The following is a 57671-nucleotide window of genomic DNA, read 5'->3' on the forward strand; positions in this document are numbered from 1 at the left end:
CCCCCGCCCCGTCCGTTCCGTCCACCCAGGCCCTTCCGACCGCGGAGCCGGCGGCGCCGTCCGCCGACGCGGCCGAGGAGTTCCTGCGCGGGGTGCTCGCGGAGGTCTTCGAGTTCCCGGCCGAGGAGATGGAGGCCGACGCGCCGTTCGAGCGGTTCGGCATCGACTCGCTGCTGATCATGGACCTGACCCGCCGCCTGGAGGACCACTTCGGATCCCTGCCGAAGACCCTGTTCTTCGAGTACCAGGACCTGCGCTCCCTCGCCGGCTGGTTCACCGAGCACCACGGCTCCCGCCTCGCCGAACTGGCGCCCGCGCCCGCACCGGTGACCGCGCCGGCACCCCGGGCGGACGGGGCTGCGGAGCCGGTGGCCCCCGCCCCGGCCGTGCTCCCGGTGGCCGCCGGGGCCTCCGCCCACGCCCCCTCGGGGCCCATGCCGATCGCCATCGTCGGCGTCGCCGCACGTTTCGCCGAATCGGACACCCTCGAGCAGTTCTGGGACCACCTCCAGGCGGGCCGGGACCTGATCACCGAGATCCCTGCGGACCGGTGGGACTGGCGGGACTACGACCAGGCCACCCCCGCCGACCGGGCGGCCCGATACAGCCGCTGGGGCAGCTTCCTGCGCGGCATCGACATGTTCGACCCGCTCTTCTTCGGCGTCTCCCCCCGCGAGGCGGAGATCGTCGACCCCCAGGAACGGCTCTTCCTCCAGACCGCCTGGCACGCCATGGAGAACGCCGGACGCACCCGCGCGGACCTGCGCTCCCACCGGGTCGGCGTGTACGTCGGCGCGATGTACGGGCTCTACCAGCTGCACGAGGCCGAGGACGGCCGGATCGGCGCCTCCTCGCACGCCTCGATCGCCAACCGCGTCTCCTACACCCTCGGTCTCACCGGCCCCAGCCTGGGCGTGGACACGATGTGTTCCTCCTCGCTGACGGCCATTCACCTGGCCGTGCGCGACCTGCGCGCCGGGGACACCGACATGGCCGTCGCGGGCGGGGTCAACCTGCACGTCCACCCGTACAAGTACCGCTTCCTCGGCCAGGGCAGCTTCACTTCCAGCGACGGCCGCTGCCGCAGCTTCGGCGCGGACGGCGACGGCTACGTCCCCGGTGAGGGCGTCGGAGCGGTGCTGCTCCGGCCGCTCGCGGACGCCGTCCGGGACGGCGACCACATCCACGGCGTCATCCTCGGGACCAGCGTCAACCACGGCGGCCGCACCAACGGCTTCACCGTGCCCAACCCCGTCGCCCAGGGCGACCTCGTCGCCCAGGCGCTCGGCGAGGCGGGCGTGGACCCGGCCACCCTCGGCTACCTGGAGGCGCACGGCACCGGCACCGCCCTCGGCGACCCCGTCGAGATCCGCGGACTCGCCCGCGCCCTGGCCGAGGCCGGACTGCCCCCGCGCAGCCTTCCGATCGGCTCGGTCAAGTCCAACGTCGGCCACCTCGAATCGGCCTCCGGCATGGCCGGGCTGTGCAAGGTGCTGCTCCAGATGCGGCACGGCCGGCTCGTGCCCTCGCTGCACGCGGACCCGCTCAACCCGAACATCGACTTCGACTCGACCCCGCTGCACGTGCAGCGGGAGCTCGCCCCGTGGCCCCGGCCCGCCGGCGCCCCCCGGCGCGCGGGCCTCAGCTCCTTCGGCGCGGGCGGGGCCAACGCCCACCTCGTCGTGGAGGAGTACGTCGCCCCGCCGGCCGCCGGGCAGGAGCCCGGCCCGTACCTGTTCCCGCTCTCCACCCGGGTGCCCGAACGGCTTCCCGTGCTCGCCGCCGAACTGGCGGACGCCCTGGAACGCGGCCTGGCGGACGGATCGTCACCCCGCCTCGCGGACGTGGCGTTCACCCTCCAGCAGGGGCGCGAGGAGTGGGCGGACCGCATGGTCGTCCTGGCCTCCACCGTCACCGAGCTGGTGGCCCGGCTGCGCGGGGACGACCCGACGGGAGTGTGGACGGGCAGCGCCCGCGGCCGCGCCGGCTCCCGCGCCGCCGCCCCCACGAGCAGCGACCCGGCATCCATCGGCGCCGCCTGGGCCGCCGGAGCCCCGGTCACGTGGCCGACGCGGAACGGCAGCCGCGTGCCGCTGCCGGGCTACCCCTTCGAGGAACTCCGCTGCTGGCTCACCGACACCATCTGGTCGCCGCCCGCACCCCCCGCACCGCCCGCACCGGCCGTCGGGCGCACCGCAACGGGTCCGGTGCACCCGCTGCTCGACGCGATCGACCCGGCCGAGAGCCTGGACGGCCTGACCTACCGGACCGCCTTCGGCCCCGAGCACCCCTACATCGGCGGTCACCGGCTCGGGGAGACCCGCCTGCTGCCCGCCGCCGCCGTCCTGGAGATGGCCCGCGCCGCCGCCGAGGCGGCCGGGGCGGGGGAGCGGCTGCGGCTGTCGAACGTCCGATGGCTGCGGCCCTTCGTCGTGGGCGGCGCCGAGCGCACGGCCAGGACACGGCTGCGCCGCGGCGACAACGGCACGCGCTTCGACCTGCGCGACGACACCGGCGAACTCCTCGCCGAGGGCCGGGTGGAGCCCCTGACCGCGCCCGCCGGGCAGGCCCTGGACATCGACGCCGTACGGGCCCGCCTCGGCAGCCGCCACGACGGCGCCGGCCTCTACGCCGACCTCACGGCGGCGGGACTGTTCTACGGTCCCGCCCTGCGGGCCGTCGAATGGATCGCCGCGGGCGACGGAGAGGCGCTCGTACGCCTGCGGATCCCCGCCGAGGCCGCCCGCTTCGCCGGCTCCGCCCTCCACCCCTCGGTGGTCGACGGCGCCCTGCACGCCTTCGCCGTCCTCAGGGACCGGGACAACGGCCCCGCGATGGTGCCGTACGCCCTCACCGCGGCCGAGGTCCACGCCCCGGTGACGGACCTCGGGTACGCCCACGTCCGCACGGTCGGCACCGACCGCTACGACCTCACCCTGACCGACTCCGAGGGGAACGTCCGCGTGCTACTGCGCGACCTGTCGCTGCGGCCCGCGCCCGGCGTCGCCCAGGCCCGGCCGGCCGGATCCCCCGCCGCAGCGGCCGTGTCCGCCGCGGCGGCCGCCGCCGCGGACGACCTGATGTTCGTACCCCGCTGGACCGAGCTGTCCGGACGGTCCCCGGAGCCGCTCCCCGACGGGGCCACCACCTGGCTCGTGAGCCCACCGGACTCGGCACCGCTGGCGGCCGCCCTGCGCGCCCGCCTCGGCGGCACCGTCGTCGAACTGGACCACGACCGCGTCGCCACCGCGGCCGGCCGGCCCGACCACGTGATCCTCCTCGCCCCCCGCGCCGGGGGCGGCACCGACGACACCGCCGCGCTCGAAGCGGCCCAGGAACGCGGTGTCCTCGCCCTGTTCCGGCTCGCCAAGGTCCTCCAGCGGACCCGCTCGGCCGTCCGCCTCACCGTGGTCACCGAGGACGCCCTCACCACGGCGGGCGAACCCGTCGCCAACCCGTACGCGGCCGGCCTGCACGGCCTGGCCCTGTCACTGGCCCAGGAACACCCCCGCTGGCAGGTCACCGTCGTCGACCGCTCCTCCGCCGACGGGCCCGCCGCGGACGTCCTCGACGCCCCCGCCGGCGGCCCCTACGCAGTGCGCCGCGGCGTGCTCCACCACCGCCGGCTCGCCCCGGTCGCCGTCACGCCCCCGCAGGAGCGGATCCGCAGGGACGGCACCTACCTGATCCTCGGCGGGGCCGGGGGCATCGGCCTGGAACTCACCGAATGGCTGGTGCGCGGCTACCGGGCGAAGGTCGTCCTCCTCGGACGCAGCGAACTGGACGCCGACCGCCGCGCACGGCTGCGCGCCATCGACCCGGACGGCACCCTCGTCTCCTACCGCAGGGCCGACGCGACCGACCCCGCCGCGCTGCGGGAGGCCGTCGAGTGGACCAGGAGCACCCACGGCGCCCTGCACGGCGTCTTCCACGCCACGATCGTCCTGCGCGACCAGACCGTCGCCACCATGACGGAGGAGACCTTCCGCTCCGTCCTCGACGCCAAGGCGCACACCTCCGTCGCCCTGCACGCCGCCCTGAGAGGCGTGGGAGGCCTGGACTTCGTCCTCTTCTTCTCCTCGGCGGTCGCCCTCTCCGGCAGCGCCGGCCAGGGCAACTACGCGGCCGGATCCACCTTCGAGGACGCCTTCGCCCACCACCTCGACTGGATGCTGGGGGCCCGGGTGGCCGTCATCAACTGGGGCTACTGGGGAACCGTCGGCATCGTCGCCGACGAGCGCTACCGCGAGCGGCTCGCCGCCACCGGAATCCACTCGATCACCCCGGAGGAGGGGATGGCCGCCGTGCACGCCGTGCTCGGACGCGACGACCGGCAGGTCGTCGTGGTCAAGGCCGACGCGGCCGCACTCGCCGCGGTCGGCGCCCAGCCGCGTCGGGCCGCCGGGCAACCGGCCGGCCCGGGGACGACGCCGGGCGACCCGGGGACGCCCGACGACGACGTGTCCCTGGTCCCGTCGCTGGCCCAGCTCCCCCCGGTCGCCCGGCTGCTCACCGAGGCCGACGACGCCCGCCTCACCGAGATCATGTGCGACTGGCTGTGGACGCTCTTCCGGCGCGAAGGGGTGTACCTCGGTGACGCCGAGAGCCGGCGGCCCGACGCGCTCGCCGAGCGGCTCGGCGTCGTCCCCGCGCAGCGCAGGCTCTTCGCCGAGCTCCTGCGCCAGCTGACCGAGGGCGGCTTCCTCGACGACCGGGGCGGAGCACTCGTCCCCACCGGACGCCGGGCCTCCGACCACCCCGAGGCGGACCTGGTCGAGCTGTGCGAGCGCAAGCCCGCGCTCAACCGCTTCGACCGGCTGCTGCGCCCCTGCATGCAGAACCTCTTCGGTGTGCTGCGCGGCAACGTCCGTGCCACCGACGTGATGTTCCCGGGCGGCTCCAGCGCCCTCGTCGAGGGCGCCTATCGGGGCAGCCCGGTCGTCGACCGCGCCAACGAACTCGTCGTGGGCGCCGTCCAGGACCTGCTGTCCCGCCACGAGGGCCCGCTCACCGTCATCGAGATCGGCGCGGGCACCGGCGGCACCACCGCGAGCGTCCTCCCCGCCCTCGCCGCCTCGGGCACGGAGGTGACGTACGTCTACACCGACATCTCCCGCGCCTTCCTGCGGCATGGGGAGCAGCGGTTCGCCGAGGCGCACCCGTACGTCCGCTTCCAGCGGCTCGACATCTCCGCGGACCCCGAGACCCAGGGCTTCACCCCGGGCAGCGCCGACCTGGTCGTGGCGGCCAACGTCCTGCACGCGACCGCCGACCTGCTCGCCACCCTGCGCGCGGTGAGCCGGCTGCTCAAGCCCGGAGGACGGCTGGTCCTCAACGAGGCCAGCAGCAACGTCCTCACCGCCACCCTCACCTTCGGCCTGCTCGACGGCTGGTGGCTGCACGAGGACGCCGAACTGCGCCTGCCCGGCTCCCCGTTGCTCTCCGCGCCCGGATGGCGCAAGGCCCTCGCCCTCGCCGGCTTCACCCGCAGCCGGGCCGTGCCGGCGGACGAGGGGCTGAGCCAGCACGTGGTGGTCGCGGAGACGGCACCGGGCGGCACGCCGCCCACGGCCGCCGCCGCGGCGTCCACCGCGCCGCCGCGCGCCGCGGAGCCCGCGCTCCCGTCGTCCGGGCCGTCCGGCACGGAGGGCGACGCGCTGCTGGAGGCCGCGCGGGAGTACGTGAAGGACGCCTTCGCGCAGATCCTCCAGGTGCCGCGCGAACGGCTGTGGCTGGACGAGACGTACGAGAACTTCGGCGTCGACTCGCTGACGGTGCCCCTCATCGTGGACGTCCTCGCCGAGGGCATGGGCGAGCTGCCGGTGTCCCTGCTGTTCGAGTACCCGACCGTCCGCGAAGTCGCCGACTACCTGGTCGAGCGGCACGCCGAGCGGGTGCGCGCGCTCCTTCCCGAGCCCGCCGCCGGGCCCGCCCCGGCCCCGGCCGCCGCTCCGGCTCCCGCTCCCGCGCAGGGCGTCGTCCCGGCCGTCCCCGCGCCCGGTGCCGGCGTACGTCCGGCCGCGCGCCCGGCGCAGTCCGTGCCGGACGCCGACCACCGCGTCGCGATCGTCGGCGTCGCCGGCCGCTACCCCCGGGCCGAGGACCTCGACGCCTTCTGGGAGAACCTTCGGTCCGGCCGCGACTGTGTGGGTCAGGTGCCCGCCGACCGGTGGGACCACCGGGCTCTGGTCGACGCGGACGGTCAGCCGGTGAGCCGCTGGGGCGGATTCCTGGACGGGATCGACGAGTTCGACCCCCGTTTCTTCCAGATGTCCTTGCGGGAAGCCGAACTGACCGACCCTCAGGAGCGGCTGTTCCTCCAGACCTCCTGGCACGTGCTGGAGGACGCCGGCTACACCCGGGCCCGCCTGCGGGGCAGCCGCGTCGGCGTGTACGTGGGTGTGATGTACGGGCACTACCAGCTCTTCGAGGACGAGCGGGGCCTCGCCGGCGGCATGGGCTACGCGTCCATCGCCAACCGGGTCTCGTACTTCTTCGACTTCCACGGGCCGAGCCTCGCCGTCGACACCATGTGCTCCTCCTCCCTCACCGCCATCCACCTCGCCTGCGAGGCCCTGGCGACCGGTCAGGCGGACTACGCGCTCGCCGGCGGCGTCAACCTCGCCCCGCACCCGCGCAAGTACCGCCAGCTGGCGGCCGGCGGGTTCACCGGCGAGAGCGGGCGGTGCCGCAGCTTCTCGGCGGACGGCGACGGCATGGTGCCCGGCGAGGGCGTCGGCGCCGTCCTGCTCAAGCCGCTGGCGGCGGCCGAGCGCGACGGGGACCGCATCCTCGGCGTGATCCTCGGCAGCTCCGTCAACCACGGCGGCAAGACGGGCGGATTCGCCGTGCCCAGCCCCGGCGCCCAGGGCGAGGTCATCGCCCGGGCCCTGCGCACGGCCGGAGTGCCGGCCGACGGGATCTCGTACGTCGAGGCGCACGGCACCGGGACCGCGCTGGGCGATCCGGCCGAAGTCGCCGGACTCGTTAGGGCCTTCGGTGACCTGCCGGCCGGCTCGGTCGCGCTCGGCTCGGTCAAGTCCTCCGTCGGCCACCTGGAGTCGGCCGCGGGCATCGCGGCCCTCACGAAGGTGCTGCTCCAGATGAAGGCCCGCGAACTGGCGCCCTCCCTGCACGCAGACACCCTCAACCCGGCCGTCGACTGGAACACCGTGCCCTTCCGGGTGCAGCGCGAACTCGCCCCCTGGACGGGCTCCGAGCCCCTGCGCGCGGGCGTCAGCGCCTTCGGCGCGGGCGGCTCCAACGCCCACCTCGTCGTCGAGGAGCACCGGACACCCGCCCCGCGGCCCGACGGCGCGCAGGGACCCGAGGTCTTCCCGTTCTCCGCGCGGGACGCGGAGGGACTGCGCCGCGTCGTCGCGGGCATGCGGACCTGGCTGGGTGCGACGGGCACCGGCGCCGATCCCCGGGACATCGCGGCCGCGGCCGGCGTTCCCGCCACGGCGGTGGACGAACCCCTCGACGAACTGGGCCTGGACCCGGCCACGATGGTCCGGCTGATCGGCCTCGGCGCCTCGGTCGGGGCGGGCTCCGTGCACGGCGGCACGACCCTGCGCGAGCTCGCGGGCCGCGCCGGGGGCGGCGCCGGCGTCGACCTCGTCCGCCTCGCCCGCACCCTGCAGACCGGCCGAGAGGCCATGGCCCACCGGTTCGCCGTCGTCGCACGGTCGGCGGGGGAACTCGCCGAGGCGCTCGACGCGTTCCTCGCCGGGCGGCCCGGCGGCCACGCGGGCGTCGTGACGGCCGAGCCCGGCGCCGCCTCCCTCCCCTCCGCGGCGGATCCGCACGACACGGCCCGCCGCTGGGCCGGGGGAGAGGTCTTCGACTGGGAGGCCGGCCGGCCCGGTCCGGTACCGGCCCTGTCCCTGCCCGGATACCCCTTCGCGCGGACCCGCTGCTGGATCGACGCCGTCACCCCGGCGGCTTCCGTCACCCCGGCGGCTTCCGCCGCCCCGGTGGCCCCCGCGGCCCCGGCGGCGTCCGGAACCGCGGACGTCCCCGCCCGGGGCACCCGGCTCCGGGACGCCGTACTGGCCCTGCTGGGCACGGTCACCGGATACCCCCCTGCCGACCTCGACCCGGCGGGCTCCTTCCACGAGCACGGCCTGGACTCCCTCGGCCTGATCCGGCTCGCCGACGAGGTCTCCAACGCCTTCGGCGTGCCCGTCGGTCCCGACCAGTTGCTCGCCACCCCCACCCCCTCCGCGCTCGCCGAGTGGCTGGAGAACGAGCACCCGGACGCCGCCCCGAGCCTGCCGGCAGACCCCGCGCGGGACCTGCCGGCGGAGGACGACCCGGTCGTGATCGTCGGCATGGCGGGCACCCTGCCCGGAGCACGGAACCTCGACGAGTTCTGGGCGGCCCTCCAGAAGGGCGGCGACCTCTTCTCCGAGGTGCCCGCCGACCGCTGGGACAGCGGCGCCCACTACGGGGACCCGGCCCTGCACCCCGACCGGACCCGGATCACCCGGGGCGGCTTCATGCCGGACATCGACCGCTTCGACCCGCTGTTCTTCGGCATCTCGCCCCGCGAGGCCCGCTGGATGGACCCCCGCCAGCGGCTGCTGCTGCGCACGGTGTGGTCGGCGCTGGAGGACGCGGGCATCGACCCGACCCGGCTCGCCGGCACCGACACCGGCCTGTTCGTCGGCGTCGGCTCGTCCGAGTACGCCGAGCTCGTGCAGCGCTCGGACACGGCCACCGACGCCTACTCCTCGACCGGCCTGACCCCCTCCATGCTGGCCAACCGCATCTCGTACCACCTCGACCTGCGCGGCCCCAGCGAACCCGTCGACACCGCCTGCTCCAGCTCGCTCGTGGCCCTGCACCGCGCGGCGGAGGCCCTGCGCCTCGGACACTGCGACACCGTCATCGCGGGCGGCGTCAGCCTCATGCTGTCCCCGGTCACCTTCGCCTCCCTCGAACGGGCCGGCATGCTCAGCCCCGACGGCGTGGGCCGGGCCTTCGACAAGGACGCCGCGGGATACGTGCGCGGCGAGGGCGTCGGAGCCGTCGTGCTCAAGCGGCTCAGCCGCGCCCGTGCCGACGGCAACCCGGTGCTCGCCGTCCTGCGCGGCACCGCCGTCAACCACGGCGGCCGCTCCAACTCGCTGACCGCGCCCAACCCGCGCGGCCAGGCCGAGGTGATCGTGAAGGCCCACCGCGAGGCGGGCGTGGACCCGGCGACCATCGGGTACGTCGAGACCCACGGCACCGGCACGGTCATCGGCGACCCCGCCGAGACCAACGGCCTGCGCCAGGCCTTCGCCGAGCTCTACCGCGACTGGGGCCACCCGGCTCCGGCCGCCCCGCACTGCGCCCTGGGGGCCCTGAAGAACACCATCGGCCACCTGGAACCGGCGGCCGGCATCGCCGCCGTGCTGCGCGTCCTGCTGTCGATGCGCCACGGACGGATCACCGGGGACCCGCACGGCCCGGAACTCAACCCCCACCTGGCGCTGAAGGGCACGGCCTGCGAGATCGCGGTGGAGGCACGTGACTGGACGCCCGTGGCGCCCGGTGTCCCGCGCCGCGCCGGGGTCAGCTCGTTCGGCTACGGCGGGGTCAACGCCCACGTCGTGCTGGAGGAGTACCCGGCCGACGAACCGGCGCCGTCCGGCCGTCCGGCCGTGTTCGTCCTCTCCGCCCGCGACCCGGAGCGGCTGCGGGCCACCGCACGCTCCCTCGTCGAAGCCCGGGACGGCTGGGAGCACGACCTCGCCGGAACCGCGCGTACCCTCCAGTCCGGCCGCACCGAACACGCCGAACGCCTCGCGTTCGTCGCGGACTCGGGCGAGCACGCGGTGGACACCCTGCGCCGCTACCTCGCCGGGGACGTCGCCGGCATCCACCGGGGGCGCGTCGAACGGCACGCCGACCGCGCGCCGTTCGACGGGCGGGGCGACGAGGAGACCGCCGCCGCGTGGGTGCGCGGCGCGACGGTCGACTGGTCCGCCCGATGGGAGCGGACGCCGAAGCTGCGCTCGCTGCCGCCGTACCCCTTCGCCGCCGAGCGGTACTGGTTCACCGACGGCGCCCCCGCGGCGGCTGCCGCGCAGGCGACCGCGGCGACCGTCCCGGCGACCATCCCCGCGATCGTCCCGGCGACGGCCCCCGCGGCCGTCCCGGGGCCGGCCCCCGCGGCCGTCCCGGGGCCGGCCCCCGCGGCCGTGCCGAAGGCCGCGGCCGGGTCCGTCGCACGGACCGGGGCCGGGGCCCCTTCCGGGTCGGGCTCAGCGTCCGAGTCGCGCCCCGCCTCCGAGTCGGGCTCCGGGGCGGCCGACGCTCCGGCCGGCCCGGCACCCGTCAGCCTCTTCACGGCCGAATGGGTGGCCGAGCCCGTGCCGCCCGCCGCCCCGCACCCGGGCCGGGTGCTGGTGTTCGGCGACCTGCCGGTCCCCGGTGCCGTCACCGTACGGGCCGGATCCGCCTACGCCGACGAGGGCTCCACCGTCACGATCCGCCCCGGCGAGGCCGAGGACTACGCCCGGCTGCTCGCCGCCGGCGCGGACCGGATCGTCCTCCAGTGGCCGCTGCTCCACCCCGAGCGCCCGGACCTGGGCATCGAGTCGGCCTTCCTGCTCGTACGCGCCATGACGGCCTCCCGGGCCGCCGCGCGGATCCAGGCCCTGGTGCCGGAGGGCGCCGTGGCGGAGGCCTGGGGAGGGTTCGACACCTCGCTGCGTGCCGCCCTGCCCGGCACCGCCTTCGGCGTCGTACGCGTCGCCGGCCAGGTCGAACCGGCCGCCCTGCTCGCCGAGGTGGCCGCCGAGCGGCTCTCCTCGGCAGCCGTCCGCCTCTCCGCGACCGGCCGCACCGTGCGCGTGCTCACGGAGACCGACCCGAGCCCCGTCACCGAGTCCCCGCTGCGCCCCGGGGCCGTCCACCTGGTGACCGGCGGCGCCGGCGGCCTCGGGCTGCTCCTCGCCCGTACCCTGCTGGCGCGCGGCGCCCGGGTGGCCCTCACCGGCCGGTCCTCCGCCGCGGACCGGGCCCGCGAACTCGCCGGCCTGCGCGCCCTCGGCGAGGTCGCCTACTTCCAGGCGTCCGTGGACGACCAGGCCGCCATGGCCCGCGTCGTGGCGGACGTCAAGCAGAAGTGGGGCGCGCTGCACGGGGTCTTCCACCTGGCGGCGACCGCCTCGCGCACACCGCTGCCCGGCAAGGACCTCGCGGAGTTCCGCTCCCACCTGCGGGCCCGTTTCGAGGGCACCCGTGTACTCGACGAGGTGACCCGTGACGAACCGCTGGACCTGTTCGTCCTATACTCCTCGCTGGCCGGGCAGCTCGGCGACTACGGCCTGGTCGACTACGCCGTCGGCGCCCGCTACCTCGACGGCTTCGCCGAGGAGCGCGCGGCACTGCGTACGGCCGGCCGCCGCAGCGGGCACACGGTCTCGGTCGACTGGCCCATGTGGCGTGCCGGAGGCATGCACGTCGAGGCCGAGGACGAGCGCCGCTACCTCGCCGACACGGGCTTCCGCTACCTGGAGGCCGAGGAGGGCGAACGGCTGCTCGACCTCGCCCTGCGGCTGGGGCGCCCCCAGGTCGCCGTACTGCCCGGAGCACCCGAGCGGATGCGCGAGCAGGTCGACGCGATGCGGATCCGGGAGTACGGGCACCGCGCCCGCCCGGCAGCCCCGGCAGCCCCGGCGCCTGCCGCCGCCCCGGTCTCTCCCGTCTCTCCCGCCGCTCCGGCGAACGCGGGCGATCTGACCGAGCGGCTGCGGGAGCTCGTCGCCGAACTGCTGGGCCTGGCGCCGAAGGCGCTGGACCCGGAGGCCGGCTTCGGGGAGTACGGACTGGACTCCTTCGGGCTCCAGTCCCTCTCCGTGGCACTGGAGGAGCGCTACGGCGTCTCGGTGCCGACGACGACCCTGTTCGGTGAGAACACGGTCGAGAGGCTCGCCCGGCACCTGCTCGCGGAGCACCCCTCCCTGGCGGAACGGAACCGGACGCCCGCCACCGTGAGCGGGGAACCGGCCGCCGCGCCCCTCACCGCCCCCACCATCGCCGACACCGCCACCGCCACCGCCACCGCCGCCGTCTCCGGCGCTCCTTCCGCCGTTTCGTCCACCGAGCCCGCCCGGGAGGACGCCGTCGCCATCGTCGGCATGTCCGGACGTTTCCCGGGCTCGGCGGACCTGGCGGAGTTCTGGCGGCACCTCAGGGACGGTGAGGACCTGATCACCGAGACCCCCGCCGACCGCTGGGACTGGCAGGAGGTGTCCCGGCGCTTCGGCGGCACCGCCCGCTGGGGCGGTTTCCTGAGCGACGTGGACCGGTTCGACGCGCGGTTCTTCAAGATCTCGCCCGCCGAGGCGGAGGTCATGGACCCGCAGCACCGGCTGTTCCTCGAACACACCTGGGCCGCCCTGGAGGACGCGGGCTGCCGGGCCGACCGGCTCGCCGGCCGCCGCGTCTCCGTCTTCGCCGGCGTCCAGTTCAACGACTACGAGTCGATGGTCCTGCGCGGCGAGCAGGTCAACCCCCACGCGGGCACCGGGCTCGCGCGGACCGTCCTGGCCAACCGCATCTCGTACCTGCTGGACCTCAAGGGCCAGAGCGAGAGCATCGACACCGCCTGCTCCAGCTCCCTGGTGGCGCTGCACCGCGCCGTCCGGGCCCTGCGCGCGGGGGAGAGCGAGCTCGCCGTCGCCGGCGGCGTCAGCCTGGTGCTCTCGCCGCAGACCGTGGTGGCCGGGAACCAGCTCGGGGTGCTCTCCCCGGACGGCCGCTGCAAGGCCCTGGACGCGACGGCCGACGGGTACGTCAAGGGGGAGGGCGTGGGCGTCCTCGTCCTCAAGCCGCTCTCCCGCGCCCTCGCCGACGGCGACCGGGTGCACGCGGTGATCCGCGGCAGCGCGGTCGGCCACGGCGGGCACGCCTCCTCGCTGACCGCCCCCAACCCGCTGGCCCAGGCCGCCCTGCTCGTCGAGGCTTACCGGGACGCGGGGGTACCGGTCGGGACGGTGTCCTACACCGAACTCCACGGCACCGGCACCGCCCTCGGCGACCCGGTGGAGATCGACGGCCTCGTCCGGGCCCACCGGACCCTGGCCGACGGACCCGCCACGCCCTGCGGCATCGGCACCGTGAAGAGCAACATCGGACACCTGGAGCCCGCCGCAGGCATCGCCGGAGTCATCAAGGTGGTGCTGGCGATGCGGCACCGCACCCTGCCGAAGACGCTGCACCTCCAGACGCTCAACCCGCTGATCGACCTCACCGGTACGCCGTTCCGGCCCGTACGGGAGACGACGCCGTGGGCGCCCACGGACCCCGACGGCGCGCCCCTGCCGTTGCGCGCGGGCGTCAGCTCCTTCGGCTTCGGCGGCGTCAACGCGCACGTCGTCCTGGAGGAGGCACCCGCCGGCCCGCCCCCGGCCCCGCTGCGGGACGACGCCGACGAGGTGTTCCTGCTGTCGGGCAGGGACGAAGCCGCCCTGCGCCGGTACGCCGCCGCGATGGTGGAGTTCCTCGACGCGGACGCGGACGCGGACGCGGACGCGGACAACGGCAACGGCACGGACGCGCCCGCGCTGTCGCTCGCCTCGCTCGCCTCGCTCGCGTACACCTCCCAGACCGCCCGCGTCCCCATGGCAGCCCGGCTCGCGGTGGTCGCCCGCTCCACCCGCGACCTGCGCGACCAGCTGGCCGCCCACCTCGCGGCCGAGCACGCCCCCACCGGTACGGACGGCGACCACGCCTGGCTGTCCGAACCGGAGGGCGCCGAGTACCTCGCCCGGCTGGTACGGGAGGGACGGCTCGACCGGCTCGCGCGGCTCTGGCAGGACGGCGCCGACATCGACTGGGCCGCCCTGCGCACCGACCGGCCGCAGCCGGCATCCATGCCGACCTACCCGTTCGCCCGCGAACGGCACTGGCTCCCGACGCCGGCCGCCGCCGGGGGCGCGTCCGCCCCGCAGGACTCCGCACTGCTCCTGGTCAAGCGGTGGGAGGCCGCTCCGCTGCCCCCCGCCGAACTGCCCGCCGCAATCCTGGTGCTGGCCCGCGCCGAGAACGAATCCCTCGCCACGAAGGCCTTCGGTCCCGCCGCCACGGTGGTCCGCGTGGACGACGGCGACGAGGACGCCACCCGGCGGATCGCGGGAGCGGCCCGCCTCGCGACGGCCGTGATCGACCTGGCCGACGTGTCGGACGCACCGCTCACCGCACCGGACCCCGACTGGTCGCGGATCGCGCTCCTGCGCGAGCTGGTCACCGAGAACCGCACCCGCGGCTTCAGCTACCTCCACGTGACCCGGGGGCTCACCACCTTCCGGACCGAGCGGCCCACGCTGCGCGGCGCGGCCTACGCCGGCCTCGTCCGGATGCTCACGGCCGAGTACCGCGGCCTGTCCGCGCGCACCCTCGACCTCGACACCCTGGACCCGGCCGCGCTGCGCGAGGCGGCCGCAGCCGAACTCGCGGCGACCGACCCGGTCACCGAGGCCTGCGTACGGGCGGGCGTGCGGCACCGTCCGGTGCTGCGCCCCTCCGACGGGGCGCCCGCCTCCGCCGACTGGTCCGCGGACCTGGCCGGCCGGACCGTCGTGATCACCGGAGGGACGGGCGCGCTGGGGCGGCTGCTCGCGGCCCGGCTCGTCGAGCGGGGCGCCGACCGGCTCGTGCTTCTCGGCCGCACCCCGCTGCCCGCCCGGGCCGAGTGGCCCGCCCTCCTCGCGGACCCCGGCACCGACCCGGCCCTCGCGGCCAGGCTGCGCGACCTCGCGGCCCTGGAACGCCCCGGGGCCCACGTGGCGGTCGAGACCGGCCCGCTGGACGGGATCGCCGAAGTGCTCGACCGTGCCCGGCGCGAGATGGGCCCGATCGTCGGCATCGTGCACTGCGCCGGACTCGGCGTCATGCGCGACCCGGCCTTCATCGGCAAGCGGACCGAGGACGTGCAGCGGGTCCTGGAACCGAAGACCGCCGGGCTCCAGGCCGTCCTGGACGGCTGCGCGGACGACCCGCTGCGCTTCGTCGTGCTGTATTCGTCCGTCGCGGGCGGCGTGCCCGCGCTGGCCGTCGGCCTCAGCGACTACGCGCTGGCCAACTCCGTGCTGGACCGCGTCGCCGAGTACCGCACCGCCACCGGGGGCGCCTCCCCCGTCATCCGGTCGCTGCAGTGGCCGAGCTGGCGTGCGGCCGGCATGCCCGAGGTCGACACCCCCGCCTACCGGGACCTCGGCCTGCGCACCCTGGCCCCCGAGGCGGGGCTGGACCTGCTGGACCGCGCCATGAGCGGCCCCGACCCGGTCGTGCTGCCCTGCGTCGTGGACGCCGGACGCTTCGACGCCGCCCGGCTGCTGGCCGTGCCCGCGCCGGGCCGGCCGGACGGGACGGCGCCCGCGCCGGCTCCGGCGGCCCCGCGCGGGGTACCGGCCGCGCACGGCCTCGTCCGCCGCGTCACCGGCGTCATCGCCTCGACGCTCCGGCTCGACCCCGGGGCGATCGGAGGGGACGAGGACTTCGCAGACCTGGGCGTGGACTCGATCATGATCGCCCAGATCATCGCCGCGCTGGAGCGGGATCTCGGCGTCGTGGCGGAGCCCTCGACCATCCTGGAGAACCCGACCGTGGCCCTCCTCGCCGAGGCCCTGCGCGACCAGGTGCCGGAGCTCGAGACCCCTACGGAGGACGCCGCCCCGGCCGTCGCGCCCGCCGTCCCGCCGGCCCCTGCCGAGCCCACCGCTGCGGCCCAGGCCCCTGCCGTGGTCACCGCTGCGGCCCCGGCCGAGGCCGTCGCGTCCGGCGCTCCCGTCGCCGGAGCGGCCGCGCGGCGTGAGGACATCGCCGTCATCGGCATCGCCGCGCACTTCCCCGGCGCCCCGGACCACGGCACGTTCTGGCGGAACCTGATGTCCGCGACGGACTCCGTCACGGAGGTGCCGGCCTCCCGCTGGGACAAGGACCGCTTCTGGCGGCCCGACCCGCAGCCCGGCACCACCGTCAGCAAGTGGGGCGGCTTCCTCGACGCCATCGAGGACTTCGACCCCGAGCACTTCCGGATCGACCCGGCCGGGGCCGCACACGTCGACCCCCTGGTCCGGCAGGTCCTGGAGACCGGCGTGGAATGCCTGGCCGACGCCGGACTCACCCCCGAGGAGGTCGCGGGCCGGCGCGTGGGCGTCTTCGCAGGCGCCCGTGCGGCGAACTTCGGCGCGCACGTCGCCGCGGCGGGTCCGCACTCGATCAGCGGAATGGCGCAGAACTTCATCGCCGCGCAGCTCTCCCACCACCTCGACCTGCGAGGACCGTCCGTCGTCGTCGACAGCGCCTGCTCCAGCGCGCTCGTCGCCGTGCACATGGCAGCCGCCGGCCTGCGGACCGGGGAGTGCGACCTGGCCTTCGCGACCGGGGTCGACATCCTCCTCGACGAGGTGCCCTTCGTCGGGATGAGCGGGGCGGGCGCACTGTCGCCCACCGGGCGCTGCCACACGTTCGACGAGCGGGCCGACGGCATCGTCCTCGGCGAGGGCGCCGGCACGCTGCTGCTCAAGCGGCTGTCCGACGCCGTGCGCGACGGCGACCGGATCTATGCGGTGATCGAGGGCAGTGCCGTCAACAACGACGGCCGCACCATGGGCATCACGACACCGAACCCGCGCGCACAGCGGGAGGTGATCGAGGCGGCCCTGGCCGACGCCGGTGTCTCCCCGGCCCAGCTGGGTTACGTGGAGGCCCACGGCACCGGCACCATGATCGGTGACCCGATGGAACTGAAGGCGCTCACCGAGGCCTTCCGCGCCCGCACCGACGAGGTCGGCTTCTGCGGCGTCGGCAGTGTGAAGACCAACATCGGACACACCCTCAGCGCGGCCGGCATGGCCGGACTGATCAAGGTCCTGCTGTCGGTCCACCACGCGCAGCTGCCGCCGACGCTGCACTGCGAGACCCTCAACCGCCGTTTCCGCTTCGAGGAGTCGCCGCTGTTCCCCGTACGGGAACCGCGCGGATTCACCGGCCGCGACGGCACGCGCCGGGCCGCCGTCAGCTCCTTCGGGTTCGGCGGCACCAACGCCCACATGGTGGTGCGCCAGGCACCCGGATCCCACGTCCCCGCGCGCGGACCGCTGGACCCGCCCCGCTACCGGCGGCGGCGCTTCTGGTTCGACCGGCCCACGTCGCACACCCCCGCACAACCGCCCGTACCGGCCCCCGCGCCGTTCTTCGAGCTCGAGTTCTCCGCCGTGCCGGAAGGAAAGAAATGAACCCGTTGGACGGCCTGATCTGCTCCGTGGTGGTGCGCGGTACCGACCCGGTGCTGCGTGACCACCGCGTGCACGGCACGCGCATCCTGCCCGGAGTGTCGTTCCTCGACATGATCTACCGGATCCTGCGGGCCCGTGGTGTCGACACCTCCCGCGTGGAGCTGCGCCGCGTGCTGTTCCGCAACCCCGTGGCCGCCGGCCCGGACTTCGACACCGAGCTGCGGGTGGAGTTCACGGCGGACGCGGACGGCCACCGGGTCTCCGTCACCGGAACCCGCCGCCCCACGGGCGAGACCGAGCCGGTCCTCGACTGCCGGCTCCATCTGGACCTGCCCTTCCCGGCCGAGGCCGTCGACCTGTCCGCCCTGCGCGCGCGCACGCCCCGTACGGCCGACATGGCCGACCTCTACGCGCTCGTTCGCCGGACCGGCATCGAGCACGGGGAGTTCATGCGCGCCAGGGGCACCCTGCACGTCGGCGACGGCGAGCTGCTCGCGGACCTGTCGCTGGGCCCGGAGGCCGCCGCGTACGCGGACTACTTCCACCTGCACCCGGCCGCGCTGGACTCGTCGACGCTGCTGCCGACGCAGTTCGCCACGGCCGGGGCCGGCGCGGCGGCCCGGCCCTACATCCCGATGCTCATCGACTCCTTCCGGGCCCGGGGGCCGGTCGGGGCCCGCACCCTGGTGCACGCCACCCCGCCCCGCGCCACCGGCCCCGCCGGCGACCTGACCACCTGCGACCTGCGCTTCCTCGACGCCGACGGCGGCATCCTGCTGTGGCTGCGGGGCCTCACCTCGAAGCGCGTCCGGGAGGAGGACGCCATCACCCGGCTGGACGGCTCCCCGCGCGCGGCGGAGCCGGCCGTGACCGCGCCGGCCGGGGCCGTGCCCGTCGGGGAAACGGCCGCGAGCCTGGTGCACGGCCTGCTCGCCGAACGGCTCGGGCGGGCCGAGTTCGACGAGGAGGCGGGCTTCTACGAGCTGGGGCTGGACTCGACGGCGCTGCTGGGCATCTCCGCCGACCTGGAGCGGGCGTACGGCACCGACTTCTCGCCCACCCTGCTGTTCGAGCACAGCTCCTTCGCGGCCCTCGTCGAGTACCTGGGCGCGTACGAACTGCCCCAGGGCGGGGCCCGCGGGGCCGTCGGGGCGCCGCAGGAGCAGGACGTACGCGAGGACCTGCCCGCCGAGGTGGTCTGGTTCGAGCCCCGCTGGCGGGACGCGCCCCTGCCGCCGGCACCGGCACCGGCACCGGCCTCCGTCCTGACCGTCGACGGGAGGACGGCGCGCGACCGGGCGGCCCTGCTCGCCGGGCACGACGCCTCCGACGTGCTCTGGACCCCCGCCGATCCGCAGGACGTCGAGGGCGAGGCCGTCGCCCTGACCGGCTTCGCGGCCGCCCTGCTGCGCAACCGGCGCAGCCCCGTACGGATCGTCTGCCACCTGCCCCTGGGTGCGGCGGCGTCGGCGGTCGCGGGTCTGCTGCGCACGCTCCACCGGGAGCAGCCCGGCGTGCGCGCCGCGGTGGTGTGCTCCCCGGAGCGCGCCGATGCCCTGGCCGAGCTCGCCGCGGGCGTACCAAACGTGGAAGTGCGTTACGAAGCGGGCCGGCGCAGCGTGCGCGAGATCCTGCCCACCCCGGCCCCGGACCACCCGGCCCGGCTGCGCGAACGGGGCGTGTACCTGATCACGGGCGGGCTCGGCGGCGTGGGCCTGTCCCTGGCCCGGCACCTGGCGCGGACCGTCCGGGCCCGGCTCGTGCTCTGCGGACGGACGGCCGCCGACTCCGCGGCCACCGCCGCGCTGAGCGCCGAACTGACCGCCCTCGGGGCCGAGGTGCAGGTGGTCGGCGCGGACGTCTCCCGCGCCGAGGACGTGCGCCGCGCGGTCGGCCTGGCGCTCTCCCGGTTCGGCGCGCTGGACGGGGTGGTGCACGCCGCCGGCGTGCTGCGCGACGGGCTGATCGCGGGCAAGAGCGCCGCGGACGTGCGTGCCGTACTGGCACCCAAGGTCACCGGCACCCGCCTGCTGTACGAGGCCACCCGGGACCTGGGGCTGGATTTCCTCGTGCTCTGCTCGTCCACGGCCGCCGCCTGGGGGAACCAGGGCCAGGCCGACTACGCGTGCGCCAACGCCTTCCTCGACGGCTTCGCCGAGGGCAAGCCGGGGGTCGTGTCGATCGGGTGGCCCGGCTGGGCGGACGGAGGCATGCGGCTCGACGACCGCGCACTGCGCCGGATGGGCCTGCAGGCCATGGACACCCCGACCGCGGTGGACATCATGCTCCGGGCCGTGGGCAGCGGCCGGCCGCACCTGGTGGCCTTGGTGGGCTCGGCGTCCGAGATCACCGAACGGTTCACCGTCGAGGCCCCGGCCGCTGCGGCCCCGGCGGTTGCGGCCCCCGCTGTTCCGGCCCCGGCCGTCGCGTCCCCCGCCGCTGCGGCCGCGGACGTCACCGCCGTCACCGCCCCCGTGACCCCCCTGACGGGGGCCTGCGACGGCACCGGCGACGAGGACGACGCGATCGCCGTCGTGGGGATCAGCGGCCGCTACCCGGGCGCCCGCACGCTCGACGAGTTCTGGGAGAACCTCAAGGCCGGCCGTGACGGCATCACCGAGGTGCCGGCCGGCCGCTGGGACCACCGTGCGATCCACAGCGACGCCAAGGGCGTGCCCGGACGCTCGTACGGCCGCTGGGGCGGATTCGTCGACGGCATCGACGAGTTCGACGCCGTGTTCTTCCACATCTCGCCCAACGAGGCGGCCGTCCTCGACCCGCAGGAGCGGCTGTTCCTCCAGGAGGCCTGGCACGCCTTCGAGGAGGCGGGACACGCGCCCTCCGCCTGGCGGGGCCGCGCCGTCGGCGTGTTCGCGGGCGTGATGTACAACCAGTACCAACTGCACGGCGTCCGCGAGGAACCGGGCCTCGTGCCCTCGTCGTTCAGCGCGTCGATCGCCAACCGCGTCTCCTACTTCCTCGACCTCAAGGGGCCGAGCATCGCGCTCGACACCATGTGCTCCTCCTCGCTGACGGCGTTGCACCTGGCCGTCGAGGCGATCCGGCGGGGCGAGTGCGAGGCCGCGCTCGCGGGAGGCGTCAACCTGCACGTCCACCCCAACAAGTACCTGCTGCTCAGCCAGTCGTCCTTCCTCTCCACCGACGGCCGCTGCCGTGCCTTCGGCGAGGGCGGCGACGGCTACGTGCCCGGCGAGGGCGTCGGCGTGGTGCTGCTCAGGCCGCTGCGCGACGCGCTGCGCGACGGAGACCACGTACACGCCGTCATCCGCGGTACGGCCCTCAACCACGGCGGTCACACCGGGGGGTTCTCCGTGCCCGGCCCGGCCTCGCAGGCCGCCCTCGTCCGCGACTCGCTCACCGGGGCGGGTGTGGACCCTGCCGACCTCGGCTACCTGGAGGCGCACGGCACCGGCACCAGCCTGGGCGACCCGATCGAGGTCACCGCCCTGGAGCGGGCCTTCGACGCCGTCGGCGCGGGCCGGGGGCCCTGGCCCATCGGATCCGTCAAGTCCAACATCGGCCACCTGGAGTCGGCGGCGGGCGTCGCCGCGCTCACCAAGGTCGTCCTCCAGATGCGCCACCGCGCACTGGTGCCCTCCCTGCACGCCGAACCGCTCAACCCGGCAGTGGACTGGGCCGGTTCGCGGTTCCGCGTGCAGCGCACCCTGGAACCCTGGAAGCCGCACGCGGACGCTCCGCTCACCGCGGCGATCAGTTCCTTCGGCGCGGGCGGCGCCAACGCCCACGTGGTGCTGGCCGAACACCCGGTCGCGCGGGGGCCGCAGGCCCCGGAAGAGGACCGCCCCCGGCTCTTCGTGCTCTCCGCGAAGGACGCCACCCGGCTCGACGAGACCGTGGCGCTGCTGCTCGCGCACCTGGACCGGACCGGCCGGGGCGCCGGCCCCGACGCCTTGGAGCGGATCCTGACCGAGGTCGTGGGCTTCCCCGTCGATCCCGGTGAGCCCTTCGCGGAACTCGGCCTCGACTACCCGCGCCTGTCCCGCCTCTCCCGGCGCATCGAAGAGGAGTTCGGCGTCCGGCTCCGCGTCGACGGGGGGACGACCCCGGCCGAGCTGACGCGCCGCCTCACCGGTACCGGCGAGGGCGTGGACGCGGCGGCGCTCGCCTTCACGCTCTGGTCCGGACGCGACCACCTCGACGAGCGGCTCGCCGTCGTCGCCACGACGACGGCCGAGTTCGCCGAGGCGCTCCGCACCGGTGCGGGCTGGTACCGCGGACGCAGGCGCCGCTCCGCCGCACCGGTCCACGGCCACGACCTGCGCGAGCTGGCCCGGGCCTGGGTCGAGGGCGCCGCGATCACCCTGCCCGAGCCCGAGCGGCCGCGGCGGCTCTCGCTGCCCGGCTACCCGTTCGCCCGCGAGCGCCACTGGGTCGACACCACCCGCACCCCGTCCGGGAGTTCCCCGGGCGCGGCCGAAGAGGTCGAACTGCCGGACGGACACGTGTTCAGCACGCGGATCTCCACGGCGGAGCGGCCCTGGCTGGCCGACCACACCGTCGACGGCGTCGTACTGGTTCCCGGGACGTACTTCGTCGACCTGGCCCTCCGGGCGGGAGCCCGCCTGCACTGCCCCCGGATCGCCGAACTCGTCACCCACACCCCGCTGGCAGCCGGCGAGGCCGACCTGCGCCTCCTGGTGGACCTCGCCGAGCCCGACGGGACGCGGGCCTTCCGGATCCACGCCCGCACCGGGGACGGCGGCTGGACGAGCCACGTCACCGGCGTCCTCGCCCCCGCGTCCGAGGAGCCCCCGGTGTCCCCGGCACTGCCCGGGGACGCCGAGGAACTCGACGTCACCCGCCTCTACGAAACGCTCACGGGGTACGGGCCCGCCTTCCGGGGTCTGCGCCGCGCCTGGCGCACCGCCGACGCCGTCTTCGCGGAGGTCGTCGTACCCGAGGTCGTTTCCGACGGCGCTCGCGACGGCGATCCCGGGGCGCACGCGCTGCACCCGGTGCTCCTCGACGCCGCCCTGCACACGGTGGCCCTCACCTCGGCCCTCGACGGGGACGGCCCCTACCTGCCGTTCGCCTGGTCCGGCGTACGCGTGCACACTCCCGGTGCGACCGCCGCCCGGGTACGGGTGGTCCACCACCGGGCCGACGCGGTCGAGCTCCTGCTCACGGACCACGCGGGCGCGCCCGTGGCCTCCGTCGACTCGGTGCTGCTGCGCCGGGCGGACGCTCCGGCCGAGCCGCTCCACCAGGTGGAGTGGCTGCCCGTCGGGACCCCCGAGCCGTCACCGGGGGCCCGCTACGCGGTCGTCGGCGCGGACCCGGAGGGGATCGGCGCAGCCCTGGAGGCTTCCGGGGCACAGCTGGTGCGGGCCGAGGACCTTGACGCCTTGACGGACGTGCCGCCCGTGGTGGTCCTGCCCGTCCCGGCCGCCCCGTCCGAAGCCGCCGAGGGCGCCCCGGCCGCCCGCGCCCTCACCACCGAGGTGCTCGGCCGGCTCCAGCAGTGGCTCGCCGGCCGGCGGTTCGCGTCCGCGCGGCTGGTCCTCGTCACCACCGCCCCCGGCCTGGCCACGGCCGCTGCCTGGGGGCTGGTGCGCTCCGCGCAGTCCGAACACCCCGGCCGCTTCGGTCTCGTGGACGCCGAGGACCTCGCGCCGCTGTCCCGCGCGCTCGGCTCCGACGAGCCGCACCTGCGCCTGCTCGACGGCCAGGTGCTGGGAGCCCGGCTGGTCCGCGTACCGGCCCCGGCGCCGGCGCCCGAACCGCGCCCGGCCGGCACCGTCCTGGTGACCGGTGCGAGCGGCGCCCTCGCCGGACCGGTGGTCCGCCACCTCGTGGAGCGGCACGGCGTACGCGACCTGCTGCTGGTCAGCCGCAGCGGCCGGGTCCCGGCCGGGCTGGCCGGACTGGACGCCCGGGTCGAGGCGGCCGCCTGTGACGTGGCCGATCGCGCCGCCCTGGAGACCCTGCTGGCCGGCCGCCGGGTGACCATGGCCGTGCACGCCGCGGGAGTACTCGACGACGGGGTGGTCACCGCCCTCGACGCGGAGCGCCTGGAGCGGGTGCTGCGGCCCAAGACCGAAGGCGCCGCCCACCTCGACGCACTGCTGCCCGACGCCGAACTGGTGCTGTTCTCCTCCGTGGCGGGCGTACTGGGCGGCCCGGGGCAGGGCAACTACGCCGCCGCCAACGCCTTCCTGGACGCCCTCGCCCGCCAGCGCGCCGCATCCGGCCGCCGGGCCGTGTCCGTGGCCTGGGGGCCGTGGGCGCTCGACGAGGGCATGGCCGCCGACCGGGACCGCCTGGCCCGCGGCGGCATCGAGCCGCTCCCCACCGAGGCGGCCCTCGGCCTGCTCGACGCGGCCCTCGCCGGACCGCACCCGGCGGTCACCGTCCTGCGGCTCGGGCGCGGCCCGGCCGCCGTCGTACCGCACGTGCTGCGCAGCCTGGTACGCACGTCGGCGCCGGCCCCCGCCGCCGACCCGGGCCTGGCCCACCTCGGTCCCGACGAGCGGCGCGCCAGGCTGTCGGCGCTCGTCCGGGGACAGGCCGCGGCCGTCCTCGGCTACGCGGACGCCGGCATGATCGAATCCGACCGGTCCTTCCAGGAACTCGGCTTCGACTCGCTGAGCTCCATCGAGTTCCGCAACCGGCTGGGCACGGCCGTCGGCCTGCCCCTGGAGGCCACGCTCGTCTTCGACCACCCCACCCCGGCCGATCTGGTCACCCACCTCGACGAGCGCTTCGGCGGCGAGTCCGAGGCGACCGACCTGCCGACCCTGTTCGCGGCCTTCGACCGCCTGGCCGCCGCCCTCACGGCGGCGGCCACGGACGACGTGTCCCGCGACCGCACCGCGGAACGCGTCCGCGGCCTGCTCGACCACCTGACACCCCGCACCGCGACGGAACCCGTCACCGCGTTCGCCTCGGCGACCGACGACGAGGTCTTCGCCCTGATCGACGCCGAGCTCGGCAGCCCGCTGCCGGGACTGGAGGAACGCTCCCGATGACCAACGAGGACAAGCTCCGCGACTACCTGCGCCGGGTGACCGCGGAACTGCAGTCGACGCGGCAGCGGCTGCGCGACGTGGAGGAGCGATCCGCCGGGCCGGTCGCCATCGTCGGCATGGCCTGCCACTACCCGGGCGGCGTCGAGTCCCCCGACGACCTGTGGTCGCTCGTCGCCGAGGGCCGGGACGGGATCACCCCCTTCCCCGGCGACCGGGGCTGGGACCTGGACACGCTCCACCACCCCGACCCCGACCACCCGGGCACGACCACCGTCCGCGAGGGCGGATTCCTGCACGGCGCCGCCCGGTTCGACGCGGGCTTCTTCGGGATCTCGCCCAAGGAGGCGCTCCACACCGACCCCCAGCAGCGGCTGATCCTCCAGACGTCCTGGGAGGCCGTCGAGCGCGCCGGCCTGGACCCGAGCTCGCTGCGCGACAGCCGCACCGGCGTGTTCACCGGCGTCATGCACCACGACTACCCGGGCGCCCAGGGCGCCGGCAGCGTCGTCTCCGGCCGCGTCGCCTACCAGCTGGGCCTGCGCGGCCCCGCCATCACGGTGGACACCGCCTGCTCCTCGTCGCTCGTCGCCCTCCACCTGGCCGTGCGGTCCCTGCGCCGGGGCGAGTGCGACATGGCCCTCGTCGGAGGGGCCACGGTGATGGCCACCCCCGCCGCCTTCGTGGAGTTCAGCCGCCAGCGCGGCCTGGCCCCCGACGGCCGCTGCAAGCCCTTCGCCGCCGGAGCGGACGGCACCGCCTGGTCCGAGGGCGCCGGCGTCATCGTCGTCGAACGCCTCGCGACCGCCCTGGCCGCCGGCCGCCGCGTGCTCGCCGTGGTCCGGGGCACCGCCGTCAACTCCGACGGCGCCAGCAACGGCCTCACCGCCCCCAACGGCCCCGCCCAGCAGCGCGTCATCCGCGAGGCCCTCGTCGACGCCGGCCTGACCCCCCAGCAGGTCGACGCGGTGGAGGCACACGGCACCGGCACCCCCCTCGGGGACCCGGTGGAGGCCCAGGCCGTGCTCGCCGCCTACGGCAGGCAGCGCACCCGGCCGCTGCGCCTGGGATCGGTCAAGTCCAACCTGGGGCACACCCAGGCCGCCGCCGGCGTCGCCGGCATCGTCAAGATGGTCATGGCCATGCGGCACGGGGTGCTGCCCCGGACCCTGCACCTCGACGCCCCGACCCCGTACGTGGACTGGCCGGCGGGCGGTGTGGAACTCCTCACCGAGGACGCACCCTGGCCCGCCGGTGCGGATCCCCGCCGTGCGGCCGTGTCCTCCTTCGGGGTCAGTGGCACCAACGCCCACGTGATCCTCGAGGAACCTCCGCTGCCGGTGGACGACCGGACCGCCGAACGGCACGACGACCGGCCCACGGACGCGGCGAGCCCCAAGAGCCCCAAGAGCGCCGAGAGCGCCGAGAGCGCCGAGAGCCCCGCGACATCGGCCGCCGGGCCCGGCCCCCTGGCCTGGACCCTGTCCGCCCGATCCGACGCCGCACTGCGCGCCCAGGCCTCCACCCTCACCGCCTTCCTGACCGGGCACCCGCAGGAGCCGCGCCCCGAGGACGTGGCCCTCTCCCTGGCCACCACCCGCGCCTCCCACGAGCACCGCGCGGTCGTCCTCGGCGGCGACCGGGCCGAACTCCTCGCCGCACTGGACGACCTGGCCGCCGGCCGGCCCTCGCCCACCGTCGTCGAAGGGACCACCGGGCAGAGCGGCGGCGTGGCCTTCCTCTTCCCCGGACAGGGTTCGCAGTGGCGGGACATGGCCGTGCGCCTGCTGGACACCAACGCGGTGTTCCGGGAACGGATAGCCCAGTGCGAGACCGCCCTGGCCCCCCACGTGGACTTCGAGCTGACCGCCGTCCTGCGCGGGGAACAGGACCTGGACCGGGTCGACGTCGTCCAGCCCGCCCTGTTCGCCGTCATGGTCGCCCTCGCCGAGGTGTGGCGCTCCCTCGGCGTCCGCCCGGCCGCCGTCGCCGGACACAGCCAGGGCGAGATCGCCGCCGCCTGCGTGGCCGGCGCCCTCACCCTCGAGGACGCCGCCCGCGTCGTCGCCCTGCGCAGCCGGGCCCTGACCGCCCTCTCGGGCCGCGGCGGCATGGTCTCCCTCGCGCTGCCCGCCGACCAGGCGCGCGACCGGCTCCGCCGCTGGGACGGCAGGCTGTCGCTGGCCGCCGTGAACGGCGCGGCCTCCGTGGTCGTCTCGGGCGACACCGACGCCCTCGACGAACTCCTCGCCGCCTGCGAGGAGGACGGCGTGCGGGCCCGGCGCGTCGACGTGGACTACGCCTCGCACAGCGCGCACGTGGAAGGCGTCCGCGCACAGGTCCTGGAGGCCCTCGCCCCCGTCAGGCCGCTCGCCCCCGAAATCCCCTTCTTCTCCTCCGTGGAAGGCCGCTGGATCGAAGCCGCCGACGCCTTCGACGCCGACTACTGGTACCGGAACCTGCGCGAGACCGTCCGCTTCGACGAGGCCGTCACCGCCCTCGTCCGGCGCGACTGCACCACCCTCCTGGAGGTCAGCCCCCACCCGGTGGTCACCACCGGCGCACAGGAGACCGTCGACGCGCTCGGCACCGACACCGCCGTCGCCCACACCCTGCGCCGCGACGAAGGCGGCCCCGAGCAGCTGCTCCACGCCCTCGCCCAGCTGTACGTGAAGGGCGTACGCCCCGACTGGTCCGCGCTCTGGCCCGAAGCACGCCGGATCGACCTGCCCACCACCACCTTCCTCACCGAGCCGTACTGGCTGCGCCCCGGCCCCGGCGCCGGCGGCGCGGGCGCTCTGGGCCTCGACGAGGTCGACCACCCCGTCCTGCGCGCCGCCCTGCCCGCCGCCGAGGGCCTGGTGCTCACCGGCCGGCTCGGCCTGGCCGCCCAGCCCTGGCTCGCCGACCACACCGTCGAAGGACAGGTGGTCCTGCCGGGCGCGGCCCTCGCGGAGCTCGCCTCCCGGGCGGCGGACGAGGCCGGCTGCGCCGCCGTCGACCAGCTCACCCTGCTCACACCGGTCCTCCTCCCCGACGAGGGCGACATCCGCCTGCGCGTGGACATCACGGCCCCGGCCGAGGACGGCTCGCGCGGACTGACCCTGAACACCCTCACCGGGGCGGGCCACTGGACCACGCACGCCACCGGCGTGCTCCTGCCCCACGCCGCCGAACCGGTGCCCGCCACCACCGCGTGGCCGCCGCCCGGCGCCGAACCCCAGGACGTCGAAGCCCTCTACGCGACCCTGGAGGACGCGGGCCTGACCTACGGCCCGGCCTTCCGCGGCCTGCGGGCGCTGTGGCGGGGACGCGCCGGGGACCTCCACGCCGAGGTCGCACTGCCCGACGCCGACCAGGCCGGCGCGTTCACCCTCCACCCGGCCCTGCTCGACGCGTGCCTGCACCCCGTCGCCCTCGGCGGGTTCCTCACCACGGGAGACGGCCGCCGCCCCGCGCTGCCCTTCGAATGGCAGGGCCTGCGCTTCCACGCCGCAGGCGCCGACACCGTGCGCGTGACCCTGTCCGCCGCCGGACCCGACGCCGTCCGCCTCACCCTCACCGACACCACCGGGGCACCCGTCGCCTCGGTCGACACCCTCGTGCTCCGCGAGCTTCCGGCGGGCGCCCTCGGCCGCCCGGACCGGGGCGACCTGCTGCGCCCCGACCAGGTGACGCGGCCCCTGCCCGGCGACGGGAACGAGGACTACGCCGTACGCGACCCGGAACTCGCCCGGCAGCTGGGCAAGCAGCCCACCCGGGACCCCGCGCGCCACGTCCTGGTGCCGGCTCCGGCCGGCGAGCCGGGCGAGGCCGTGCGCGCCGCGCTCACCCTCGTCCACGACTGGCTGGCGGACGAGAGCCACCCGGAGTCCACGCTCGTCCTCGTCACCCGCCGGGTCCACCACGACGTGGCGGAAGCCGCCGTCGCGGGTCTCGTGCGGTCCGCCCAGCTCGAACACCCCGACAGCTTCAGGGTGCTGGACCTGGCCGATCTCGACGAGAGCACCCTGGCCGCGATCCCCGCCGCCCTCGCCACGGACGAGCCCCAGCTCACCCTGGCCTCCGGGACCGCGACCGTCCCCCGGCTGGTCCGCGCCCTCCCCGCCCCGGCGGCGACCGGCGAGCTCGGCCGGACCCTGGTGACCGGCGCCTCCGGCACCCTGGGCCAGCTCGTCGCCCGGCACCTCGTCCACGCACACGGCGTACGCGACCTGGTGCTGGCCGGCCGACGCGGCTCCGCGGCACCCGGCATGGCCGCCCTCACGCAGGAGCTGACCGGCGCCGGAGCCCAGGTCCGGGCCGTCGCCTGCGATGTCACCGACCGCGCCGCGCTCGCGGTACTGGCCGGCGGAGCCTCCTTCACGACCGTCGTGCACGCCGCCGGCGTCCTCGACGACGGCCTGGTGAGCGGACTGACCCCCGAACGCCTCGACCGCGTGCTCGGGGCGAAGCTGGACGCCGCGCTCCACCTCCACGAACTGCTGCCCCAGGCACGCCTGGTGCTGTTCTCCTCGGCCGTCGGCATCCTCGGCGGCCTCGGCCAGGCCAACTACGCCGCCGCCAACGCCGGCCTCGACGCCCTGGCCCGCCGCCGCCACGCCGAGGGCCTGCCCGGCATCTCCCTTGCCTGGGGCCTGTGGGACGCCACCAGCGGCATGACGGACGGCGTCGACCGGGACCGCCTGGGCCGTTCCGGCTTCCACCCGCTCCCGACCGCGGACGCCCTCGCCGCCCTGGACTCCGCCCTGGCCTCGGACGAGCCGGTGCTCGCCCCGATCCGGCTCGACCCCGGCGCCCTGCGGGCACAGGGAGAGGGCGTCCCCGCGCCGCTGCGCGAACTGTCCGGGAAACCGGCACGCCGTACCGCCGCACCCGGGGGCGGCGCCGCCGTATCCGAACTGGCCGCACGCCTCGCCGGGAAGACCGCCCCCGAGCGCCTGCGCACCCTGCTCGACCTCGTCGTCGGGCACACTGCCGCCGTCCTCGGACACGCCTCGCCGGAGGCGGTCGATCCCGGCCGGGCCTTCAAGGACGCCGGCTTCGGCTCGCTCGCCGCCGTCGAACTGCGCAACCGGCTCGCCGGAGCCACGGGCCTGCGCCTGCCGGCCACCCTCGTGTTCAGCCACCCCAACCCCGCGGCGGTCGCCCGCCACCTGGACGAACTCCTCGCGGGCACGGCCCCGGCGGCCGCTCCCGCGGTCCGCGCCCCGGCCGCCGACGCGGACGACCCCGTCGTCCTCGTCGGCCTCGGATGCCGGCTCCCCGGCGGCGTCCGCACACCCGACGACCTCTGGGAGATGCTGGTCTCCGAACGCGACGGCATCGGCCCGTTCCCCGACGACCGGGGCTGGCCCCTGGAGCGCCTCTACGACCCCGACCCGGCCGCACCCGGCACCACCTACACCCGGCACGGCGGCTTCATGGCCGACGCGACCGCCTTCGACGCCGCCTTCTTCGGGGTGGCGCCCCGCGAGGCCGTCGCGATGGACCCGCAGCAGCGGATCCTGCTGGAAACCGTCTGGGAGGCCTGCGAGGACGCCGGCATCGACCCGGCCTCGCTCCGCGGCACCCGGACCGGCGTCTTCGTGGGCGCCATGTACCAGGACTACGGCCGCCTCCTGGAGAACGCCGCCGCCGAGGGCTTCCTCGCCCCGGGCGTCGGCGGCGGTGTCCTGTCCGGACGGGTCGCCTACACCTACGGGCTGGAAGGCCCGACCGTCACCGTCGACACGGCCTGCTCCTCCTCGCTGACCGCCCTGCACCTCGCCGCCCAGGCGGTACGGGCGGGGGAGTGCGACCTCGCGCTCGCCGGCGGAGTGACCGTGCTGTCCACACCGGTGCCCTTCGTCGAGTTCAGCCGCCAGCGCGGACTGGCCGCCGACGGACGGTGCAAGCCCTTCGCCGCCGCGGCCGACGGCACCGCACTCGGCGAGGGTGCCGGAGTGGTGCTCGTCGAACGCCTCTCCCGGGCCCGCGCCCAGGGCCACGAGGTGCTGGCCGTACTGCGCGGCAGCGCCCTCAACTCCGACGGCGCCAGCAACGGCCTCACCGCCCCCAACGGCGCAGCCCAGGAGAAGGTGATGCGCGCGGCGCTCGCCGCGGCCGGCCTGCTCCCCGCCGACGTCGCCGCCGTCGAGGCGCACGGCACCGGCACGGCCCTCGGCGACCCCATCGAGGCGCAGGCGCTCCTCGCGGTCTACGGCCAGGACCGTCCGGCCCCGCTGCTGCTGGGCTCGCTGAAATCCAACGTGGGCCACGTCCAGGCGGCCGCCGGGATCGCAGGAGTGATCAAGGCGGTCCTGTCCCTCCGCAACGGTCTGCTGCCCCGGAGCCTGCACATCGACGAGCCCTCCCCGCACGTCGACTGGACCGCCGGCGACATCGCCCTGCTGGACCGGGCGCAGCCGTGGCCCGAGGAGACCGGCCCGCGCCGCATGGGAGTCTCCTCCTTCGGCATCAGCGGCACCAACGTGCACGTGCTGATCGAGCAGGCACCGGGCCCCGAGGACGCCCCCGACCCGCTGCCCGCCCTGGACGGCGTGCCCTGGATGCTGTCGGCGCGCTCCGAACAGGCCCTGCGCGGCCAGGCCCGGCGACTGCTGGAGTCGGACACCTCCGACCTCCCCGCCGTGGCGCGGGCCCTGTCCACCACCCGGGCCGCCCACCGCCACCGGGCCCTGGTGACCGGCGCCGACGCACAGCAGCGGCGCGCCGCCCTCACGGCCCTGGCCTCCGACGGCACGGCCGACGGCCTGCGCCGGGCCCGCGCCGCCGGGCAGCGGCTCACCCTGCTCTTCACCGGGCAGGGCAGCCAGCTCCCCGCGATGGGAAGGGGCCTGTACGAGACCTTCCCCGTGTACGCGCAGGCCTTCGACGAGGTGTCCGCGCACTTCCGGCCCGACACCCCGCTGCGCGAAGCGGTCTTCGAGCGGACGGACCTGCTGGACCGCACCGAATACACCCAGCCGGCCCTGTTCGCCCTCCAAGTGGCCCAGTTCCGGCTGCTGTCGAGCTGGGGCGTCACCCCGGACTCCTTGATCGGGCACTCCATCGGCGAGCTCTCGGCGGCCTGCGTCTCGGGCCTGATCCCGCTCGCCGACGCCGCCGCCCTCGTCGCCGCCCGCGGCCGGGTCCTCGGCGAACTGCCCGCAGGCGGAGCCATGGTGGCCGTACGGGCGACGGAGGAGGAAGTCCTCGCCGTCCTCGAGGGCCGCACCGACCGCTTGGGCATCGCCGCCGTCAACGGACCCCGCTCGGTCGTCCTGTCCGGGGACGAGGAAGAGGTCCTCGCCGCGGCCCGGGAACTCTCGGAGCGCGGGCACCGCACGCGCCGGCTGCGCGTGGACGTCGCCTTCCACTCGCCCCGCGTGGACCCGGCGCTCGCCGAGTTCCGGGCGGCCGCCGCCGAGGTCCGCTTCGGCCGGCCCGGAATCCCGGTCGTCTCCACCGTCCGCACCGCCCACGCGATGGACACCCCCGACTACTGGGTGGACCAACTGCGCGGCCCCGTGCGCTTCTTCGACGCCGTCCGCGAGGCCCACGGGAACGGAGCCACGGCCTTCCTGGAGCTGGGGCCCGACACCGTCCTCGCGCCGGCCGTCGAAACATGCCTGCCCGGGCACCCGGTGCGCCCCGTCTCGCTGCTGCGCCGCGACCGCGACGACGTGCGCACCGCCCTCGAGGCCCTGGGGCTCCTGCACACCCACGGAGTGGAGGCCGACTGGTCGGCCGTCCACGCCGGGCGGCCGGCGACCCCGGTGCGGCTCCCGAAGTACGCCTTCCAGGACCGCCGTTACTGGCCCGAACCGGCCGCCGTGGCGCAGGCCGCGCCCGCGCCCGTACCCGTACCCGAGGTGGGGGAGCGGGCGCCCGCGCTCGATCCGTTCTGGTCGGCCGTCGAGAGCTCCGACCTCGGCGCCGCCCTCGACCTGCTGGACCTGCGGGGCGACGAGACACCGGCCCAGGTGCTCGACGCCCTCGGCCGCCTGCGCTCCGGAGCGGCGGCGCCGGTTCTGGAGGGGGCGCGGTGGAAGCGGGTGCCGGACGGCCCCGTCCCCGAGCTCGCCCACGACGTCCTGCTGCTCGCCCCCTCCACGGGCGACGAGGACCTGGCCGACGCGGTCGCGGGCGCCCTGGTCCGCCACGGAGCCCGGGTCCGCACGGGCGGTGCCGGACGCCCGGACCTCGTGGTGGCCCTGCCCGGGACCGAACCGGTCGCCGAGGCGGGGGTGCCCCGGTGGGCCCTCGTCGACGGCGGCGGCGTGGCGCCCGCCTGCGACCACGCCGTGACCCTCCCGAAGGAGCTCGACGCGCCCGCGCGCAGCCGCCTGTGCCAGGCCGTCGCCGAGGGGCATCGGGAGACTCGGATCGAGCCGGACGGCATGTTCGTACGCGCCTACGAGCCGCTGGGCCGGACCGGCGTCTGGCGACCCGAGGGGGACGTGCTGGTGGCAGGCCCGGCGGACGCGCTCACCGCGGCGACCGTCGACGCCGTGCTCGCGTCGGGAGCGCGTTGCCTGGTGGCCGGCGGCGCCGACCGCCCGTCCGGCGCCCTGGAGTTCGGGGATGCGGAGGGGAGCGTACGGCTCGCGGCGGCGATCGTCCGGGCCGGCAGCGGGTTCGAGGACGTGGCGGCGCCGCTGGTGGCCGTCGTGTCCGTGGGGGAGACCGTGCGGGAAGCGGGAGCCTCGCTCGCCGTTGCGGTCCATCCCGGCCTCGACCCGAGGGCTGCGGTGAGCGGGCTGTGGCGGGCCATGTCCACCGAGGAGACGGCCGTACGCCTCCTGGACGCCGCGCACGTGACGCGGCCCGCCCCGGCCGCGGAGCCCGAGGAGGCCACGGAAGAGGCGACGGCCGTCACGCCGGAGCTCGAACCGGAGCCGAAGCCGCAGCCCGAGCCCGAGCCGAAGACCGAACCGGAGCCGAAGCCGCAGCCCGAGCCCGAGCCGAAGACCGAACCGGAGCCGGAGCCGGAGCCGGAGCCCGGGCCCGAACCGGAGCCGGAAGACGGTCCGCAGCCCCAGGACTTCGAGCTCCGGGCCGCCCTCGCGGGACTCCCGCGCGCAGAGTGGGCGGAGGTCGTGCTCGGCGGTGTGCGGGGCCTCGCGGCCGCCGTGCTCGGGTACGAGTCCGCGTCCGAGATCGACGCCGAGGGCGAATTCTTCGACATGGGCCTGACCTCGGTCACCGCGCTCGAACTGCGTGACCACCTGACCCGGTTGACCGGCTTGGAGTGGCCCGCGGACCTCCTCTACGAGTGCCCGACACCGCAGGTGCTGGCCGACCTCGTGGTCGAGCAGCTGAGCGCGCCCCCCGCCTGAGCCGCGCCGGCCGGGCCCGCGGGGCGCCGTACTGATCCTTCAGTACGGCGCCCCGCCGATCGGGACGTCCGGCTTCCACTCCTGGGCGAGGAGCCCGAGCAGCACGTCGTCCACGAACTCGCCCATCACCCAGGCCGAGGAGCGCAGCACGCCCTCGCGGACGAGGCCGTTGAGCTCGGCGGAGCGCAGCATCGCCGCGTTGTCCGACAGCGTCTCGATCTGCAGCCGCTGCAGGCCGCGCACGACGAAACCGTAGTGGCACATCACCGCGACCGCGTCGGTGCCGTAGCGCTGGCCGCGAGAGGACGGCCGCAGCCCCAGCCCCAGCCCGATGTGCGCGGACCGGTTGTGGTCGTCGATGCCCCACAGCGTCGCCGTTCCGACCGGCGTGCCTCCGTCCAGCTCCACGACGGAGAACGAGCTGCCCCTTGCTCCGTGTCGTCCACCACCAGCCGCGAGTGCTTCGAGCCGGGCGTGACCGGCCGCCACGGCCGGAGCGCCGGGCCCTGAGCCCGACCTTTCTCCCCCTCAGGTCGAGGAGCGGCGCTGCGCAGCCCGGAACGCGCGGGGTGAGTACGGGAGCACGTGCCGGTGAGTAGCCGGACGGACTGTGCGGGGCCTGAAGTCCCTGTTGGATCAGGGCATGAACACCGCCTCCACCTCCGCCTCTACCACTGCCCCGGACCAGGCGACGGCCCCGGGCAGGGACCGCTCCCGCTTCTGGGCCGGCCTGGCGGCCGCGCTCTTCCCCGCGGCCTGCATCGCGGCAGGCGTGGTGCTCCTGTCGTCCGTGCAGGTGTCGGGCTGCATCACGTACGGGGTCCAGTGCACCAGGGGGCTGCCCGGGTGGCTGTTCGTCTGGAGCACCGGCACCGGCGCCGTGGCGTTCATCGTCGCCCTGGCCGCACGCGCCCTCCAGGTACGGCAGGCGGCGCTCACCATCCAGCTCCTCGCGGAATGCACGGCGCTGGCGGTGATCCTCAGCTACTACGCCTGAGGCGCCGGCCGCCTCCGCGAAGGGGCGGGAGGACTCCGGCACCACGAGGCACTACGGAGGACGTGCCGCCCGGGCGCGGCGCAGCGGTCCGGGAGGGACGTCCCGGACCGCTCCACCGGATCATGGGCGCAGCAGGCCCGCCCGATGCATCCGAGCGCGGCGCGATCGTCGGATCAGATGACGCCCTGCGCCAGCATCGCGTCGGCGACCCGCTCGAAGCCGGCGATGTTCGCGCCGGTGACGTAATCGCCCGGGGCGCCGTACCGCTCGGCGGTCTCGTGGGCGACGGCGTGGATCGAGTGCATGATGGCGGCGAGCTCGTCCTCCACCCGCTGCGCGCTCCAGGCCACCCGGCCGGCGTTCTGGCTCATCTCGAGGGCGCTGACCGCGACCCCGCCCGCGTTGGCGGCCTTGCCGGGCCCGAACGCGACGCCGGCCTCCTGCAGGATCCGTACGGCCTCGGGAGTGGTCGGCATGTTGGCGCCCTCGGAGACCGCCTTGACCCCGCCCCCGACGAGCGTACGGGCGTCCTGCGCGTCCAGTTCGTTCTGCGTGGCGGAGGGGAAGGCGACGTCTGCCGGCACCTCCCAGACCCGCCCACCGGGCACGAACCGCGCCGAGGATCCGCGCCGCTCCGCGTACTCGCTCACGCGCCCGCGCTCGACCTCCTTGACCTGCTTGAGCAGCGCGAGGTCGATGCCCTTGTCGTCGACGACGTAGCCCCGGGAGTCCGAGCAGGTCAGCGGGTTCGCGCCGAGCTGCTGGAGCTTCTCGATCGTGTACAGCGCGACGTTGCCCGAGCCTGAGACCACCGCGGTCAGCCCGTCCAGCGACTCGCCCCGGACCTTCAGCATCTCGGCGGCGAACAGCACGCTGCCGTAGCCGGTCGCCTGCGGCCGGATCGCGGAGCCGCCCCAGCCCTGCCCCTTGCCGGTCAGGACGCCGGCCTCCCAGCGGTTGGTGATGCGCCGGTACTGGCCGAAGAGGTAGCCGATCTCGCGGCCGCCGACACCGATGTCCCCGGCGGGCACGTCGGTGTGCTCTCCGATGTGCCGGTGCAGCTCGGTCATGAAGGACTGGCAGAACCGCATGACCTCGGCGTCCGACCTGCCGTGCGGGTCGAAGTCGCTGCCGCCCTTGCCGCCGCCGATCCCGAGGCCGGTCAGCGCGTTCTTGAAGATCTGCTCGAAGCCGAGGAACTTCACCACACCGATGTCCACCGACGGGTGGAAGCGCAGGCCGCCCTTGTACGGGCCGAGCGCGCTGTTGAACTCGACGCGGTAGCCGCGGTTGACGTGGACGCGGCCCCGGTCGTCCTGCCACGGGACGCGGAAGAGGATCTGCCGCTCGGGCTCGGTGAGCCGCTCCACCAGGGCCACGGCCGGGTCGGCGTACTCGGGCCGGGCGGTGAAGACGGGGGCCAGGGTCTCGAGGACCTCCCGTACGGCCTGGTGGAACTCGGGCTGTGCGGGGTTGCGGCGCTCGATCTCGGCCCGCAGTGCTTCCAGCCTGTCCTTCGAGTCCTTCACGTGTGTCCCTCCAGGGAGTGCGCGGTGCGCAGACGACGGCAGGTGCATGGTGCCCGCGGGTGCGCGAGTACCGGTCGATTTCGAGTGCAGCGCCCTCCGAACACGCGCTTTCGGAAAGGGCTTTCCGGAGGGCGGCCCCCTTCGCGGAGGCTACCGCGCAGGGCGTTGCCCTGGCGAAAGCTTCTGCCCCGCGGACAAAAACCCTCCCGCACGCCGGTGCGTGCAGTCCGGGTCGGGCTCAGTCGTCCACCGGATGGACCACCTCGACGCCCTGGTCGCGGAGGACCTCGACCGCGGGGGAGTCCGCGGGGGCGTCCGTGACGACGAGGGCGATCTCCTCCATGGAGCAGATGCGGCCCAGGGCCGCACGGCCGATCTTGTCGGCGGTCGCGACGAGGATCACGCGCTGCGCCGAGGCGACCGCGGCCCGCTTCACCTGTACGTCTTCGAGGTTGTAGGCGGTGGCGCCCTGAACGGGGTCGACCCCGCAGCAGCCCAGGACGAAGGTGTCGAAGCACAGGTCCTTGAAGGTCTGCACAGCTGCGTGGCCGTAGAAGGACAGCTCCTCGGGCCGCACCTGCCCGCCGGGCATCACCAGGTGGATGCCCGGGTGCGCGGACAGGGCGAAGGCCGCGTGCAGTGAGAGGGGCGCGACGGTGAACTGACGGTCCGACATGGCCTGTGCGACGGCGACGGCTGTCGTGCCCGTGTCCAGCGCGACGGTCTCGCCGTCGGTGAGCAGCTCGACCACGGCGCGCGCGAGCCGCTCCTTGGCCTGCGCTCCGGACATGGCCCGGATCGCGTAGGGGGGCTCGACGCCGCCGGGCAGGTTGCTCACGGCACCGCCGCGCACCCGGCGCAGCGCTCCCCGGGACTCCAGTACTTCCAGGTCCCGGCGGATGGTCATCTCGGACGCCCCGGTGGCCTGGGCCAGCTCGGCCACCGTCGCGCGGTTCTGCTGCATCAGCAGTCCCACGACGAACTTGTGCCTCTCCATCACGTTCATGTGTCTGCTTTTAGCACAGATGGGGCAGCGGGGAGCCTGATGAGCACTCCGCACATCCATGCTGTTGAAACGAACAAATCATCTGTGTATTTTGTGGGAATCGAAGCGAGATTCCTACTGAAGTGAACGTTGATCGTGTTCATTCGGCGGGGACCCATGTGAGGAGAGACGTGTCCGCCACCAGTGAGTCCGATCGGTCCGAAGCGGCCAAGCCGTTCCTCACCACCGTCGCGATCGTCGCCTCGTGCCTGGCGTTCGTGGTGATCGGAGCCCTCCAGGCGCTCTACGGTCCGGCGATCCCGGCCCTGCGGGACGAGTACGGCATCAGTCCGGCCGTGGCCGGGCTGAGCCTCAGCGCCCACTTCGCCGGCGCCCTCCTCGGCGTGCTCGTCTACCACCTCCTGCGGGGCCGGTTGACCAACCGGGTGCTGCTCGGCGGCTCCTACCTGCTCCTGGCCGTCGGTGCGGCCGCCTTCGCCTTCTCTCCGAGCTGGGCCCTCGCCCTCGCCGGCACGTTCGTCATCGGCCTGGGCTTCGGCGGCATCGACTACGGCCTCAACCAGCTCTTCGCCGTCGGTTTCGGCCACCGCAGCACCGCCATGCTCAACCTGCTGAACGGGCACTTCGGCATCGGCGCGATCGCCGGCCCCGCCCTGATCGGCCGGCTCGGGGCGGACAGCTACCCGGAGATCTTCGTCGGCACCGGAGTGATCAGCATGCTGATCCTCGTCACGCTCGGCGGGGTGGCCGCCCGGGAGCCCGCACCCGCCCCCGCGGAGGGAGCCTCTGCAGGCGGCGCGCGGGTACTTCCGGTCATCGGGACGTTCATCGGGATCTACGTCCTGCACGTCGCCATCGAGACCGGCGTCGGCGGCTGGGAGCCCACCCACCTCGAAGCCGTCGGATACGGCGCCGCCACCGCGGCGACCGCGACCTCCGCCTACTGGGCCGCCATGACCATCGGCCGGTTCGTCGCCGCGCCGCTCAGCCTGCGCTGGTCCGCACCGTCGATCCTCCTCGTCTGCTGCATCGGCATGGCCGGCTTCCTCCTCCTGGCGACGGTCCCGGCACTCGCCCCGTACGCGTACTTCGGCGTCGGCCTGATGATCGCGCCCATCTTCCCGACCTGTCTGCCCTGGCTGAACCGCGCCGTGCCCGGCGTGGCCGGCGCCGGCGCCTACGTGATCGCCGCCTCGATGATCGGCGGGGTGGCGTTCCCGCCCGTGCTGGGCGCCGCCATCGACACGACGGAGGTGGAGGCGGTGCCGCTGCTGCTGTTCCTGCTCGCCGTCGTCTGCGGTGTGCTGAGCCTGTGGCTGAGCCGCAACGCCCCCGACCCCGGCGGCGTGCCCGGCGCGCGCGACGCCGGGCGTACGGACCCCGTCACCACACCCTGAACCCGTAGAACGTGAGGAACCGAAGGATGAAAGCCGTCCTCTCGACATGTTCGGTGTCATCGCGCGTGTCCAGTCACCCGCGTCCATGACCGTCCTGGAACGCACGGCCGGCGGCGACCCCGACCGCTTCTGGGCGGGGTACTGGTCACAGCGGCCCCCTGACGACCGCGGCGAGGTCACGGGGCCCGGCTACTGGCGAGCGGTCTGCGCGCAGCTCGGCATCCCGTGCGACCGGCGTCCTGCGCGGGGCCGGATTCGGCGGACCCGCAGCGGCGCGGGCGCTCATGGCCGTCGCGAACTTCACGGTCGGGTACACCCTGGAGGAACAGGCCGCGCTGCGTCCTGATGGCCTCGGCCCGGCGGACCCGGACCGCCTGCGCGGTGCGGTGACGGCGGGCGACTACCCCCATCTCACGGCCACCCTGCCGACGCTGACCAGCCCGGACTTCGCCGCCCACTTCGAATTCGGCCTCGAGGTGCTCGTGGCGGGTCTGAAAGCGCTGGAGTAGCGCGGCACCTTGCCAGCAAGATGGTTAGCTGCCATATTAATGACATGACGAGGGATGAGGCCGACGGCGAGCTGCCCACTCTGGAACAGGCGAGGTGGCAGGTCGAGCACTACGGCCTGGCGGCCGACCCGCAGGCGGTGCTGGTCGCGGTACGGCTCATCTCCGCCGGCGCGAGGGTCGGGCGGGCGGCCGAGGCGCATTTCGCCAGGTTCGGCCTGTCGACGGGCCGCTACCGCCTGCTCGCCGACCTCGAAGCGCACGGCGGTGAGAAATCGCCTTCGCGTCTCGCCGCCGACCTCGATGTCTCCAGGGCCACGGTGACCGGCCTCCTGGACGGCCTCGAGCGTGAGGGTCTGATCGCCCGGCGCCCGTCCGCGGAGGACGGTCGCGGCACGGTGGCCATCCTGACGGCGCGCGGTGCGCAGCGCCTGCACGACCTGGCGCCCGAGCATTTCGGGCGGCTGGAGGCGATGGTGGGCGGGCTTTCCGTCGAGGAGCGCGCGGTGTTCCTCGATCTGCTCGCCCGTGTGGTGCGCGGCAGCGCGGCCTTGGCCGCCGACTGATCCGGCTCTCGGCCGGTTCGGCCCCGCCCTCCGGGCAGGGCCTTTTTCGCGACCAGATAGTTAGCTAGCTAATTAGATACTCGCGCGAACGAGAAAGAGGCCAGCATGCCCGAAACGAAGGACAGGACCAGCCGAAGCCGGGCGACCGCCCGGCCTTTCGTCCTGTGGCGCGAGGTGCTGACCGCCTACGCCGCCCCCGCACTGACGGCCGGCGCCGCGGGAGCCGTCACCGGGCAGCGGGACCTGGCCGTGGCCGCCTGCACCTCCATCGCCGGCACCTCCGCCGTGGTGGCGTTTCTGGTGGGCACCTGGCTGCGGCACGGCGGGCAGCCCCGACGGTGGACCATCGCCCTACCGCGCGCCGTCGTGACCGTGGTGCTGGTCATCACCGCCACCGGCGCGGCGGCCCTGCTGGGGTGGTCCGCCGCCCAGTGGCTGCCCGCCCACGCCCCCGTTCCCGCGACCGCCTGGCTGGAGCGCCTGCGCATCGACCTGCCCGCCTCCGCGGCCCTCGCCACCACCATCGTCACCCTGCGCTGGCGAAGCACCACCGTGGCACCGCGGACCTGAACCGTCAGTTTTGGATCTTGCCCGACCCGCGCCGGCCGGCTCGCGGACCTTCAGGTCCGGGCCTGCGCCGTCGGCGCCGCCCCCGCGTAACCCACCAGGAATGAGGACACCCGATGATCGTCGTCATGGGAGCAACCGGAGCGACCGGGAACGCCCTGCTCCACAGCCTCCTCGCGCTCGGTGCACCCGTCCGAGCACTCACCCGCACCCCGCACAAGCCGATCCCCGGACTCGCCGGAGCACACCGCCCGCCCCTGGAGGTCCAGTACGTCGATGCCACGGACCCCCGCTCGCTGCGCACCGCCTTCGAGGGCGCGAGTCAGCTCTTCCTCGCCATGGCCAACAGCCCCGCACAGGTCGAACTCGAAACCCGCGTCATCGACATCGCCGCCGGCAGCGGCGTCGAACACATCGTCAAGATCTCCGCACCCGCCGCCGAACCCGACTCCCCGGTCGCCGTCTCCCGCGGACACCATGCGGTGGAGGAACACCTGCGCACGCTCGGGATGAACCACACCGTCCTGTACCCCTACGCGTTCATGCAGAACCTCCTGCGCCTGGCGCCGGCCGTCGCCCAGGGCGCCATCCTCGGAGCGATGGGTGAGGCGCCGTGCAACTACATCGACTGCCGCGACATCGGCGATGTCGCCGCTGCCGCGCTCACCAGGTCCGACATCGCAGGCGGCGCCTACACCCTCACCGGACCGGAGGCGGTCTCCCATCGCGAACTCGCCCGACGGATCAGTACATTGACGGGTCGTCAGGTCCGCTATGTGGACCTCACCCCGGACGAGCTGCGCGACAATCTCATCCACCGCGCCCACCTGCCCGCCTGGCTCGCCGCCCACGTGACGGAGATCCAGCAACTGGCCGTTGCGCGGCCCGAAACCCCCACCGGCGCCGTCTCCTGCATCCTCGGCCGCCCGCCCCGTACCCTCGACGCCTTCCTCCACGAAAACCGCGACCACTTCCGCCGGTAGGGCCGACGCCCCGACCCGACCGGCCCCACGATCACGCGCCGGTGGCGAGGTGAGGCTGCCACGGCGGGGGACGGCGTGTCCCGTGCCCCCGCCATGACTTCAACGGCTCCGGCCCGGCTCCGGCCTGGCCAGGCTCCGACCCGGCTCCGACCCGCTCAGCCCACGCGCTCGATGCGTGCCCGCCGGATCAGGTTCTTGCCCGGCTCGCGCACCTTGTCGAAGGCTGCGTTGTTGAGCAGGACGCAGCTGCCCGACGGGCCGTTCACCGTGACCGTCGTCGCCTGGCCGTTGTCGAGGTTCGTCACCTTCAGCTTCGTCCCCACCGGGAACGTCCCGCTGGTCGCTGCCGGGGCACCCGCCTCGCCCGACAACGTGACCGTCGACCCCGGACACACCACTTCCCCGGTGGCCGGCGGCGCCTGCCCACCCGCCGCGCCGGACGGACGCGCGGCGCCGGTACCCGCCGCTCCGGACGGACCCGTAGCACCGGACGGTGCGTCGCCGCCGCCCACGCGCTCGATGCGTGCCCGCCGGATCAGGTTCTTGCCCGGCTCCCGTACCTTGTCGAAGGCTGCGTTGTTGAGCAGGACGCAGCTGCCCGACGGGCCGTTCACCGTCACGGTCGTGGCCTGGCCGTTGTCGAGGTTCGTCACCTTCAGCTTCGTCCCCACCGGGAACGTCCCGCTGGTCGCTGCCGGGGCACCCGCCTCGCCCGACAACGTGACCGTCGACCCCGGACACACGACGTCGGGGACGGAGGCATTTCCGGTCGCCACCGTGGCGATGACCCCTCCGGTCACCAGGGTTCCCGTGGTGACAGAGAGCACGAGCTTCTTCGCAAAACTCATAGTCCGTTTCCGGGACATTGACACTCCTCAAATCCGATGGACGCTGTCCCCCGCGTCCTGGATACGCCGGACATCACATGCGAGTTCATTCCTTGTCGCGGCATTACAAATTCGTCGGTGAGGAGGTTTCGAATGCTGCGTGGCCGGGCCGCGGTGGCTTCGGCGCTCTCGCGGATCGTTCAAAGACGCAGGCGGAAGCCGCGCTGCTCATGGTGATCGACGCGTGCAGCGTTCGCATCGATCACCATGAGCAGAGGGGAGAAGATGGGACCAAAGGCAGCCTTAAGGCTCAGTTGATCCCCGCTTAATGCTCAACCAGCCGTACTGCCGCGGTGTGCCGCATCGTCGGTCCTGTCCTCCGCGAGGAATTCCGCCAGGGCCAGCGCGAAGAGGAGCGCGAGTGCGATGGCGAAGATGACCCAGCCGGTCGGGTAGCTCCACAGGATGACCGTCAGCACGGCCGCGGCGACCAGGATCCAGGTGATCCAGCCGCGGTGGCGGTGGACGAACGGGCCCACCGGGCCGGTGCGCAGGCCCGCGCGGTCCGCCGTGGAGCGGACGGCGCCGATGCCCGAGTGCCACCCCTGTCGTACGACCGTGGCCCAGCGGCCGGGGCCGGTCAGCCAGGCGGCCAGCGCGATCACCACGCCGAGCACCACGGCCATCCGGACCGTCGTCCGGAGGTAGTGCGTCAACGCGTCGTAGACGCTTCCGGCCGCGGGCTGCGAGACGCTGTCCGGCAGCGCGTTCAGGTACACGACGCGGAAGACGGTCAGACCGACGCCGAGCATGAGCGTGGCGAAGGCGAAGGCGAGTGCGGCCGTCACGAGAACGCGGCGGCGGTGGCGGGAGAGGAGCACGCCGGCGGCGATCAGCAGCACCGACAGCACCGGAAGCCAGGTGCCGGCGATCTGCAGGAGGCGGAAGTACGTCTTGAGCTTGCCGATGTTGTCCGCTTGCAGAACGGTGAAGTCGGTGTGGACCTCGGGGATCTTCGCGGCCACCGTCATTCCCTCGTCGACGAGGCGCTGTTTGACCTGATCGACGACCGGACCCAGGTCGACGGTCACCGAGTCGTTGTTGATCTTGACTGCGCCTCCGCCGCTGCCGGTGAGGGCCTTCTCCACCGCGGTGTGGATGCGGCGGTTGGCCTCGGTCCAGATCCGCTCGAAGGTGTCGGAGGCGATGACGTCCTCCGCCTTGTCGTGGACGAAGCTGCGCACCGCGCTCTCGAGCGAGTCGCCGAGCTTGCCGAGCGCTTTCTCCAGGAGGGGCCGGTCGGCCGGCGCCACGCCCTCGAGCAGGGCCGGGAGGTCGATGTGTTCCATCACCGCGTTGGTGACCCGGTTGGCCGCCGCAGCCTGGATGTCCGGGTCGGACGCGAGCGGGGCGACCGTCTGGACGTAGCGGTCCGTGTCGCCGACCTCGCTCGACGCCCACGCCGCCACGGCCGCGAGCGGGGCGAGCACACAGCCGATGACGATGAGCAGGGCGGCGAAGAACGACTTCCACCGGTGATGGGGCTCCCGGGGCGCCTTGGTCGCTTCCAGCGCCGCCACCCGCGTACGCAGGTGTTCGAGCTCCGCGCGCTCTGCGTCCGTGCCGGGCTTGCGTGTGGGCCCCCCGCCGGGGGCGGTGGCACCTTCGTCCGTCATGACGCGTCCTCTCCTGCCCGTGAGGGTTCACTCCTCAGCGGACCTCACGGAGCGGGCGGACGCGATCCTTGGGCGTCCGGACGAGTGAACGCATGAACGGGTGAATGAGCGGACGCGCCGACGAGCGGACGGCTCATCGGGAGGGCCCGCTCCGGGGCGGCCGTCCACCGCCGATTCCCTGCCGGTCGGCCGTCTGCGCGCCGGCGCGGCGGGCCGGGTCGGTGAACTCCTGCTGGACGGATTCCTCGAGGAGGGCGAGCTCCGCGCGCACCGCCGGCAGACGCTCGGCCGGCAGGGTGTCGAGGAGGTCCTCCAGCAGCGCCCGGAGCCGCCTGCACACCTGGAGGGACGTGGCCCCGTACTCACGGATTTCGGTGACGCCGAGCTGCAGGTAGTTCTCCCAGCCGCGGCCCTGCACCACCAGCCGGGGCCGGCCCTCGCCGTCGGCGAGCACGTACCGGCCGCGGAGCCGGGCCCGGCCGACCACGTGCAGGAACGTGTCGATGTGGTTGAGGACCTGCACGGCGGTGGTGGGGTCGTTCACGGCGGGGGAGAGGGCGCGGATGGCGATGTCCACGAGGATGCGCAGGGCGAAGGCGGGATCCTGCTCGATCGTGCGCTCGGTTCCGAGGGCGACGAGCCCGGTCACCCGCCGTGGATCGGGCGCGCTCGCGGCGCCGTGGGCCTCGACGAGGGTGGTGCCGGGCGGCACGAAGTCGCCGACCTGGTGGGCCAGGACGAGGACGCAGTCGTGGCGGACGGCGGCGGCGATCAGTCCCGCGGCGTCGAACGCCTGGATGACCCCGCCCCGTTCGGACCGGATGGGGGTCGACGGACCGGCCGGCGGCAGGGAGGCCTCGTCGCGTGCCGAGGAGCGGTGGATGCGTTCCGTTGCGCGGATGAGCACCTTCTCGCCCAAGCGCCCCACCAGGTCGGCGATGGCCACGGGCCGGAGGTTGTGGGTGAACCGGTTGAGATAGATCAGCAGGAGCATGAGGCTGACGGAGACGGCCACTCCGGACAGCGTCACACCCAGGTCGGGGACGGCGTCCGACTCGATCTTGCGCAACAGGGAGAAGGCGTACGCGAACGTGCCGGTGAACGTGGCCAGCACGGCCTTCTGCAGCCGGTCGCGGTACCACAGGCGCATGTAGCGCGGAGACAGCGTTCCCGTGGCCTGCTGGACGACGAGTACGCCGATGGTCACGACGAACCCCAGCAGCGCGACCATGGACCCGACGACCGAGCTGAGCACAGTGCTCGCCGTCGTTGCGGAGTACACCCACGTGTCCGGCAGCCAGCCCGCTCCGTCCACGCCGGCGGCCCACTCGGCCACCACCGCCCCCAGCACCAGGCCGATCAGAGGGATGATCCACAGGCTCGCCTTGGCGTACTGCCGCAACCGGAACCGCGCCGCCCACGACATCATCGCCGGCTCCCGTGCCGTCCACACCGGAGGCCGCTGCGGGTTCCTGGAGGCGGCGCAAGGTTCGACGGCACGGGCAGCCTCCGGGTTCGGCGGTGCGATGCGGCCTGAACATCCCGTTCGTGCGTTTCATGCTAAGGGCGATTCCCGGCGGACGCAGGGGCAGCCGGCTCGCCGGGCTCGCCGCGAATTCCGCGCTTAACCTGACTGGGTGGCGTCGAAAGGGGTTCCCCCATGGCTGACTACCCGCTGATCGAAAATCACGGCCTGATCGGTGATCTCCAGACGGCGGCACTGGTGACCACGGAAGGAACGATCGACTGGTTCTGCTGCCCGCGGTTCGATTCCCCCAGCGTGTTCGGAGCCCTTCTCGACTGGGAGAAGGGCGGGCACTTCACGGTCAAGCCGACGGACGAGACCTATACCACGAAGCAGTTGTACCTGCCGGACACCGCGATCCTCGTGACGCGGTTCATGACCGAGGCCGGTGCCGGCGAGGTGGTCGACTTCATGCCGGTGACGGGAACGACGGCCACCGACCGCCACTGCCTGGTCCGCATGCTCCGGTGCGTCCGCGGCAGCATGGCGTTCCAGATCGACATCGCCCCACGGTTCGACTACGGCCGCAAACCCCACACCCTGCGCGTCACCGAGAACGGGGCGGTGTTCGCCTCGGACGACCTGGAACTCACCCTCAGCGTGGTGCGGGAGCCGGATGACGAACGGGTGGTGCACACCCGTACCGGCGACAACGACCTGCGCGTCACGCTTCCGCTCGAGGCCGGACAACAGCGGGGTCTGGTCATGGAGTCGGCCGCGGAGGGGCCGCCGCGCGAGATCCGCGTCGCCGAGTTCCAGGAACTCTTCGCCGACACCCGGCAGTACTGGCGGTCGTGGCTCCACCAGTCCCGGTACGCGGGCCGGTGGCGCGAGATGGTGGAACGCTCCGCCGTGACGCTGAAGCTGATGACGTACGCGCCCAGTGGGGCCCTGGTGGCGGCCCCCACCGCGGGACTGCCGGAGCAATTGGGCGGCGAGCGCAACTGGGACTACCGGTTCACCTGGATCCGGGACGCTTCCTTCTCCGTGTACGCCCTGCTGGGCCTGGGGTTCACCGATGAGGCGAGGGCGTTCATCGGCTGGCTCGGCGACCGGGTGAAGGAGAAGGCCGGCAGCGACACCGACACGGGACCGCTGAACATCATGTACCGGGTGGACGGGTCCTCCGATCTCTACGAAGAGACCCTGGACCACTGGGAGGGATACCAGGGGTCCGCCCCGGTGCGCATAGGCAACGGCGCGGCGACCCAGCTGCAGCTGGACATCTACGGCGAGGCGCTCGACAGCATCTCCTTCGCCCACCAGCACGGCATCCACCTGGACATCCACGGCTGGACATCGCTGCGCACGCTGCTGGACTGGCTCGTGGACCACTGGGACCAGGCCGGCGAGGGGCTGTGGGAGACCCGCGGCGGACGCAAGCACTTCACCTACGGCCGCGTGATGTCATGGGTCGCGTTCGACCGCGCGCTGCGGCTGGCGGTCGCCCACGGCCGGCCGGCCGAGAGCGGCCGCTGGGCCGCCGAGCGCGACAACATCTACGAGCAGATCCTGGCGAAGGGCTGGGACCCGGCCCGCAGGGCATTCGTCCAGCACTACGGCAGCGACGTGCTCGACTCCTCGCTGCTGCGGATGCCGACGGTCGGGTTCATCACGCCCGACGACCCGATGTGGACGTCCACCCTGGACGCGATGGACCGCGAGCTGGTCACCGACAGCCTGGTCTACCGCTACAACCCCGAGGCCTCGCCCGACGGTCTGCGCGGCTCCGAGGGTACTTTCTCCTTGTGCACCTTCATGTACGTCGACGCCCTGGCGCGGGCCGGGCGGGCCGACCAGGCCAGGCTCGTGCTCGAAAAGATGATGACGTACGCCAACCACCTGGGCCTGTACTCCGAGGAGATCGCCCTGACGGGCCGCCAGCTCGGCAACTTTCCGCAGGCCTTCACCCACCTCGCGCTCATCGATGCGGCCATCACGCTGGACGAGACCCTGAACCGCTCGCGGCCGGGCGTCTAGGCCGGCGGTACGGGGCCGAGCAGAACGACGAGGTCGCCCTCGCGCAGGGTGACGGCAGACGTCTCGTCGACCGGCTCCAGCCGGCCGTCGGCGCTGACCACGAACAGCGTTTCGTGTCCCGGCGGTACCGGGTCGGAGCCGGGCTGCACCAGGAACCGTGCGCCCTGTTCGTACCGTTCCGCCAGGACGTGCCGGACGAGCGAGCCGCCGAAGAGGACGGCGCCGCCCGTGTAGGGCGCGACGACACCGTGGCTCTCGTGGGGCGGCCCCACCCGGTAGACGGGGCCCTCCACATTGTCCTCGACCACCACCGAGGCCAGCGCGTTGAAGTCGTCGTCATCGGTGAGCAGGAAGACGGCGTTGACCCCCTCCAGCCGTGCCCGGGGGTTGGTGGCCGTCGCCAGCAGGTCACCTCTGGCCAGTTTGATTCCGGCGTCCTTGATCCGTTCGCGTTCCTCGTTCAGTCCCGCCCACATCTGTACGTCGAGCCCCGCCGACCTCAGGGCTCTGCCCAGCGCGATCGCCCACGGTGATCCGCCCACGAGCAGCGGCCGGGTGAGGTGCGGCCGGGCGACGCCGAGCCGCCGGGCCACGGGGCCCGCGGTCAGGGCGTACAGCACGACCGTCGAGACGATCACGAGGAAGGTGACGGGAAGGACCTTGGAGGCGCCGCGCAGTCCCAGCTGGACGAGGCTCGCGGCGAAGGCCGCCGCGGTGGAGGCCGCGACGATGCCGCGCGGAGCCATCCATCCCGCGAACGCCCTTTCCCCCAAGGTCATGCCCTTCCCCATGGTGGCGACGAAGGCCACGAGCGGCCGCACCACGAGGACCAGGAACGCGACGAGGGCGAACGTGGGAAGGAGTACGGGGGTCAGGGAGGCCGGGGTGACGCTGGCCGAGATGGAGATGAACAGCAGCCCGATGATCAGCTGGACCAGCGTCTCGAAGAAGGGACGGCGCGCGGGCATGTCGAAGCCCCGGATGTTGGCCGCGGCCATGCCGATGACGATCGCGGCGATGAGCCCGGTGTCGTCGCGGACGATGTCGCAGCCTGCCGACACGGCGATCACCGTGGCCAGCTGCGCCAGGGTGCCGAGCGTCTCGCCGAGCCGGAGCACGCGCAGGGTCAGCCACAGCAGTGCGACCCCCACGGCTCCGCCGACGAGGCCGACGGCCGTGCTGAGGAGGAACTGGCCGATCTGGTAGCCGCGGCCGATGTCGATCTGGTGCGTCGTGTCGATGGCGTGGAAGACGAGTGCTCCGAGGATGGCGCCGATCGGGTCGGTCAGTGTTCCTTCCCAGATCAGCAGGCGCCGTACCTTGTCCGTCGGCCGCACGTACTGGAGCAGGGGCCCCACGACCGTGGGCCCCGACACGACGAGGATCATGCCGACCATCGAGGCCACCCTGAGCGACATGCCGAACAGGGCCGGGCCGACGGCGCAGACGGCCAGGAACGTGAAGGCCACGCCGAAGAGGAGCAGCCTGCCCACGATCGCGCGGGTGTGGCCGGTGAGGTTGCGCAGGTCGAGGCCGAGACCGGCGTCGTAGAGGATCACCGCCACGGACAGGGACACCAGGGCGGAGAAGGGCTCCCCGATCAGCTGGTCCGGGTGAACGAGGTCGGTCAGGGCGCCCGCGGCGAAGCCGACCGGCAGCAGCAGGATCAGCGCGGGAACGCGGAGCTTGCCGGCGAGGATCTGGCAGGCGGCGGCCAGGGCCACGACCAGGGCGATGCCGAGGAGGATGTCGTCCTCGCTCACAGCGGTTTCCTTCCTCGCCGCACGGGCACGGTCGGGGGATCAGTCGCCGTCGGCCGCGTCACCCCTCGTGGGGCCGGTCCGTCGCAGGTCGGAGTCGGTGAGGGGCTCCAGCTCGCCATGGGTGTCCAGCCAGTAGAGGAAGAAGACGGCCGGGACGATGAGCAGCAGGGCGACGAGGCTGACCACCGACAGCCAGACCAGCGTCTGGGAATCGCCCGCGGCATCCGCCACCGTCAGGGACGTGGGGATGAGGTAGGGGCGCTGTGCGAGCCCCCAGGCGAGGACGGCCGCGCCGACGGTGACGACGGTGCTGAAGCGGGCCCAGTGCGTCCGTCCCCGCAACACGAACAGTGCCGTGGCGGCGAAGAACACCGCGGACACGATCGCGAGGGCGAGCCCCGCACCGCGGGTCAGTCCGTGCCAGACGTGGGGGGCGTCCGCGCGGGTGACGAGGAGCACGCCGACAGCCGTCAGGGCGACCGCGACGAGGCTGAGCAGGGCGCGCAGCCGGAAGTAGCCGACGAGGTCGGGCGCCTCGAAGCGTGCGGCGTCGGCGGTCAGGAACACGGCGCCGAGGAGTGCGGTCCCGGCCACCGTGACGAGGCCGAACAGGAGGGACGCGGGGTTCGCCCACGCGTCCGCCGAAGCTTCGGTACCCGGGGCGATCCGGCCGGTGGCGATGGCTCCGACGGCCGCCCCGAGGAAGAACGGCGTGAGCAGGGAGGCGATGGCGAACACGGCGCCGTAGAGGCGCCGCCGGGCCAGTCGGCGGCTGGGTTTGCGCAGGGCGAATCCGGCGCCGCGCAGGACCATGCCGAGGGCGGCCAGCGCCAGGGGCAGCCACATGGCGGTGAACACCGTCTGGAACAGCACGGGGAACCCGGTCCACATGAGGACGAGGACGAAGACCAGCCAGACGTTGTTGACCTCCCACACGGGCGCCATGGCGTGGTCGATCAGCCAGCGCGGGCGCTTGCCGCGTTCGGCTCCGCCGGCCGTCAGGTCCCAGAAGCCCGCGCCGTAGTCGGTCCCGCCGCCGCACGCGTACGCGGCCACGGCCAGCAGCAGGACGAAAGCGACGAGTTCGGCCATCACCTGCCGCCTCCCCCGGACGGAGCGGAGCCGCCGTCTCCCGCGGACGGGGCGTCGCCGGCCGGGACGGGAGGGCGCGGACCGTACGGCGTGATGGCCTCCGGTGCCTCCGCCGCCCGCCCGTCCGTCTGCTCGTCGGCCAGGCGCCATCGGTCGCGCATCTTCAGCAGGATCGTGAGGAACGCCCCGAAGACGAACAGGTACACCACGACCACCAGGCCGAACATGATCCAGAGGGTGGTGGAGCGGGTCGAGGTCACGGCCTCCGCGACGCGCATGTTCTGGTAGACGATCCAGGGCTGGCGCCCCACCTCGGTCGTGATCCAGCCGCATTCGACGGCGACGACGGAGGCGACGCCGGCGCAGGCGGCGCCGCGGTAGAACCACTTGGACTCGGGCAGCCGGCGATGGCGCAGCCAGACCAGGCCGTACCAGGCGACGAGGAGCAGGAGCACGCTGCCGACCCCGACCATGATGTCGAAGGCCCAGTGGGCGATCGTGGCCTGGGTGGCGTTCGGCCGGTCACTCGCCGGTACGGAGTTCAGCCCCGTCACCACGGTGTCCGGGCTGAACCCGGCCAGGATGGAGTCCAGCTGTGGGATCTTGATGCCGCCGGAGACCGATCCGTCCGGGTGGAGGCGGCCGAACAGGTACTCCGCAACGTGGCTGTCGGTCTCCCAGACGATCTCCATCGCGGCGAACTTCACGGGCTGCTTCTGGAACACCTGCCGGGCGATCGAGTCGCCCAGGACGAACTGCACCGGAGTGGCGACCGCGGCGATGGTGAAGGGGACCGTGAAGCCGAGCCGGTGGTAGCGGTCCCGACGGCCGCGCAGCCATCCGACGGCGTAGACGCCGGCCACGACGTAGCCCGCCGTCACCAGCATCGCCACCACGAAGTGCCAGTACTGCGGCCCGAACATCGGGGTGAAAATGGCCTTCCAGACGTCCACGTCGACCGGGTTGCCCTCGGAGTCGAGCGAGAACCCCTGCGGGGTGTTCATCCACGAGTTGGCCGCCAGGATGCCGAAGGCCCCCAGCAGCGCGGTGGCCGGCAGGGGCAGCCCGAGCAGGAAGTGGGTGCGTGGCTTCAGCCTGCGCCAGCCGTAGAGGTAGATGGCGATGAGCACGGCTTCGAGGAAGAACGCCCAGGCCTCGACACCGAAGCCGACGCCGAAGACATCGCCCCACTTGCCCATCAGCCCCGGCCAGAGCAGACCGAACTCGAACGACAGCACGGTGCCGGTGACGACCCCGATCGCGAACTGCACGGCCATCACGGCCGACCAGCGCCGGGCCAGCAGCAGGGCCGTGGCGTCGTTCCTGCGCAGACCGCGGTAGTGCATGACCAGGGTGATGAGCGGCAGCGCCACGCCCATCGGCACCAGGATGATGTGGGAGGCGAGGGTGAACGCCATGAGCTCCCTGGCCGGGAGCAGTTGGGCGGGGGCGTCTGCCGCCAGCAGGTGGACCGTGGTGTGCATGCGTTCCTTTGCCGCTCGGGATGACGGGCCGGACGAGGGTCAGCCGCCGGTGGCGAAGCCCGGGAAGAGGGTCATCCCGCCGTCCACGTAGAGCGTGGTGCCCACCACGTAGTCCATGAGGTCGGAGGCGAGGGCCACGGCCGCGTGGGCGATGTCCTCGGGGTCGCCGATGCGCACGTACGGGATCAGCCGGAGCAGATCCTCCAGGGCCTCGGGCGTCTCCCACGCGTCGCGGTTGATCGGGGTCTTGATGGCCCCGGGAGCGATCGCGTTCACGCGGATCTTCTTGGGCGCGAGTTCCTGGGCCAGGGTCGTCATCAGCATGTGCACGCCGCCCTTGGAGGACGCGTAGTTCGCGTGCCCCGCCCAGGGGATGATCTGGTGCACGGAGCTCATGCAGATGATCTTTCCGGCCGAGCGGGACACTTCCGGGACGACGCCGCGCCGCAGGAACTCCTTCGTCGCCTCCCGCGCGCAGAGGAACTGACCCGTCAGGTTGACGTCCAGCACCTTCTGCCACTGGGCGAGCGTCATCTCCTCGAACGGGGCGTCGCGCTGCAGTCCGGCGTTGGCGACCAGGATGTCGATCGTGCCGAACTCCCGGACCATCCGCTCCGTCATGGCCACGACCTGGTCCTCCTGGGACACGTCCGCCTCGTACGCGGCCGCGCGTACGCCGAACGAGGTGATCTCCTCGACCACCTTCTCGGCCTCCTCCGCGCCGGCCACGTAGTTCACGACGACGTCGGCGCCGGCCCGGCCCAGGCCGATGGCCGTGGCCTTGCCGATCCCGCTGTTGGCGCCGGTGACCAGCGCCTTCTGGCCCTTGAGCAGGTGAGCGGGGAGCACTGCCCGCGGTACGCCCTCGGTGGAACTCACGATCGACTGCCTCCTCGACTGCCCGGACCGGTCCGCCGGACCGCGGCCCGACAGGGTTCGAACGCCACCGAACCACCCCGTGCGGGGATCGGCGGCCCGGGCGAGGTGCTCTTGGGCCACGCGGCCGAGCATCACCCCCCGGTCGGCGGAAGCCCGGGGGTCATGCCAGCCGCTCCACGAGGTGGTCGCCGACCCGCAGGGCGTTCGCGATCGCCGTGAGCGACGGATTGACCGCGCCGATGCTCGGGAAGAAGCTCGTGTCGACCACGTACAGGTTGTCGAGGTCGTGGGCCTTGCAGTTCACGTCCAGGGCGGACGAGGCCGGGTCGTCGCCGAACCGTACGGTGCCGGCCTGGTGCGCCGTGGCGCCGATCGGCATGCCCTTGTGGAGGTAGATGCTGCGCGACAGGAGCTGGTGCTCGTGCATCCCGAGATGGCTGAGCATGCCCTCGAGCTTGTGCCGCAGGCGTTTCAGCCCCGCGATGTTGTTCTTCTCATCGAGCACGAGACGGATGGTGCCGTCGCCCTCGAGGGTGACCCGGTTGTCGGGGAGGGGGAGGTCCTCGCCGCACAGCCAGAAGTCGACCGCGTGGTGCGCCATGACCTCGAAGGGCATGTCGGGGGTCACGGCACCCGCCCAGCGGGGCGCCTCGCCGTGGATCTGGTCGGCGTCCGACTTGCCGAGCATCTGGATGCCGCCCAGCGGATAGTCCCAGTCGTCGGCGCCGAGGTACCAGTCGTGCAGGGCCAGGGTCTTCTGGAACCTGGTGCCGTTGGGCTCCTTCGAAATGGCCATCAGGGCGAGGTTGTTGTGGCGCATGTAGTGGCGGCCGACCACGTCGGAGCTGTTCGCCAGCCCTCGGGGGTGGCGGTCGTCGGTCGAGGCCAGGAGGAGCGCCGCCGAGTTGACCGCCCCGCAGGCGACGACCACGATGTCCGCGGAGTAGGAGGCCTCGAGCCCGTCCTCGCTCCGGGTCACGACCGTGCTGACGCTCCGTCCGGTCGGGTCGGTCTCCAGCCGGACCACCCGCGCGTTGGTGATCATTTCGACGTTCGGGTGCCGCAGGGCCGGCTCCACGCAGATCACCTGGGCGTCCGACTTGCCGCGCACCAGGCAGGGGAAGCCGTCCACGCGGTCGCAGCGTATGCAGACGCTGGAGCCGGTCGCCCGCCCGTGCTCGTCCTGTACCAGGTCGACGCCGATGGGCAGGTGGAAGGGGTGCAGACCCCGCTTCTCCAGGTCGTCGCTCAACTGCTGGATCCGCGGCTCGTGTTCGACCGGCGGATAGGCGTACTGGGCACTGTACGGCCCCTCCCACGGGTCCTCCCCGTGGCGTCCGTGGACCAGGTAGAGGTGCTCGGCCTCCGTGTAGTAGGGCTCGAGGTCCTCGTACCGGATCGGCCAGGCCGGCGACAGACCGTCGTGGTGGCGGAGCTCCCCGAAGTCCTCGGGCCGCAGCCGGAAGAGGGCGGCCCCGTAGAACTTGGTGTTCCCCCCGACGTAGTAGTTGACCTCCGGCGGGAACGCGTCGCCGTGCTTGTCCAGCCAGAACTCCGGGGCACGGTACTTGCCCTTCACGAACACGGCGGTGGAGTCCCAGTTGTCCCGCTCGCGGGGGAGGTAGTCACCGCGTTCGAGGATGAGGACCCGCTTGCCGGACGGGGCGAGCCGGTGGGCGAGCGTACCGCCGCCGGCGCCCGAACCGATGATGACGACGTCGTAGTGCGGGGAGTCGCCCACGGCGACCACCGTCCTTGCGCTCGCGGGCCCGGCCTGTCACCGGCCCTCTCTCTGCGCGCTGCCGGGACGCGGCAGCCACCCCACCTTTTCGAACGTATCCCTCCTTCCCGGGCGCGGCGACCGGACGGCGCGCCCGGACCGCGCGACCGCACGGCGCACCCGCGCCCGGCCGTCACAGAACGGCGATCGGGTTCACGGGCGAGCCGGTGGCCGACGGAAGTCTGAGCGGCGCGACCACGCACAGGAAGGACCACCGGCCCTCACGGGCACAGGCCCGGGTCAGCTCCTCGAACTGCAGGTAGTCCATCAGGTGCAGCCCCATGGCGTGCACCGCCAGCACGTGCACGGGAAAGTCGACCCCGGCCACCGCGCTGGGGGCCGTGTCGTTGTTGCCGTCCGAGCCCAGGGCGGCGACCTGCCGATCGGCCAGGAACCGTACGGCCTCGGGATGAAGTCCGGCCCGGGCCCGCGCCGCGTTCCACGCCCCGCGCTCCTGGCGCCGGGGGCGGTGCCCCACCCGTACGAACAGCACGTCGCCCGGCAGCACCCGGACCCCTTGCGCCGCCTCCGCCGCGGTCAGGTCGCCGGCGCTCACGTGTTCTCCGGGCTCCAGCCAGGGCACGCCCCGCAGCCGCGGAACGTCCAGGAGGACGCCACGGCCGACGATGCCGTCCCGGACGACCTCCACGGAGAGCGCCCCGGCGCCCCGGGACGTCACGCTGCTCGCGGGCACGCCGTTGTAGAGCTCCCCGTCGAACAGGACGTGGCACAGCGCGTCGAGATGGCTGTCCGCGTCCCCGTGCACGTTCATCGCGAAGCGGTCGCGCGCGAAGTGCAGCCCGTCGCCGCCGGTCTCACCGGTCTCACCGTCGGCGGGCACGATCATCCGGTGGCGTGCCGGTTCGGGATTGTCCGGTCCGGGCAGGGTTTCGATGGGTGCGGCAAGGGACACCGTACGTCCGGAGCGGACCTCTGCGGCGGCGGCCACGACGCGCTCGTGCGTCAAGTGGCCCAGCGCACCGCGCCGGTCGTCCGGCGCGCGCGGGCTCCTGTCGCGCAGTTCCTCGTACAGCGCGCGAAAGGCGTCACCGGTCATGGGCCGCGGCGTCGACGGCCCGCTGCCGGGGGTCACCAGGATCCCCACGGCACCAGGCCCCACCGGAAGACGTGGCTGGCGCCCGGCTGCAGGACGGTGAGCGCCGTGCCGCTGCGGAAGGCGTCGGCCGGGCAGGACATCGGCTCGATGGCGACCCCGCGCCGACGCGTCCCGGGCTCCGACAGCGTGTCCCCGGTGTAGACCTGCACGTACCGGATGCCCTCGACGAGCCGTACGTCGATGCCGTGCCGCCCCGAGGGGTGTGCGAGCCGCACCGTGCAGTGGCCGGCGGGGTCCCGGTCGAGGCCCGTGTACGCGGTGTCCAGGCGCTCCACGCCGATGGGCCGGGCGGTGCGGAAGTCGTACGCCGTGCCCTCGACCGGCTCCTCACCGGTGGGCAGGCCGTGTTCGTCGGTACCGAGCCGGTGGCGGGCCGGCACGGTCAGCAGCGCGGTGTCCACCCGGTCGGTGCCGACGGTCAGGTAGGGGTGCTGGCCGACGCCGTAGGGCGCGGCCGCGTCCCCCACGTTGGTGGCGGTGACGGTGGTCTCGAGCCCCTCCGGGCCCAGCCGGTACTCGGCCGTGACCTCCAGCTGGTACGGGTACCCCGGCTGCGGGAAGAGGGTGGTGCCCACCGTGACCGCGTCCTCGCTGCGGGCCAGCAGCTGCCACGGCACCCACCTCAGGAGCCCGTGGATCGCGTTGTCGTTCTCCGGTTCGGTCAGCGGGAGTTGCAGGTCCTCGCCGCCGAAGCGGTAGCTCCCGCCGGCCACCCGGTTCGGCCAGGGCACGAGGAGCTGCCCGCGGCCGCCGGTGATCCGCTCGTCGGCGGCGAATCCGTCGAGGAGCGGCCGCCCGCCCACCCCGTAGTGGCGCAGGGCGCCGCCCAGCTCGACCACCACCGCCTCGTGCGCGCCGTGGTGCAGCCGCCACTGTTCTCCTGATGCCGCGGGGGGCATGTGCGGCTCCTGGGTCGGTACGGCGCTGAGCTGGGCCACGATGGCTGCGACGACGGCTTCCGGGGGCCGGTCGATGTCCACCACGCAGGCGTGCTCGTCGGGCTCCGGCTCCTGGAGGTCGGCGAACTGGCTTTCCAGCAGCCGTGCGGGGAAGAAGTGGCCGTCCCGGGACAGCAGCCGGGAGCGGATGAGCTGCCGTGAACCGTGCAGGTGGACCAGCCGTACTGCGGGCCGCCCTCCGGCCAGTTGGTCGCGATAGGCGCGTTTGAGCGCGGAACAGGCGACGACAGCCGGTTCCCCCGCTGCGATCCGCCGGTCGATCCAGGCCGCGACGGAAGCCAGCCACGGGCGTCTGTCCTCGTCGGTCAGGGCCTCGCCGGCCGCCATCCGGGCCCGGTTCGCCGGCGTGTGGAAGTCGTCCGCGTCCTGGTAGGCCCAGCCGAGCCGGTCGGCCAGCAGCAGGGCCACCGTGGACTTCCCCGCCCCCGCCACGCCCGTCACGAGCACCACGGTCGCGGGCGCCTTCGTCGCGCGGGCTCTCGGACCGGCCTGACCGGAGGGGGCCGGACGCACCTCGCCGGGCCGGACTTTGTGCAGCGGTGCCGGCGTGGGCACGCGCCCGTGGTCCGGCAGGTGGTCCGGCCCGTGGTCCGGCAGGTGGTCCGGCCCGTGGTCCCGCGCCATACGGCCTCCTTCGCGCAGAGCTCAGACCGAGCCGCCGGACCTGCCCGACGCGCCTGCGGCGGGGGGAGGGGCCGGCGACGGTTCCGCAGGTCCGCCTGCGGGGGGACGGGCGGAGCCGCGCGGCAGCAACTGGGTCGTCACGAAGGCCACGACGGCCGCCAGGACCACCACCGGGGTCATCGCGACGCTGTCGAGCACCAGGACGACGAGCACGATGCTGCTGACCGGCAGCCGCAAGGCACTGGCGGTCGCGGCCGCCATGCCCGCGGCCATGGCCGGTACGACCCCCAGGCCCGGCAGGGGCGCGAGCAGCACGCCCACCGCAGCACCCAGGAACAGCGACGGGAACACGGGGCCGCCCCGCAGGCTGCCCAGGCAGAGGGAGTAGGCGACGCTGGTGCACAGCAGCACGGCGATCAGGGCCCCGACCCCCCAGCCGTGCGGATCGGCGGCCATCTGGCTCAGCGTCCCCTGGCCGGAGGACGCCACGTTCGCCGGCGACCGGCCGGTGGTGAGCGCGTACACGGCGGCGCAGACGCCGGCTGCCAGGGCGCACAGGGCGGTGTGGACGACGGGGCGCTTCGCCACGAACCGTGCGGTCAGCCGCCCCCCTCGCATGATCGTATGTACGAGGACACCGATGGCCACGGCCATCAGCACCGCCCAGACGACGTCCCCGGCATCGAGCTGCGGAACGGGCACGCCCACCTTCACGGAGAGGCTGGGCGCATCGAAACCGGTCCAGCGCCCGAAGCCGGTGAACACGAGTGCACCCACACCGCTCGACAGCAGCGCGGGCAGCATGACCGCGAACAGCTGTGGCCCGCCCACCCCGGCCACCTCGATG

At 74.1% G+C, this 57671-nt stretch carries 23 protein-coding genes and 1 pseudogene (1 of these 24 running past the window's edge); 10 read left to right on the top strand and 14 right to left on the bottom strand.

All coding sequences use genetic code 11. The features are described from left to right. Window positions 1-92: 92 nt before the first annotated feature. Genes PV721_RS02335 through PV721_RS02345 form a run of 3 tightly spaced genes read left to right on the top strand, consistent with a single transcriptional unit; the run spans window position 93 to window position 33567 of the window. Window positions 93-17237, top strand: coding sequence for an SDR family NAD(P)-dependent oxidoreductase (locus PV721_RS02335; RefSeq protein ID WP_319721069.1), 17145 nt, complete (start codon window positions 93-95; stop codon window positions 17235-17237). Next, window positions 17234-24247, top strand: coding sequence for an SDR family NAD(P)-dependent oxidoreductase (locus tag PV721_RS02340; RefSeq protein WP_319721070.1), 7014 nt, complete (start codon window positions 17234-17236; stop codon window positions 24245-24247). Before PV721_RS02335 ends, PV721_RS02340 begins: the two co-directional genes overlap by 4 nt. Beyond that, a complete protein-coding gene (locus PV721_RS02345; protein WP_319721071.1) occupies window positions 24244-33567 on the top strand; it encodes an SDR family NAD(P)-dependent oxidoreductase in 9324 nt (3107 codons plus the stop codon). The genes PV721_RS02340 and PV721_RS02345 overlap by 4 nt, the downstream gene beginning before the upstream one ends. Before the next feature lie 39 nt (window positions 33568-33606). Here the strand turns inward: PV721_RS02345 and PV721_RS02350 are convergent. Next, window positions 33607-34061, bottom strand: a pseudogene (locus PV721_RS02350) (GNAT family N-acetyltransferase); the annotation flags it as partial. 149 nt (window positions 34062-34210) lie between these two features. On the opposite strand from PV721_RS02350, the gene PV721_RS02355 reads away from it, so the two are divergent. Beyond that, on the top strand, window positions 34211-34564 hold the full coding sequence (locus tag PV721_RS02355) for a hypothetical protein (protein ID WP_319721072.1): 354 nt from the start codon (window positions 34211-34213) through the stop codon (window positions 34562-34564). Between the two features lie 173 nt (window positions 34565-34737). On the opposite strand, the gene gdhA is transcribed toward PV721_RS02355, so the two are convergent. Beyond that, on the bottom strand, window positions 34738-36093 hold the full coding sequence (gdhA, locus tag PV721_RS02360) for an NADP-specific glutamate dehydrogenase (protein WP_319721073.1): 1356 nt from the start codon (window positions 36091-36093) through the stop codon (window positions 34738-34740). Window positions 36094-36331: 238 nt separating this feature from the next. After that, window positions 36332-37099, bottom strand: a complete 768-nt coding sequence (locus PV721_RS02365) for a DeoR/GlpR family DNA-binding transcription regulator (protein ID WP_319721074.1) — start codon at window positions 37097-37099, stop codon at window positions 36332-36334. Between the two features lie 170 nt (window positions 37100-37269). Between PV721_RS02365 and PV721_RS02370 the strand changes: the two genes are divergently transcribed. The 5 genes from PV721_RS02370 to PV721_RS02390 all read left to right on the top strand — a co-directional run bounded on the left by PV721_RS02370 (window position 37270) and on the right by PV721_RS02390 (window position 41118). Then, a complete protein-coding gene (locus PV721_RS02370) occupies window positions 37270-38496 on the top strand; it encodes an MFS transporter (RefSeq protein WP_319721075.1) in 1227 nt (408 codons plus the stop codon). Window positions 38497-38654: 158 nt separating this feature from the next. After that, on the top strand, window positions 38655-39005 hold the full coding sequence (locus PV721_RS02375; RefSeq protein WP_416371010.1) for a TetR/AcrR family transcriptional regulator C-terminal domain-containing protein: 351 nt from the start codon (window positions 38655-38657) through the stop codon (window positions 39003-39005). Window positions 39006-39049: 44 nt separating this feature from the next. Further along, a complete protein-coding gene (locus PV721_RS02380; protein WP_319721076.1) occupies window positions 39050-39568 on the top strand; it encodes a MarR family transcriptional regulator in 519 nt (172 codons plus the stop codon). Window positions 39569-39673: 105 nt separating this feature from the next. After that, complete coding sequence (locus PV721_RS02385; RefSeq protein ID WP_319721077.1) at window positions 39674-40138, top strand: hypothetical protein; 465 nt, start codon at window positions 39674-39676, stop codon at window positions 40136-40138. A 125-nt stretch (window positions 40139-40263) separates the two neighbouring features. Further along, complete coding sequence (locus tag PV721_RS02390; RefSeq protein ID WP_319721078.1) at window positions 40264-41118, top strand: NmrA family NAD(P)-binding protein; 855 nt, start codon at window positions 40264-40266, stop codon at window positions 41116-41118. Window positions 41119-41273: 155 nt separating this feature from the next. Here the strand turns inward: PV721_RS02390 and PV721_RS02395 are convergent, their stop codons facing one another. The 3 genes from PV721_RS02395 to PV721_RS02405 form a co-directional block, all read right to left on the bottom strand. Further along, window positions 41274-41966 carry a hypothetical protein gene (locus PV721_RS02395; protein ID WP_319721079.1) on the bottom strand — a complete coding sequence of 231 codons (693 nt, stop codon included), beginning with the start codon at window positions 41964-41966 and terminating at the stop codon, window positions 41274-41276. A 311-nt stretch (window positions 41967-42277) separates the two neighbouring features. After that, on the bottom strand, window positions 42278-43621 hold the full coding sequence (locus tag PV721_RS02400) for a hypothetical protein (RefSeq protein WP_319721080.1): 1344 nt from the start codon (window positions 43619-43621) through the stop codon (window positions 42278-42280). Between the two features lie 133 nt (window positions 43622-43754). Then, window positions 43755-45050 (bottom strand): DUF2254 domain-containing protein, encoded by a 1296-nt coding sequence (locus PV721_RS02405; RefSeq protein WP_319721081.1) that lies wholly within the window; start codon window positions 45048-45050, stop codon window positions 43755-43757. Window positions 45051-45281: 231 nt separating this feature from the next. On the opposite strand from PV721_RS02405, the gene PV721_RS02410 reads away from it, so the two are divergent. Next, window positions 45282-47126, top strand: a complete 1845-nt coding sequence (locus tag PV721_RS02410) for a glycoside hydrolase family 15 protein (protein WP_319721082.1) — start codon at window positions 45282-45284, stop codon at window positions 47124-47126. Here the strand turns inward: PV721_RS02410 and PV721_RS02415 are convergent. The 8 genes from PV721_RS02415 to PV721_RS02450 all read right to left on the bottom strand — a co-directional run. After that, window positions 47123-48889: a cation:proton antiporter gene (locus tag PV721_RS02415; protein WP_319721083.1), complete on the bottom strand. Its 1767-nt coding sequence runs from the start codon at window positions 48887-48889 to the stop codon at window positions 47123-47125. The genes PV721_RS02410 and PV721_RS02415 overlap by 4 nt on opposite strands. Window positions 48890-48928: 39 nt before the next feature. Then, window positions 48929-49981, bottom strand: coding sequence for a cytochrome d ubiquinol oxidase subunit II (locus PV721_RS02420; protein ID WP_319721084.1), 1053 nt, complete (start codon window positions 49979-49981; stop codon window positions 48929-48931). Beyond that, on the bottom strand, window positions 49981-51465 hold the full coding sequence (locus tag PV721_RS02425) for a cytochrome ubiquinol oxidase subunit I (RefSeq protein ID WP_319721085.1): 1485 nt from the start codon (window positions 51463-51465) through the stop codon (window positions 49981-49983). Before PV721_RS02425 ends, PV721_RS02420 begins: the two co-directional genes overlap by 1 nt. Window positions 51466-51504: 39 nt before the next feature. Continuing rightward, the gene (locus tag PV721_RS02430) at window positions 51505-52344 is read right to left on the bottom strand and encodes an SDR family oxidoreductase (protein ID WP_319721086.1); all 840 of its coding nucleotides are present in this window, start codon (window positions 52342-52344) and stop codon (window positions 51505-51507) included. A 160-nt stretch (window positions 52345-52504) separates the two neighbouring features. Further along, window positions 52505-54085: a GMC family oxidoreductase gene (locus PV721_RS02435; RefSeq protein WP_319721087.1), complete on the bottom strand. Its 1581-nt coding sequence runs from the start codon at window positions 54083-54085 to the stop codon at window positions 52505-52507. A gap of 172 nt (window positions 54086-54257) precedes the next feature. After that, a complete protein-coding gene (locus PV721_RS02440) occupies window positions 54258-55181 on the bottom strand; it encodes a cyclase family protein (protein ID WP_319721088.1) in 924 nt (307 codons plus the stop codon). 32 nt (window positions 55182-55213) lie between these two features. Then, window positions 55214-56824 (bottom strand): gluconokinase, GntK/IdnK-type, encoded by a 1611-nt coding sequence (locus tag PV721_RS02445; protein WP_319721089.1) that lies wholly within the window; start codon window positions 56822-56824, stop codon window positions 55214-55216. Between the two features lie 21 nt (window positions 56825-56845). Continuing rightward, window positions 56846-57671, bottom strand: the 3' portion of a protein-coding gene (locus PV721_RS02450) for a chloride channel protein (RefSeq protein WP_319721090.1). It continues 599 nt past the right edge of the window; the window shows 826 of its 1425 coding nt (coding positions 600-1425); its start codon lies off the right edge, out of view; it ends in the stop codon at window positions 56846-56848.

Origin of the sequence: Streptomyces sp. MB09-01, assembly GCF_033794505.1 — a bacterium.
Classification (GTDB): domain Bacteria; phylum Actinomycetota; class Actinomycetes; order Streptomycetales; family Streptomycetaceae; genus Streptomyces.

Bases quoted from the DNA above. Each gene is read 5' to 3' on its own strand.
- PV721_RS02340 (WP_319721070.1), top strand. From the start codon at position 17,234: ATGAACCCGTTGGACGGCCTGATCTGCTCCGTGGTGGTGCGCGGTACC.
- PV721_RS02345 (WP_319721071.1), top strand. From the start codon at position 24,244: ATGACCAACGAGGACAAGCTCCGCGACTACCTGCGCCGGGTGACCGCG.
- PV721_RS02355 (WP_319721072.1), top strand. From the start codon at position 34,211: ATGAACACCGCCTCCACCTCCGCCTCTACCACTGCCCCGGACCAGGCG.
- PV721_RS02365 (WP_319721074.1), bottom strand. From the start codon at position 37,099: ATGAACGTGATGGAGAGGCACAAGTTCGTCGTGGGACTGCTGATGCAG.
- PV721_RS02380 (WP_319721076.1), top strand. From the start codon at position 39,050: ATGACGAGGGATGAGGCCGACGGCGAGCTGCCCACTCTGGAACAGGCG.
- PV721_RS02385 (WP_319721077.1), top strand. From the start codon at position 39,674: ATGCCCGAAACGAAGGACAGGACCAGCCGAAGCCGGGCGACCGCCCGG.
- PV721_RS02390 (WP_319721078.1), top strand. From the start codon at position 40,264: ATGGGAGCAACCGGAGCGACCGGGAACGCCCTGCTCCACAGCCTCCTC.
- PV721_RS02395 (WP_319721079.1), bottom strand. From the start codon at position 41,966: ATGAGTTTTGCGAAGAAGCTCGTGCTCTCTGTCACCACGGGAACCCTG.
- PV721_RS02400 (WP_319721080.1), bottom strand. From the start codon at position 43,621: ATGACGGACGAAGGTGCCACCGCCCCCGGCGGGGGGCCCACACGCAAG.
- PV721_RS02405 (WP_319721081.1), bottom strand. From the start codon at position 45,050: ATGATGTCGTGGGCGGCGCGGTTCCGGTTGCGGCAGTACGCCAAGGCG.
- PV721_RS02410 (WP_319721082.1), top strand. From the start codon at position 45,282: ATGGCTGACTACCCGCTGATCGAAAATCACGGCCTGATCGGTGATCTC.
- PV721_RS02420 (WP_319721084.1), bottom strand. From the start codon at position 49,981: ATGGCCGAACTCGTCGCTTTCGTCCTGCTGCTGGCCGTGGCCGCGTAC.
- PV721_RS02425 (WP_319721085.1), bottom strand. From the start codon at position 51,465: ATGCACACCACGGTCCACCTGCTGGCGGCAGACGCCCCCGCCCAACTG.
- PV721_RS02440 (WP_319721088.1), bottom strand. From the start codon at position 55,181: ATGACCGGTGACGCCTTTCGCGCGCTGTACGAGGAACTGCGCGACAGG.
- PV721_RS02445 (WP_319721089.1), bottom strand. From the start codon at position 56,824: ATGGCGCGGGACCACGGGCCGGACCACCTGCCGGACCACGGGCCGGAC.